Here is a 56,788-nt window from a genome sequence, read left to right as displayed (position 1 = left end):
CGGACGACGCGGGGCAGCGGTTCGGTGACCAGGACGAAGCCGCGGCGCGGCAACACCGGCAACGTCGTCCCGGCCAGTTCCGCGATGTGGCCGCCCCAGGTGCCCGCCGCGTTGACCACCGCGGGGGAACTCAGTTCGCGCCTCGGCGTGCGGACGCCCCGCACCGCGCCCGTTCCGTCCAGGAGGATGTGGGTGACCTCCTCGCCGAGGTGGACCTCGGCGCCCGATGCGGCCAGCAGGCGGGCCGCCGCCTGGGCGGGCTGGACCTGGGAGTCCTGGGGGTAGTGGAAGCCGCCGGCCAGGCCCGGGGCCAGGTGGGGCTCCAGGGTGCGGAGGTCGTCGGCCCCCGCCTCGGCCGCTTCGACTCCGGCCTTGCGCTGGCCTTCCGCGAAGCTTCGCAACGCGTCCAGCGAAGCCTGGTCCGGGGCGACGACGAGGCCGCCCTTGGCCTCGTACTCGATCTCCTGCGGGAGGACCGCGGCGAGTTCGTGCCAGAGCCCGGTGGAGAGGAGGGCGAGGTCGAGTTCGGGGCCCGGCTCCTTGTCGGAGACGAGCAGGTTGCCTTCGCCGGCGCCGGTCGTGCCGCCCGCCACCGGGCCGCGGTCGACCACGGCCACGGAGAGTCCGGCGCGGGCCGCGTAATAGGCGCAGGCCGCTCCGACGACGCCGGCGCCGATGATCACGACGTCAGGAGAGTGTCTCTTGAGCACGGCAGTAATATGTCACATTCTTTAGGCGCTGCCCAGACCGGTCCCGCGGGCGGGACCGGTCCGGAACCGGTCAGCTGCGGAGCGGGCCCTCACAGCTGTAAGAGGAGGTCGCTGCCACCTTGTTGGACCAGATCTCCGGCGCCCCGAAGGAGCAGTTCATGTCGGCCAGGTTGCTGGAGGCGGCGCCGGCCCGGTCGAGGATGAAGTAGTCGACCGTCTCGGACATGTCCTTGAAGTTCTGGTCGTCGCTGCGCCAGTTCTTCAGGTTCGCCGTGATCCGCCCGGTACAGGTGAAGCGGCGCTTGCCGGGGTCGCCGTTCTCCACGCAGTCCGGGGTGTTGTACGTGGCGGTGGCGAAGGCCGACTTCACGGATCCGAGCGCCGAGTCGCGCAGCTGCTCGTTGGGGGTGAAGGAGGTGTTCGGGACGAAGAGCTGGTCCACCTTGGCGATCTGCGCGGTCAGGAAGCGGTCGTAGTCGCGCTGGAGGTAGGTGTCCGCGCCCATCCGGCTGCGCCAGGCGTCGTACGCCGCCACGTCGTTGTTCCGCAGGTGCGTGTACATCTCGCGCAGCAGGGAGGGCTTCTCGGTCCACAGGAACTCGAAGAAGGTGCCGGCGTAGCTGTAGAAGCGGAATCCGTCGCCGTCGTAGGTGGCGTTGAGGAGCTGTTCGACGCTCATGCGCGGGCCGCCGCCGGCGGTGTCGTTGATGATGCTCTTGACCAGGGACTTGCGGACGGCGATGCCGTTGTCGCGGGTGGCGCCGTCGAAGAACTCGGCGGTGCCCTCGTCCATGGCGGTCGTACGGTCGCCCTCGTACCAGGGGCCTTCGCCGAAGAAGCCGGGGACGGCGTAGCGGCCGTTGAGGTAGTGCGTGTACTCGTGGCGGAAGAGCTCTTCCAGGGTGAGGGAGGAGTCCTGCGGGACGCGGCGCTGGTAGGTGTAGAAGGTGGCGCCGTTCTCGATGTAGATGCCGCCGTTGTTGGTGCCGTAGCCGGTCAGGATCGGGTGGTAGTTCTCGTAGTCGGCGCGGGAGGCGTAGAGCACGATGTTCAGCGTGCTGTTGGGGTCGCCGGCGAGCGGCTGGTCGGTGCCGAGCACGCGGTGGTACTGCGACTTGACCTGCTTGCTGGCGTAGTAGAGCTGGTCGACGGTGGCCCGGTCGAGGGCGGTGCGGACCTTGATGCCGCCGTTGTCGTAGGAGTAGGTGTAGGGGAAGAGCTGCTTCTCGATGTCTTCCTTGCACACCCCGTACGGCTTGCAGGCCTCGTAGAAGTTGAGCCAGGAGACGAGCTTGGCCCACTGCTCGCTGCCGTTGCCGAAGCCGGACTTGACGGGCTCCAGCAGGGCGCCGAGGTCGGCGACGACCTGGTTCTTGAGGCCCTCGACCTGGCCGAAGCGGCCGTACTCGCCGAGGGCGTCGCGCGCCACCCAGGCGTTGGCCGTGCCCTTGAGGTGCGTGTAGCCCGAGAAGGCCTTGAAGGCGGCCCGGTAGGCGGGGTCGGCGGCCACCGCCGTGTGGAAGGCGGCGTCCTGGTTGCCCGGGTAGACGCCGAGGTAGTTGACGGAGAGCGCGGCGAGCGCGGCGCCCGCCCAGCCGGTGTCGGTGTGGGTGGCGGGGTGGGCCGGGTCCATGGTGGCCAGGACCTTCTTGATGAGGCCGAGCTGGTGCTGGCGCAGGCCCGGCGCGCTGGCGGCGTAGAGGGCCTCGCGCAGGGTGTTGGCATTGGTCTTCGTGACGTCGAAGGTGCGGGCGGCGTTGCCGAAGTCGGCGATGGCCTGGCGCATGGCGTTGACGGTCGGGGCGTCGGTGACGTCGATCTCGGAGCGCGAGTAGTCGTGGTAGGCGACCGCGTGCAGGTAGGTGAACATCTCCTCCAGGTGGGAGGAGTTACGGCCGTCGTGGGCGGCGGCCAGGCTGGATATGCGGCGCGAGACGGCCTGGACGTGGGCGTCGGACATGACCGGGGTCAGGCGGGCGTCCCAGGTCCATATGAGGCCGCGCAGACATCCGTCGGCGAGGACGGCCTGGTCGCCGAGGAAGTCGGCGAACTGCTCGGGGGTGAGGTTGGTGATCCCGTCAAGGGTGCAGGGGACGCCGGCGGCGACGCTCCGCGCGGTGGGGGCCGCCTGGGCGGTCGCCTTGCGGCTCTTCTCGGTGCGCTCGTCCGGGGCGGTGGCCGCGGTGGCGGCGCCGGGGATCTGCCCGGAGGCGGCCTGGCCGGTGCCGGGGGCCGGGGCGGGCGCCGGGGTGTTGACCCGCGGGTTGGCGAGCCGGTCGACCTCGTCGAACGGGTTCGGGGCGGACGGCGCGGAGGAGAAGGTGCCGGGCGTCTGGCTGCCCGCGGCGGTGGCGGGGGTCCCCTGGTCGGCTGCCTGGGTCGTGGCCTGGCCCGCGGTGGCGAGGAGGGTGACGGCGACGGCGGAGGCGAGGAGGGACGAGCGCACAGCTCTGTGCTTGAACACCGAGAACTCCTGTGGGAGAGGGTGAAGTGGGGGGTGGTGCGGTTCCCGAGGTGGGAGGTGTGAACTGCCCTGCTTTGCACGGCGTTTGACGGGGATTAACGTGCCGCGGTGTGAGCTGTAACATAGTAATGTGAAATTGCACTGACAAGACCTGTGCGCCCATCAGTTCGCACCTTCTTGAGGGAGCCCTCGTGACCGACACCCCCTCCCGCCTCAACACGGGCAGCCACGACCTTCCGGTATCCCCGGAGTTGTCCCGTTTCATGGCGGGGAACTGGGCCGCCTCCCCGCTGCCCGACTCCACCCGCGTCCCCGGTCACGCCGTCACCCCGGCCCGCCGGGCCCGGCTGTCGGCCCGCTTCCCGGGCGAGCGGCTGATCATCCCGGCCGGCGAGCTGAAGGTCCGCTCCAACGACTGCGACCACCGCTTCCGCCCGCACAGCGCGTACGCCTGGCTGACCGGCCTGACGGGCGAGGACCAGGTGGGCCACGTCCTGGTCATGGAGCCCTCGGGCCCGCACGCGCACGAGGCGGTGCTGTACCTGAGGCCGCGCTCGCCGCGGGTGGACGGCAACGAGGAGTTCTACCGGGACCGCCGGTACGGGGAGTTCTGGGTGGGCCGCCGGGCCGACCTGGCCGAGGCGGAACGCCTCACCGGCATCCGCTGCGCCCACCTGGACGGGCTCGGATCACCGGCGGGCCGCAACGCCGCGACGGACGCCGAACTGGCCACCGCCCTCTCGGAGTTGCGGCTGGTGAAGGACGCGTGGGAGGTCGAGCAGCTCCAGCTTGCGGTCGACCACACGGCGGCGGGATTCGAAGACGTCGTACGGGCGCTGCCGCGCGCGCTGGCGCATCCGCGCGGGGAGCGGTGGATCGAGGGGGTCTTCGGCCTGCGCGCGCGGGCCGAGGGCAACGGCACGGGCTACGACACGATCGCGGCGTCGGGCGCGCACGCGTGCGTCCTGCACTGGATCCGCAACGACGGCCGGCTGAACGGGGACGAACTGCTGCTCCTGGACGCGGGCGTGGAGACGGACACCCTGTACACGGCGGACATCACGCGCACCCTGCCGCTGTCGGGCCGCTTCTCCCCCGTCCAGCGGCAGGTCTACGAACTGGTCCTGGCCGCCCAGGAGGCGGGCATGGCGGCCCTGCGCCCGGGGGCGAGCTTCCGGGACTTCCACCGGGCCGGGATGCGGGTGATCGCGGAGGGCCTGGCGGAGTGGGGGGTCCTGAAGCACGCGGAGGGCGACCTGCACCGGCGCTACACGCTGTGCAGCAGCGGGCACATGCTCGGCCTCGACGTGCACGACTGCGCGAAGGCCAGGGCGGAGACCTACCTGGACGGCGTCCTGGAGGAGGGCCAGGTCCTGACGGTGGAGCCCGGCCTCTACCTCCAGCCGGACGACGAGACCCTGCCGGTGGAGCTGCGCGGGATCGGGGTGCGCATCGAGGACGACCTGGTCGTCACGGCGGACGGCGCCCGCCTGATGTCGGGCGCCCTGCCGCGGACGGTGGACGGCATCGAGGAGTGGATGGGCCGTCTGCTGAACGGCTAGCGGATGTCGGTGGTCGTGCGGCGGTGGGTGCTGCGGCGGTCCTCGATCCTGGCCCAGCGGTCTCCGTAGACGGTCTTGACGACGGAGGGTTCCCGCAGGAAGTCGTGCGGGAACCCGAGCGGTACGGCGCTCACCTCGTCGAGGCGGGCGACGGCATCGGCGTCGAGGCGGACGTCGAGGCAGCCGAGGTTGTCGGCGAGCTGGCTCTCCCGGGTGGCCGCGATGATCGGGACGACGTTTCCGGGGCGGCCCAGGAGCCAGGCCAGGGCCACCTGGGCCGGGGTCCAGCCGCCCTGCTCGGCGATCTCCAGGACGGCGGTGACGACGTCCTCCTCCCGCGGGGTCGGCTTGACGCCCCAGGTGTCCAGCCGGCCCGTCCCGCCCCGGCGGTACTTGCCGGTGAGCCTGCCGGCGGCGAGGGGGGCCCAGGCCAGCACGGCGAGGTCGAAGGCGCGGGCCTGCGGGAGGAGTTCGCGCTCCGGGGTCCGCTCCAGCAGGTTGTACCGCAGCTGCGAGCCCGCGAACGCGGACCAGCCGCGCAGCTCGGCAAGGGTGTTGGCCTGCGCGATCTCCCACGCCGGCCAGTCCGACACGCCCACGTACAGCACCTTTCCGGTGCGTACGAGGTCGTCCAGCGCGCGCATCACCTCCTCGACCGGGGTGAAGTTGTCGCGGGCGTGCACCCAGAGGATGTCGAGGTGATCGGTGCGCAGCCGCCGCAGGCTGTCCTCCACCGACCGCACGAGGTTCTTGCGGTGGTTGCCCGCCGCGTTGGGGTCGCCCTCCCGGGTCGCGCAGGCGTACTTGGTGGCCAGTACGAACTCGTCGCGGCGCCCTTCGAGCAGTTCGCCGAGGCTCCGCTCCGAACTGCCGTCGGCGTAGATGTTCGCCGTGTCGATGAAGTTGCCGCCCGCGTCCGCGTAGGCGTCGACGATTGGCGCGCTCGTCTCGCGGTCGCCGAAGGTCATGGTGCCGAGGCTCAGCTCGCTCACGCGCAGACCGGTCCTGCCGAACAGTGTGTACCGCACGATCTCCCCCTTGGCGCTGGTCGTGGACCCGACGCTAGGTGTTGGAGTGTGCTTCAACGCAAGTGCTGGTCAGGGCGCTTGAGCAGGAAGACGAGTTCCTCGACGAAGACGTCCAGGTGGGGCGGGCGGGGGCCGGTGCGGGTGGCGCAGTACCAGGTGCGGGTCAGCGGCTGCGCGCCCATGCGGACCAGGGCGAGGCCGTGCGAGGCCACGTACGGGGCGGCCACCCAGTTCGGCAGGACCGTCACGCCCTGGCCGCCCGCCACCATCTCGACCACCAGGTCGGTCACCACCGGCATGGTGGTGATCCGGGCGGGGCGGGCGCCGGCGGGGAGGGGCAGCGGCATCGACGGGATGCGCTTCTGGTCGTAGAAGTCGTAGAGGACCAGGTCGGCGCCGTCGAAGTCGCGGGCGGTCAGGTGCTTGCGGGCGGCCCACGGGTGGCCGGCGGGCACCACGGCCATCATCTCGTCGTCGAACAGATTGGTCAGGGACACCCGGTCCATCTGCAGGTCCGGCTTGGTGACCAGCGCGACGTCGATCCGGTCGGCGAGGAGCGCCGGGATCGGGGCGTCGTCGGGGACGGTCTCGATCCGTACGTCGATGTCGGGTTCGCGCGCGCGGAAGGCGCGCAGCACGGGCGGCAGCCAGGGGAAGGTGGTGCTGCACTGCGCGGCGAAGCGGACCCGGCGGTCGCGTCCGTCGCGGATCTCCCGCAGATCGCGGGAGGCCGACTCCAGTTCGCCGAGGATCTGGCGGGCGGCGACGAGCAGCCGGCGGCCGGCGGCGTTCGGGATCAGGCGGCGGCCCTTGCGGTCGAAGAGGCGCATGCCGAGGCGGGCCTCCAGGCGGGTCAGCCGCTGGCTGAGGGCGGGCTGGCTGACGTAGAGCCGCTCGGCGGCGGCGGTCAGCGAGCCGGCCTCGGCGGTGGCCTCCAGGAGCTCCAGGTCACGCAGGTCCACATCCATAACCTGGGATTATCACATGCTCCAAACTACGTCGTGGTCTTATGCGTTGAGGGCTCCTACGTTTCTGGTGTCAGCACGAAGAACCGTTCGGCCTCGAAAGGCACCAGACCCATGACCGACACCAGCACGCCCACCACTGCCGTGATCACCGGCTCCTCCAGCGGCATCGGCCTCGACATCGCCCGTGCCTTCCTCGCGAGCGGCGCGAACGTCGTCCTCAACGGCCGCGACGCCGATCGCCTCGCCAAGACCACCGCCGGCCTCGGCCATCCGGAGCGGACCGCGTGGGTCGCGGGCAGCATCGCCTCTCCGGAGACCGGCGAAGCCCTCGTCCGTACGGCGCTGGAGCGCTTCGGGCGGATCGACGTACTGGTCAACAACGCCGGCACCTTCGAGCCGAAGCCCTTCACCGAGGTCACCGAGGAGGAACTCGACGGCTATCTGACGGGCAACCTCAAGGGCACCTACCTCACCACGCAGGCGGTCGTACGGGCCCTGCGCGCCCAGGGCCGGGGCGGAAGCATCGTCAACATCGGCACCGTGCTGGTGGACCACGCGCTGGCGGGCTTCCCGGCGACCGCGCCGGTAGTCAGCAAGGCCGGTGTGCACGCGCTGACGACGAGTCTGGCCGCCGAGCTCGCCACCGACGGGATCCGCGTCAACCTGGTGTCGCCCGGCATCATCCGCACCCCGCTGCACGCGGGCTCCGACGTGGACTCCTTCGGCGGTCTCGCCCTGCTGAACCGGGTCGGGGAGGTCGCCGAGATCTCCGACGCGGTGCTCTACCTGGCGGGTGCCGGGTTCGTGACCGGGCACGCCCTGCGCGTGGACGGCGGGCACGTCACCGGCCGCCAGATCTGACCACCCCCACCCACCAGCTGAAGGAGATTCGTCATGCCGTACGTCAACGTCAAGATCACCCGTGAAGGTGCCACTGCCGCCCAGAAGGCCGAGATCATCGCGGGGGTCACCGATCTGCTGGTCAGGGTCCTCGACAAGGATCCGGCGACCACGTTCGTCCTCATCGACGAGGTCGCCCTGGAGGACTGGGGCGTGGGGGGCGTCCCGACGGAGGAATACCGCCGGCGCGCGCGCAGCTGATGCCGTGGGCCGCCGCTCGGGCCGGGCCCCGGGCGGCGGCCGGCTCGCCGCTGCGCGGAGCCTTTCCCCCACCCCGCCCCTTCCCGAAACTGGGGGCTCCGCCCCCGGACCCCCGCGCCTCAAACGCCGGCGAGGCTGGATACATCCAGCCCGCCCGGCGTTTGAGGGCACGGGCGCGAAGCGCACGTACGGGGTCCGGGGCGGAGCCTCGGTCTTTGAGCCGCGCTCGCGCACCCAGACGGGCCACAATCAGCCCCGGCGGCACGCGGCGGCTACGGGAGGACCGCGATGCCGTCCAGTTCGACCAGGGCCTGGTCGTCCCAGAGGCGGGCCACGCCGATGACGGCCATCGCCGGATAGTCCCGGCCCGCCAACCGGCGCCAGACGCGCCCCAGTTCGGCCGCACACTCCCGGTACGCCGCCACGTCCACCGCGTACACCGTCACCCGCGCCAGGTCCGCCGGGGATCCGCCCGATGCCGTCAGCGCGGCCAGCAGGTTGGTCAGCGCCCGTTCGAACTGCTCCGGCAGGGTCTCCCCCACCACCTTGCCCGCGCCGTCCAGCGCGGTCTGGCCCGCCAGGAACACCAGCCGGGTCCCCGTCGCCGCCACCGCGTGGGAGAAGCCCGTCGGCGGCGAGAGCTCCGGCGGGTTGATCCGCCGGAGGGACCCGATCGGCCGGGGCGGCCGGATGTCGTCGGTCGTCATCGGGCGGACGCCTCCCCCGGCAGTGCCCCGTACAGCTCCTTCGCGATGATGCCGCGCTGCACCTCGCTCGCCCCCTCGTAGATCCGCGGCGCCCGCACCTCCCGGTAGAGGTGTTCCAGCAGGTGGCCCCGCCGCAGGGCCACGGCCCCGTGCAGCTGGACCGCGTGGTCCACCACGTACTGGGCCGTCTCCGTGGCCAGCAGTTTCGCCATCGCCGCCCGGCGCGGGACCTCCCGGGAGCCGGGGTCCCGGTCGTACGCTCCGGCCGCCGCGTAGACCAGCAGCCGGGCCGCCTCCGTGCGGGTGGCCATCTCGGCCACCCGGTGCGCCACCGCCTGGAGGTCGCTGAGCGTCCCGCCGAAGGCGGCCCGGTCCGCCGTGTACGCGAGCGTGGCGTCGAGCGCGGCCCGTGCCATGCCCACCGCGAACGCGCCGACGCTCGGCCGGAAGAGGTTCAGGGTCTGCATCGCGACGCGGAAGCCCTGCCCGGGCTCGCCGAGGAGGTCCTCGCGGCCGACCGGGACCCCGTCGAAGGCCAGGGAGCCGATGGGGTGCGGGGACAGCATGTCGAGCGGTTCGCCGCCGAGTCCGGGGCGGTCCGCCGGGATCAGGAAGGCGGACACCCCCTTCGCCCCCGGGCCCTCACCCGTCCGGGCGAACACGGTGTAGAAATCCGCCTCCGGGGCGTTGGAGATCCAGCACTTCTCGCCGCTGAGCCGCCAGCCGCCCCGTGTCCCGCCTCGGCCCCCGCCTCCGCCCCCGGGTTCCGGTACGGCCGCCAGCGCCAGCGCCGCCGCGTCCGAGCCCGCGCCCGGCTCGCTGAGCGCGAAGCCCGCCACCGCCCGCCCGGCGCGCACCGCCGGCAGCCAGCGTTCCCGCTGGGCCGCGCTCCCCGCCCGCAGGACCGGGTGGGCGCCGAGTCCCTGGAGGGCGAGGGCCGTCTCGGCCTCCGTACAGCCGTAGGCGAGGGATTCGCGCAGCAGGCACAGTTCCAGCGCGCCCGACGCGAACACCCGCTCCAGCAGGCCCAGCTCCCCCAGCTCCGCCAGCAGCGGCCGGTTGACCCGCCCCGGCTCCCCCTTCTCGGCCAGCGGCCTCAGCCGGCCGGCCGCCAGTGCGCGCAACTGCCCGCACCATTCCTCCTGGTCCACCCCGAGCGCGAAATCGGTCATCCGAATTTCCCCGCATCTATCGCGTCCTGTTGACTGCCGTCACCATCACGATACGCTCGTGAAGCAAGCGCACGGTCGGCTCCACCCACACCCCGGACCGTTGCAAGGGGGCGAACCCGCCTTGGAGCTCAAGCCTTCCGCTCACGCCGACACCTTCGCCCGCGACCATCTGCCGCCCGCGGACAGTTGGCCGGAACTCCTCTTCGAGCTGCCCGAACTGGCCTATCCGGACCGCCTGAACTGCGGGGCGGAGCTGCTGGACGCCACCATCGACCGGTTCGGCCCCGACCGTCCGGCCTTCCGCAGCGGCGCCGGCGAGATGTGGACGTACGGCGGGCTGCGCAGGCGCGTGGACCGCCTCGCCCACGTGCTCACTGTCGATCTCGGCGTGGTGCCCGGCAACCGGGTGCTCCTGCGCGGACCGACCGGCCCCTGGCTCGCCGCCTGCTGGCTCGCGGTGATGAAGGCCGGCGCGGTGGCGGTCACCGTCCTGCCCCAGCAGCGGGCGAAGGAGCTGGCCACGGTCTGCGCGATGGCCCGGGTGAGCCACGCCCTGTGCCACACGGGAGCGCTGGACGACCTGGTCAAGGCCGAGGTGCCGGGGCTGCGGATCACCGCCTACGGGGGCGAGGCCCCGGACGATCTGCTGCGTCTGGCCGAGCGGCACGACGGGGCGCCCTTCCCGGCCGTGGAGACCTCCGCCGACGACGTCGCCCTGATCGCCTTCACCTCCGGCACCACCGGGCGGCCCAAGGGCTGCATGCACTTCCACCGCGACCTCCTCTCGGTGGCCGACACCTTCTCCCGTGCGGTCCTGCGCCCCCGCCCGGACGACGTCTTCGCGGGCAGTCCGCCGCTCGGGTTCACCTTCGGCCTGGGCGGTCTTGTCGTCTTCCCGCTGCGGGCGGGCGCGTCCGCGCTGCTGCTGGAGGAGGCGACGCCGCGACACCTGCTGCCCGCGCTCGCCCGGCACCGGGTGACGGTGCTGTTCACGGCGCCCACCGCCTACCGGGCGATGCTGGACGCGCTGGGCCCGTACGACGTGGGCGTGTACGACCTCTCCGCGCTGCGCCGCTGCGTCTCGGCCGGGGAGAACCTGCCCGCCGCGACCTGGCAGGCCTGGTACGAGCGCACCGGCCTGCGGATCATCAACGGCATCGGCGCCACGGAACTGCTGCACATCTTCATCTCCGCCGCCGACGAGGACATCCGGCCGGGTACGACCGGCCGGGTGGTCCCGGGCTGGCAGGCGCGGGTGGTGGACGGCTCCGGCCGGCCGGTCGCGGACAACGAGCCGGGGCTGCTGGCCGTGCGCGGCCCGGTCGGCTGCCGCTACCTGGCCGATCCGCGGCAGGGGGAGTACGTACGGGACGGCTGGAATCTGACCGGCGACACCTACGTACGGGATCCGGAGGGGTACTTCCGCTACGTCGCCCGCGCCGACGACATGATCATCTCGGCGGGCTACAACATCGCGGGCCCGGAGGTGGAGGAGGCCCTGCTGCGCCACCCGGACGTGGTGGAGGCCGCGGTGGTGGGCCGCCCGGACGAGCGACGCGGGCAGGTCGTGGTCGCGTACACCGTCACGCGTGACGGTGTGGTGCTCACGGAGGAGGACTTGCGCACCTTCATGCGGAGCGAGCTGGCCCCGCACAAGTGCCCGCGCTCCTTCGTCTTCGTCCCCGCCCTGCCCCGTACCGCGACGGGCAAGCTGCAACGCTTCCGGCTGCGCGACCTAGAGTGAAACCGTGGTCGAGCAGCACACCCCGCGATCCCTGATCGTCACGTTCTACGGAGCCTACGGGCGGGCCTTCGAGGGCCCGGTCCCGGTGTCCGCGCTGATCCGCCTGCTGGGCGCGGCCGGCGTGGACGCCCCGTCGGTCCGCTCGTCGGTGTCCCGGCTGAAGCGGCGCGGCTTCCTGCTGCCCGCGCGCACGGCGGACGGCTCGGCGGCGTACGGGCTCTCCGAGGAGGCGCGGCAGCTGCTCGACGACGGCGACCGGCGGATCTACGGCGGCCCGCCCCGCTCGGACGAGTGGCTGGTGGCGGTGTTCTCCGTCCCGGAGCAGGAGCGGCACAAGCGGCACCTGCTGCGCTCCCGGCTCGCCCGGCTCGGCTTCGGCGCGGTGGCGCCGGGCGTGTGGATCGCCCCGGCCGGGCTGGCGGAGGAGACGGGGCACACGCTGGAGCGCCTGCACCTGACCCCGTACGTGGAGCTGTTCCGCGGCGCCCACCTCGGCTTCGCGCCGACGGCGGAGGCCGTGGCCCGCTGGTGGGACCTGACCGCCCTGGCCAAGCAGCACGAGGAGTTCCTCGATCTGCACGAACCGGCGCTGCGCGCCCTCCAGTCGGGCCCGGCCCCGACCCCGGAGGAGGCCTACCGCGGCTATCTGCTCGCCCTGGACAGCTGGCGCCGGCTCCCGTACGCCGACCCGGGCCTGCCGCGCGAGCTGCTCCCGGCGGACTGGCCGGGCGACCGCGCGGCGGCCGTCTTCGCCGAGCTGCACGCGCGGCTGCGCGATCCGGGCGGTCGGTTCGCGAGGCCGTGACCGGGCCGCCTGGAAAAGCGGTCGCACCCGGGTTCGGGGCCGCGCCAGGATGTGCCATGACGTGGACCTTCTCTTCCGACCTGACGGCCTATCTGGCCGCGGCGGGCCCGGCCGTGGCCGCGCAGCCCGTGCCCAACACCCTTCTGCTGACCGTCGCCGACGCGCTGGAGCGGCGCGGGCCCCACGCCTACGGGCCGGCCGACCCCGTCTTCGGCTGGTGGACCGGGGCCGACGGAACCGTTTCCGGGGCCCTGCTGTGCACCCCTCCGTATCCCCTGCAGCTCGGTGCGCTGCCCGAGCCGGCGGTGCGGGCGCTGGCGGCCGCGCTGGCCACCGAACCGCTGCTCGCCGGGATCGGCGGCATCAGCGCCCGGCGCCACGACGCGGAATCGCTGGCCGGGGCGTGGGGGCGGCCGTTCCGGGTCGCCGAGGAGAACCGCCTGTACCGGCTGGCCTCGCTGATCACCCCGGATCCGGCGCCGGCCGGGCGGGCCCGGCCCGCCACCGAGGCGGATCTCCCGCTGCTGCTGGAGTGGATCGAAGCCTTCAACGAGGAGGTGGGGCAGCCGGGCGAAGCCTCCGAAGCGGCCCTGCGCGACCGGATCTCCTACGGCGGGTTCGTCCTCTGGGAGCACGCCGGCGCCCCCGTCTCGGTGGCCTCCTTCTCCCGCCCGATCGGCTCGGCCGCCCGCGTCGGCCCGGTCTACACCCCGCCCGCGCTCCGCGGCCGCGGCTACGCCGCCGGGGTCACGCACGCGGCGAGCGAAGCGACGTACTCGGCCGGCGCCTCGGAGGTCCTCCTCTTCACCGACCTGGCCAACCCCACCAGCAACGGCATCTACCTGCGCCTGGGCTACACCCCGGTCGAGGACCGCGCCGAGGTCGTCACCGCGTGAGCGGCGGGCCTCAGCCGCGCCCCGCGGGCGGCTTGCGGCTGCCCGCGCGGTACGGGGCGGGCCAGGGGGCGCCCGGGCCCTCGTAGGACTGGTCGGCGGCCGCGTGCAGGGTCCAGTGCGGGTCGTAGAGGTGGGGGCGGCCGACGGCGCAGAGGTCCGCGCGGCCCGCCAGGAGCAGGGAGTTGACGTCGTCCCAGGAGGAGATGGCGCCGACGGCGATGACGGGGACGCCCAGCGCGTTGCGGATCCGGTCGGCGTACGGGGTCTGGTACGAGCGCCCGTACTCCGGGGCCTCGTCCGCGACGACCTGGCCGGTCGAGACGTCGATGGCGTCCGCGCCGTGGGCTGCGAAGGCGGCCGCGATCTCCACCGCCTCCTCCGGCGAGGTGCCGCCCGGCGCCCAGTCGGTGGCCGAGAGGCGGACCGTCATCGGGCGGTCCCCGGGCCAGACGGCGCGGACCGCGTCGAAGACCTCCAGGGGGAAGCGCAGCCGGTTCTCCAGGGAGCCGCCGTAGGCGTCGGTGCGCCGGTTGGTCAGCGGGGAGAGGAACCCGGAGAGCAGGTAGCCGTGGGCGCAGTGCAGTTCCACCAGGTCGAACCCGCAGTCGGCGGCGCGTACGGCGGCCGCCGCGAACTCGGAGCGGAGCGCGGGCAGGTCCGCCTCCGCGAGGGCGCGCGGGACCGCCGAGACGCCCGGCCGGTAAGGCAGGGCCGAGGCGGCCACCAGCGGCCAGTTGCCGTGCGGAAGGGGATCGTCCATGCCCTCCCACATCAGGCGGGTGGAGCCCTTGCGCCCCGAGTGCCCGAGCTGGACGCCGAGCGCGGTCCCGGGCGCGGAGGTGTGGACGAAATCGGTGATGCGCCGCCAGGCCGCCGCCTGCTCCTGGGTGTACAGCCCGGCGCAGCCGGGGGTGATCCGGCCCTCGGCGCTGACGCAGACCATCTCCGTCATCACCAGCCCCGCCCCGCCGAGGGCCCGGGCGCCGAGGTGCACGAGGTGGAAGTCGCCCGGGACGCCCTCCTCGGCCGAGTACATGTCCATCGGCGAGACGACGACCCGGTTGCGCAGGGTCAGGCCGCGCAGGGTGAGGGGGGTGAACATCGGCGGGGTGCGCTCGTCCGGGCAGCCGAAGTCCCGTTCCACCGCGCGCGTGAACCTCTCGTCGCGCAGCCGCAGGTTGTCGTGCGTGACCCGGCGGCTGCGCGTGAGCAGGTTGAAGGCGAACTGCCGGGCGGGCTGGTCGACGTATCCGGCGATCTCCTCGAACCAGGCCCGGCTCGCGGCCGCGGCCCGCTGGGTGCTGGCGACCGCCGGCCGGCGCGCCGCCTCGTATGCGGCGAGGGCGGCGGGTACGTCGCCCTCCGCGCCGGCCACCGCTTCGGCGAGCGCGAGCGCGTCCTCGACGGCCAGCTTGGTGCCGGACCCGATGGAGAAGTGGGCGGTGTGCGCCGCGTCGCCGAGCAGGACCACGTTTCCGTGTGACCAGCGCTCGTTGACGAGGGTGTCGAACCGCGTCCAGGCCGAGCGGTTGCCGCGCAGCGGCCGTCCGCGCAGCGCCTCGCTGAAGATCTTGGCGCAGCGGGCCGCGGACTCGTCCTCGTCGCACAGGTCGAGGCCGGCCGCCCGCCAGACCTCCTCCCGCATCTCGACGATCACCGTGGAGGCGTCCGCCGAGTAGGGGTAGGCGTGCAGTTGCACGACCCCGTGCTCGGTCTCGGCGATCTCGAAGCGGAAGGCTTCGAGGGCGAAGTCGGCGGCGAGCCAGATGTAGCGGCAGCGCCCGGGCGTCAGCGTCGGCCCGTAGTGCGCGGCCCCGGCCTCCCGGATCGCGCTGTGCACCCCGTCCGCCGCGACCACCAGGTCGTACGCGGCGGCGAGGTCCCGCGCGTCCGGGGCCCCGGTGCGGAAGCGGAGCCGGACGCCGAGCCCGGCGCAGCGCTCGTGCAGGATCTGCAGCAGCCGGCGCCGCCCGATGGCCGCGAAGCCGTGGCCGCCGGAGGTCAGCATCCGGCCGCGGTGCACGATGTCCACGTCGTCCCAGCGCACGAACTCGGCGCTCAGGGCCGCGTACACGACGGTGTCGGCCCGCTCGATGCCGCCGAGGGTCTCGTCGGAGAGGACCACGCCGAAGCCGAAGGTGTCGTCGGGGGCGCCCCGCTCCCAGACCTCCACGGCGTGGCCCTGGCGGGCCAGCAGCGCGGCGGCGTACAGCCCGCCCGGTCCCCCGCCGACGACGGCGACCCGCATGGCGCCCGGAGCAACGCCGCACGCTGACATCCGGCTACCTGCCCTTCCAGGCGGGCGGCCGCTTGCCGGTGAAGGCCGCGTGGAACTCCGCGTAGTCCTGGCCGTTCATCAGGAGGGCCTGGGTGGCGGCGTCCAGTTCCACGGACGCGGCCAGCGGCATGTCGAGTTCGGCGGTCAGCAGCGCCTTGGTCTGCGCGTAGGCGAGGGCGGGGCCGGCGGCCAGGTGGGCGGCGAGTTCGGCGGCCCGTACGTGGGCCTTGCCCTCCTCGGTGAGCTCGCTGAGCAGGCCGATCCGCTCGGCCTCGGCGGCTCGTACGGGCTCTCCGAGCATCAGCAGCCGGGTGGCGTGGCCGAGGCCTACGACGCGGGGCAGCAGGTAGGCGGCGCCCATGTCGCCGCCGGAGAGGCCGACGCGGGTGAAGAGGAAGGCGAAGCGGGCGCTGGGGTCGGCGATCCGGAAGTCGGCGGCGAGCGCGAGGACGGCTCCGGCGCCGGCGGCCACCCCGTGTACGGCGGCGATGACGGGGAAGGGGCATTCACGGATGGCGCGGACGACCTGGCCGGTCATCCGGTTGAAGTCGAGGAGTTGGGCGGTGTCCATGGCGAGGGTGGCGCCGATGATCTCGTCCACGTCGCCGCCGGAGCAGAAGCCGCGCCCCTCGCCGCCGAGCACGAGGGCGCGTACGGAACGCTCGCGGGACAGTTCGGCCAGCAGATCGCGCAGGTCGGCGTAGGCGCCGAAGGTGAGCGCGTTCAGCTTGTCGGGTCGGTCGAAGGTGACGGTGGCGACGCCGTCCTGCCGGGTCACCCGGAGGTGGTGCCACCGTTCGGTCGCTGCTGTGGAACCGGTGAAGGGGCTCACACCGACGACGGTATCACCGGATCGTGACTGCCGTCACAGAAGCGCGACATCCGAGTGGCGTCAGGGTGGTCCCGGGTGACCTCCCGGGCCGGCCGGCCGCCACACGAGCCGAAGGTCCCGCCCTCCGGCGACCGAGGTCCCTTGCGGTTCCGCCGGGGTGCCCTACAGGCACGAATTTCGACTTCGTATCGTTGAAACCAGGAGTTCTCGCTCCACCCCCTGCCCCGCCTCCCGGAAGGGACGGTACCGCTCGTGTCCCACACCTCCGCCTGGCGGATCGCCCTGCCCCACACGGCGGCCGCCGTACCCCTCGCCCGCGCCCTGGTCCGTACCGCGCTGGCCGACATCGACGCGCCCGCCGACAGCGACACGGCGGAGCTGCTGACCGCCGAGCTGGTCGCCAACGCCGTCGAGCACACCAGCTCCGAGGCGCCGATCGAGCTGGTCGTGGAGCTGCTGGCGGGCGGCTGCCAGGTCGAGGTGCACGACGGCGATCCGCGGCCGCCGGGCGATCTCGCCGCCCGCGCGGACGACACCCATCCCGACCCCTGGCAGGAGCACGGCCGCGGCCTGCTGCTGATCCGGGCCCTGAGCTCCGCCTGCGGCCACCGCCCGACCGCGGACGGCAAGGCGGTGTGGTTCACCCTGTCGGCGCGGCCCGTCTCGGTATGACTATGCGCCGGGCTTCGCGAGCGTGGCGACGAGCACGGCCTTGATGGTGTGCAGCCGGTTCTCGGCCTCGTCGAAGACGACCGAGTGCGCCGACTCGAACACCTCGTCGGTCACCTCCAGCGACTCCAGCCCGTGCCGCTCGTGGATCTCCCGGGCCACCTTGGTGCCGAGGTCGTGGAAGGCCGGCAGGCAGTGCATGAACTTCACGTCCGGGTTCCCGGTGGCGCGCAGCACGTCCATGGTCACGGCGTACGGGGACAGGACCTCGATCCGCTCGTCCCAGACCTCCTTGGGCTCGCCCATGGACACCCAGATGTCGGTGACGACGAAGTCGGCCTGTGCCACGCCCTCGTCCATCCGCTCGGTCAGCGTGATCCGGGCCCCGCTCCGCGCGGCGAGCTCGCGCGCCGCCGCGACGACGGGCTCGGCGGGCCAGTACGCCCGGGGCGCGACGATCCGTACGTCCATGCCCAGCAGCGCGCCGGTCACGAGGTAGGAGTTGCCCATGTTGAAGCGGGCGTCGCCGAGGTAGGCGAAGGAGATCCGCTCCAGCGGCTTGGCGCAGTGCTCGGTCATGGTGAGGACGTCGGCCAGCATCTGGGTGGGGTGCCAGTCGTCGGTGAGGCCGTTGAAGACGGGCACGCCCGCGTGGGCGGCGAGCTCCTCGACGGCGTCCTGGCTGTCGCCCCGGTACTCGATCCCGTCGAACATCCGGCCGAGCACCCGGGCGGTGTCCTTGACCGACTCCTTGTGCCCCATCTGGGAGCCGGAGGGGTCGAGGTAGGTGGTGCGGGCCCCCTGGTCCGCGGCGGCGACCTCGAAGGCGCAGCGGGTGCGCGTGGAGGTCTTCTCGAAGATCAGCGCGATGTTCCTGCCCTGGAGCAAGGGCTGCTCGGTGCCGGCCTTCTTGGCCGCCTTGAGCTCGGCGGCGAGCTCGATCAGGCCGCGGAACTCGGCGGCGGTGAAGTCGAGCTCCTTGAGGAAACTGCGGCCTGCGAGGTCGGGGGCCATGGGATCGCTCCAGCGTCACGGTGACAGGGGATGTTGGAAGTCTATACGATCCTCTGTATTCATATACAGGGGGTTAGGTCACCGCGTCCCGTTCCACCGGGCAGCTCATGCAGCGCGGTCCGCCCCGGCCGCGGCCCAGCTCGCTGCCCGGGATCTCGATGACCTCGATGCCCTCCTTGCGCAGGTGGGTGTTGGTGGTCACGTTCCGCTCGTAGGCGACCACCACCCCCGGCTCCACGGCCAGCACGTTGCACCCGTCGTCCCACTGCTCGCGCTCCGCCGAGTGCACGTCCTGCGTCGCCGTCAGCACCCGGATCGAGTCCAGTCCGAGGGCCGCCGCGATGGCCCGGTGCATGTGCTCCGGCGGGTGGTCGGTCACCTTCAGCTCGCTCGCCCCGTCGCCCGGCTCGATCGTGTAGGAGCGGAGCATGCCCAGGCCCGCGTACTGAGTGAACGTATCTCCGTCCACCATCGTCATCACCGTGTCCAGGTGCATGAAGGCCCGCCGCTTCGGCATGTCCAGCGCCACGATGCTCGTCGCCGACCCGGCGGCGAACAGGCCCCGCGCCAGCATCTCCACCGCTTGCGGGGTGGTCCGCTCGCTCATCCCGATGAGCACCGCGCCGTTGCCGATGACGAGCACGTCCCCGCCCTCGATCGTCGACGGGTAGTCCGCCTGCCCCTGCGACCAGTAGTGGAAGGCCCCGGAGGAGGTGAAGAGCGGGTGGTGCTTGTAGATCGCCTCGAAGTGGACGGTCTCGCGCTGCCGGGCCGGCCAGCGCATCGCGTTGATGGACACCCCGTCGTAGATCCATGCGGAGGTGTCCCGGGTGAACAGGTGGTTGGGCAGCGGCCCCAGCAGGAAGTCGTCCAGCTCCAGGGCGTGGAAGCGCACCGACACCGGCTCGGCGTGCCGCTCCAGGAACTCGCGCTTGGTCATCCCGCCGACCAGCGCCTCGGCCAGCGCGGCCGAGCCCAGTCCGTCGAAGGCCGCCCGCAGGTGGTCGGTGGCGAGCGGCCCGTACTCCTTCTCGTCGCACACCCGGTCCAGTACGAGGTGTCTCGCCTCCGGGATGTCGAGGGCCTCGCGCAGCAGGTCACCGAAGAGGTGGACCTCCACGCCCCGGTCGCGCAGCACGTCCGCGAAGCCGTCGTGCTCCTGGCGGGCCCGGCGCACCCACAGCACGTCGTCGAAGAGGAGCGCGTCCTTGTTGCTCGGTGTGAGCCGCTTCAGCTCCAGGTCGGGCCGGTGGAGGATGACGCGGCGAAGCCGCCCGGTCTCGGAATCGACATGGAATCCCATGCCGTACACGTTCGCAGACCGGGCGGCCTTTTGACCTGGTGTCTGCTCAGCGGGGCAGCGCGAGGCCGAGGAGCGCCGTCGGCGCCCCGGTCACCTCCGGGGTGATCAGACCCAGCTCGGGCGCCTTCACGTTCGGCACCCCGGAGTTGGAGGCGTCCGGCATCGTCAGCAGGCCTCCGGCGACCAGGCCGGGGGTCCGGGTGAGCAGGTCGGTGGCCGGAGCCTCCAGCGAGCCCTCGCCGTCCGTCTCCGGCGTGCCCAACAGGTTGGGCACCGGGGAGGTGACGAGGGTCCTGCCGAGCTCGGTCCCGATCGGGATCACCGGGAGCAGTGGAGTGGGAAGCATCTCCCCCTTGTGGAAGCGGGGCGCCTCGGGCGCTCCGACGACCGGCACCGGCACCCCGGTGGCCAGGCGCGGGGTGTCCACGCCCAGCGTGGTCTCCACGGCGTCCAGCGGGACACCCACCGGCACCGAGTTTGCCACGGCCGGGGTGGCCGCGCCGGCCGCGGCCATACAGGTCATGAGCGCCGCAATGCTTCCGCGCGCGGTCATCTTCATAGGTGACGTTCCGTCCTTCCAGGGTCGCGGACATTCCGCTGCCCTGGATGAACGATCCCGCCGGTGGGTTTCCCGGAGTTCTCCCCGAAAGTTCCCCCATACGACCTAATGAGCGGCCCTCCCGCGTGCCCGGCTTGACGGGCGCGCGGGAGGGCCGGAGCCCCCGCCGGTCAGAGCCTGGGGTCGACCGGCTCCGACTCCAGGGCGAGCACGGCGAAGACGGCCTCGTGGACCCGCCACAGCGGCTCCCCGGCCGCCAGCCGGTCCAGCGCCTCCAGCCCGAGCGCGTACTCGCGCAGGGCGAGGGAGCGCTTGTGCCCGAGGTGCCGCTCGCGCAGCTTCTCCAGGTGGTCCGGGCGCGTGTACTCGGGACCGTAGATGATCCGCAGGTACTCGCGTCCGCGCACCTTGACCCCGGGCTGGACCAGGCGGCCCTTGCCGTCCCGGGCGTAGGCCTGGAGCGGCTTGACGACCATGCCCTCGCCGCCGGCGGCCGTCAGCTCCAGCCACCAGTCGGTGCCCGCCCGTACGGAGTCCTCGTCCGCGGTGTCCACCAGGATCCGGCCGGTCCCGCGCAGCAGGCCGGTGCCGGCCGCCTCGTCGGCCGCGACGAGCCGGTCCAGCCAGAACAGCTGCTCGTCGTGGGGTACGGCGGCCAGCGACCGCCCGGCCGCCGCCAGCAACTGGAAGGGCGCGAACCGTACGCCGTCCAGCCCGTCGGTGGTCCAGCAGTAGCGGCGGTAGGCGTCGGTGAAGGCGGCCGCGTCGGTGGCGCGGCCGCGCTGGCGCTCCAGCAGTTCGCCGGTGTCGATGCCGCGGGCGGCGGCCGCCTCCAGGGCGGCGATCGCGCCCGGGAAGACGGCGCCGGAGGCGGCGCCGACGGCGGCGTACTGGTTGCGCAGCAGGCCGCCCGACTTCAGGGACCAGGGCAGGAGTTCGCCGTCGATCAGCAGCCAGTCCGTGCCGAGCTCCTCCCAGAGGCCGGCGTCGGCGACCGCCGTGCGGAGCCGGGCCAGGACCTCCTCGGTGACCTCGGGATCCTTGAAGAAGGGCCGTCCGGTGCGGGTGTAGACCGAGCCGGTCGGGCCGTCGACGCCGAAGCGCTCGCGGGCCGCGTCGGCGTCCTTGCAGACGAGGACGGTGGCGCGGGAGCCCATGTGCTTCTCCTCGCACACGACCTGGGCGATGCCGTCCTTGCGGTACTGCGCGAAGGCCTCGGCCGGGTGCTCCAAGTAGCCGTCTTCGCGGGACGTGGCCGTGGGCGCCATGGTCGGCGGCAGGTACGGGACCAGCCGCGGGTCCACGGCGAAGCGGCTCATGACCTCCAGGGCCGCGGCCGCGTTCTCCTCGCGCACGTTGACGTTGCCCAGGTGGCGGGTCTCCACGACCCGGCGCCCGTGGACGTCGGCGAGGTCGAGCGGGCGCCCGCCCCCTGACCAATCCCATGCAGCACCGCCCGGGGCCTCGGTGGCGAGCGGCTTGACCGGCTCGTACCAGACCTTCTCGGCCGGTACGTCGACCAGTTCGCGCTCGGGCCAGCGCAGGGCGGTCATCTTCCCGCCGAAGACCGCGCCGGTGTCGAGGCAGATGGTGTTGTTGATCCAGGAGGTGTTCGGGACCGGTGTGTGGCCGTAGACCACCACCGCCTTGCCGCGGTAGTCCTCGGCCCACGGGTAGCGCACGGGCAGGCCGAACTCGTCGGTCTCGCCGGTGGTGTCCCCGTACAGGGCGTGCGAGCGCACCCGGCCGGAGGTCCGGCCGTGGTACTTCTCGGGCAGGCCGGCGTGGCAGACCACCAGCTTGCCGCCGTCGAGGACGTAGTGGCTGACGAGGCCGCGGATGAACTCCCGCACCTCCTCGACGAACTCCTCCGGCTCCTTCTCCAGCTGCTCGATGGTCTCGGCGAGGCCGTGGGTCCGCTGGACCTTGGAGCCCTTCAGATAACGGCCGAGCTTGTTCTCGTGGTTCCCGGGCACGCACAGGGCGTTGCCGGACTTGACCATGCCCATGACCCGGCGCAGGACGCCGGGACTGTCGGGCCCGCGGTCGACGAGGTCGCCGACGAAGACGGCGGTACGGCCCTCGGGGTGGACCCCGTCCTCGTAGCCGAGCTCGGCGAGCAGGGTCTCCAGCTCGGAGGAGCAGCCGTGGATGTCGCCGACGATGTCGAAGGGGCCGGTGAGGTGGGTGAGGTCGTTGAACCGCTTCTCCAGGACGACCTGGGCGGTCTCGGCCTCTTCGACGGAGCGCAGCACGTGCACCTTGCGGAAACCCTCGCGCTCCAGGCCGCGCAGCGAGCGCCGCAGGTCGCGGCGGTGTCGCTGGATGACGGCGCGGGGCAGGCCGGCCCGGTCGGGGCGGGCCGCGTTGCGCTCGGCGCAGACCTGTTCGGGCATGTCGAGGACGATGGCGATGGGCAGGACGTCGTGCTCGCGGGCGAGCTGGACCAGCTGCCGGCGGGCGTCGGCCTGGACGCTGGTGGCGTCGACGACGGTGAGGCGGCCGGCGGCGAGCCGCTTGCCGGCGATGTAGTGCAGGACGTCGAAGGCGTCCCTGCTGGCGCTCTGGTCGTTCTCGTCGTCGGAGACCAGGCCCCGGCAGTAGTCGGAGGAGATGACCTCGGTGGCCTTGAAGTGCCTGCGGGCGAAGGTGGACTTGCCCGATCCGGTGGCCCCGATCAGGACGACGAGGGACAGGTCGGTGACGGGAAGTACGCGGGTGCGGTGGGTCCCGGTGATCTCGACGGTCTCGGTGATCTCGGTGCTTTCAGTGGTCATGCTGCCTCGCCCTCCTTCGGGGTGTCGGTGGTGGTGTCGGTCGTGGTGTCGCTCTGGGTGAACACGGCCATCTGGGTCGGCGGGCCGACCTCGGGGTCGTCGTCGCCGACGGGCAGGAAGGCGGCCTCGTACCCGTGGCGGGCGGCCACGTCCGCGGCCCAGGCCCGGAACTCCGCGCGGGTCCACTCGAAGCGGTGGTCGCCGTGCCGGACGTGCCCGGCGGGCAGGGTCTCCCAGCGGACGTTGTACTCGACGTTCGGGGTGGTGACGAGCACCGTGCGGGGGCGGGCCGAGCCGAACACCGCGTACTCCAGCGCGGGCAGCCGCTCCGGGTCCAGGTGCTCGATGACCTCGCTGAGCACGGCCGCGTCATAGCCGGCCAGCCGCTTGTCGGTGTAGGCGAGCGAACCCTGCAGCAGCCGGACGCGCGCGCTCTGGCGCTCCCCCAGCCGCTCCAGCCGCAGCCGCTTGGCCGCGAGGTTCAGCGCCCGCACCGACACGTCCATGCCGACGATCTCGGTGTACGCGGGGTCCTTGAGCAGCGCCTGCACCAGCTGGCCCTGCCCGCAGCCGAGGTCGAGGACGCGGGCGGCGCCGGCGGTGCGCAGCGCGGCGAGGATCGCGTCGCGCCGCTGTACGGCCAGCGGTACGGGCCGCTCCTCGGTGTCGCGGTCCTCGTCGACCGCGTTGTCGAGCTCCTCGACCTCGCTGCCGTCGGCCTCGGCGAGGCGGACCAGTTCCAGGCGCTCCAGGGCGTCCTGGGTCAGCCGCTTGTGGCGGGCCAGGTAGCGGGAGCTGATCAGGCCGTTCTCCGGGTGGGCGGCGAGCCAGCCCTCTCCGGCGCGCAGCAGCTTGTCGACCTCGTCGGGGGCGATCCAGTAGTGCTTGGCGTCGTCGAGCACGGGGAGCAGGACGTACAGCTGGCGCAGGGCGTCGGCGAGCGGCAGCTCGCCCTCCAGGACGAGCCGTACGTAACGGGAGTCGCCCCACTCGGGGAACTGCGGGTCGAGCGGTACGGGTTCGGCCCGTACGAGGTCCCAGCCGAGCGGGTCGAACAGCCGGTGCACCAGCTCCGCCCCGCCGCGCGCGGGCAGCACCGGGATCTCGACGCGCAGCGGCCGCGTCTGCTCCGGCAGTTCCGGGCGGGCGGCGCACTGGCCCTTGAGCGCGCTGCGGAACACCCCGCTGAGCGCGACGGCGAGCAGCGAGGAGGCGGCGTACGGGCGGTCGTTGACGTACTGCGCGAGCGCGGCGTCGGGCGCCCCGCCCCGGCCTTTGCCCTGGCCGCGCCGCACGAGTGCGACGGGATCCACCTCCAGGAGCAGCGCGGCCGTGCACCGTTCGGCCGTGGCCTCGGGGTAGAACACGTGGGCGGTGCCGTGGGAGGTGGAGAAGGCCTGCGTCTTGCCGGGATGCTTGTGCAGCAGAAAGCCCAGGTCGGTCGCGGGTCGTTCAGGGGAGCCGGTGGTGGAGATCGTCAGGAACACACCTCCGAGTATGTGTTGAGGCCGCTCACGGGCCAACGCGTTTTCCGTGTGCTGCGACGGGAGGTCGGCTGCCTTCCCGAACGGCCGCGAACGCGATCTTCACGTTTCCCATACAAGAGCCGTCACATTTTGACACTCTGCTCTGGTTTGGACACCGCTGTTCCCCCCTGTGCACATTGGAGCCCCGTGTACCCTCCGCCTCACGCCCACACGCCCTGGCAGCCGATAAGACGCTGGTGGCAGCACCCGGCGCTGATCATCACCGCTCTCGTCCTGCTTCCCCCGGCGGGCATCGCGCTGGTCTGGCTGAGCCAGTGGAACCAGAAGAAGAAGATCATCGCCACGGTCCTGTCGGGCCTCTGGTTCCTGGTGGTCTTCCTGTCGCCTGACGCGCCGAAGAAGACGGGCGACGACGCCAAGTCCAAGTCCCCGACCGCCGTCACGGCGACGGCCACGCCCCAGTCCTCGGCGCCGGCGGCCGCGGCGCCGTCACCGACCCCCGCCTCCGCGATGCCCTCGGTCGTCGGCACTCCTTTCGCCGGGGCCGAGAAGGCCGTGGAGGCCCTGCTCGACACCGAGTTGACCGCGCGCAGCGCGTACACGGACGTGACGCTGGGGGCCGACCACACGCAGTGGGTCGTGTGCTTCCAGGAGCCGGAGGCGGGCTCCGCGCTCGCGTCGAAGTCCGTCTCGGCAACCGTCCACCTGGTCGACGCCGGTACGACGTGCCCGACCGAGAAGGGCACCGCCCTGCGCCCGAAGTCCTCGCCCACGCCCAAGCCCACTCCCACGCCCGAGCCCGAGCCCGAACCGACGGCGGACAACGACGACTCTGGCAGCGGCGGCGGAGGCAGCGTCTCCTACCGCAACTGCAGTGCGGTGAAGGCCGCCGGCAAGGCTCCCATCCGCCGCGGCGACCCGGGCTACGGCTCGCACCTCGACCGCGACGGCGACGGCATCGCCTGCGAACGCTAGGGGGGCGCTAGCCGAGGACCTCTGCGCCCAACTCGGTGATCCGGTCGGGGCCGATGCGGCAGCAGCCGCCGATGAGGCGGGCGCCGGCCCGGCGCCAGGCGGCGGTGGGCCAGCGCGCCTCGGTGGCCGGCGCGTGCCAGGTGCCGGTGGCGGCCTCCCAGACGGAGCCGTCGTTGGGGTAGGCCAGGAGCGGCTTGGCGGTGGCGCCGGCCGCGGCTTCCAGGGCGGGCAGGACGTCCGCCGGGTCGCAGCAGTTGACGCCGACGGCGATGACCTGCGGGGATCGCGCGGCGAGGGCGAAGGCCCCGGGGAGCGGGGCGCCTGAGCGGGTGCGGCCCTCGGCGGCGGTGTAGCTCAGCCAGGCCGGGGCGCCCGTCTCGGCGAGGACGGTGAGCAGGGCCTCGGCCTCGTCCGGGTCGGGGATGGTCTCCAGGGCGAGGACGTCGGGGCCGGCGGCGAGCAGGGCCTCGATGCGGGAGCGGTGGAAGGCGGCGAGCTCGCGCACGCTCAGGCCGTACCGGCCGCGGTACTCGGAGCCGTCCGCCAGCACCGCGCCGTACGGGCCCACGGACGCGGCCACCCACACCTCGTGGTCGGCGGCTCCGGCCGCGCGGGCGGCGAGCGCGACGCTGCGGCGCAGCAGGGCGTCGGTGGCGGCGCGGTCGTGGCCGTGGGCGGCGAAGGCCTCGTAGCCGATCTGGTAGCTCGCGGTGATCAGCACCTCGGCGCCGGCCCGTGCGTACGCCGTGTGGGCGGCCTCCACCTGGTCCGGGCGCTCGGCGAGCACCCGGGCCGTCCAGAGGCCGCCGGACAGGTCGCAGCCCTGGGCGGCGAGCTGGTTGCTCAGCCCGCCGTCCAGGAGCACGGTCCTGCGGGCCAGGGCTTCGGCGAGCGGGCCGGACGCGCGCGGCATGGGGGTGCGCTCCTGCCTCAGCCGAGCTGGGAGAGCACCTGGGCCGAGATCAGCTCCAGGTGGTCCAGGTCGTCGAGGTCGAGCAGCTGGAGGTAGACGCGGGAGGAGCCGATGGCCTCGTAGGCCCCGATCTTCTCCACGACCTCGGCCGGGGAGCCGGCCAGGCCGTTGGCCTTGAGCTCGTCCACGTCACGGCCGATGGCGGCGGCCCGGCGGGCCACCTCGGCGTCGTCCTTGCCCACGCAGACCACGAGGGCGTTGGAGTAGACGAGGTCGTCCGCCGTGCGCCCGGCCTCCTCGGCGGCCTCCCGGACCCGGCCGAACTGCCGCTCGCTGTCGGCGATCGACGCGAAGGGCATGTTGAACTCGTCCGCGTACCGCGCGGCGAGCCGCGGGGTGCGCCGGGCTCCGTGGCCGCCGATGAGGACGGGCACCTTGGACTGGAGCGGCTTGGGGAGCGCGGGCGAGTTCTCCACCTGGTAGTGGCTGCCCGCGTAGTCGAAGGTGGCGCCGATCTCGGTGGCCCACAAGCCGGTGATCACGGCCAGCTGCTCCTCCAGCCGGGCCATCCGCTCCGCCGGGAAGGGGATCCCGTACGCCTTGTGCTCCTCCTCGAACCAGCCGGCGCCCAGGCCCAGTTCGACCCGGCCGCCGGACATCCGGTCGACCTGGGCCACCTGGATGGCGAGGACGCCGGGCAGCCGGAAGGTGCCGGCCGTCATCAGCGTGCCCAGCCGGATCCGGCTGGTCTCGCGGGCCAGGCCGGCGAGGGTGATCCAGGCGTCGGTGGGGCCGGGCAGGCCGTCGGCCGAGCCCATCTTCAGATAGTGGTCGGAGCGGAAGAACGCATCGAAGCCCAGGTCCTCGGTGGCCTTGGCGACGGTCAGGAGGGTGTCGTAGCTCGCGCCCTGCTGGGGCTCGGTGAAAATGCGAAGATCCATGCTCCCCATCCTGCCTCCCCGGGCCGCCTTCGGGAGGCGCCCGCATCCCACCCCGGCCGGGTGAATCTGCGTCAACCGGACGGCCCACCCCGGGCCCCGCCAGTGACCAGCCCGGACGGGGATCGTTGCTCGGACGGAGCCGGACCGCCCGGCCCGCGCGCCGGCGGCCCTTCGCCGGTGCGTCCACCGCCCCCTTCCGCCTCGGAAGGGCCAGGGCCGAGGAGGCCGCCATGTCCCATGAGTCCGTGCCGGAAACCCACCGACAGGACGGACAGACCGGACAGGCAGCACACGACCATGCATGCCAGGAGTCCGCGGCACCCGCCCAGGGCGGCGCGCCGAAGGGCCTGCTCCAGCAGATGGAAGAGCTGATGGCGGCGCTGAACGCCGACCTCTCGCAGCTCGACGCCGACCTCCAGTCCTCCACGGACCGCACCCCCGGCGCCCCCGGTACGACCGGCACCCCGGGCAGCCGTGCCGCCGAGAGCGAGCGCCCCTCCTACCGGTCGTACTGACCGTACGGGTCCCGTCGCGCGCGACGGGACCCCACTCCCCTCGGCCCGCTCAGGCCACGCCCGAGGCGGATCCCCGCTCGCGCACCGCCATGCGGCGCAGGAGCGCCCGCACCCGGTCGCTCGACTCGTCCGCCGCGTCGATCGACTCTATGCACTGCCAGTAGAGGGCCTCGTCGTCCGTCCCGCAGGCCACCCCGACCAGGGCTATGCCCACTTCGCCGAGCAGCGCCTGGAGTCCGAGCAGTGCCTGCCGGACATCCGACACCTCCGTCAGCTGAGCCGCCCGCGGCGGATACTCGGGCGCGCTGCCCTCTCCGCGCAGGGCCGCCCGGTCGATCACCCCGCAGCCTCTGCTTCCCGCTTCCCCCAGTCCCCGTGCCTCCGATCTCAGCTCCGGCGGCCCGGTGACCGCCAGATAGCCCCCGACGCCCTGTGCGAGCGCCTGGGCCTGCCAGGCCTCGCCCACGATGCCCCACGCAGCCCCGCTCTGTGCCAGCGCGTGCCGGCCGGCCGCGATGAGCCGTACCGCATCCATATGCCGTCCCCCGTCCGCACGACATCCCGCCGTTCTCACCACTACCCAGAGTGAGGGCAACGAGTCAGTAAAGCCAGGGGTATTCGGAAAATGTGGACACAAACGTGATTGTGGAAGAGTCCATCACTCCGAAGAGTGACGATTCGACACCTGAGGGCCCGTCACTGGGAAGCGCAGCTCGTTCCTCTCGATCTTCGCGGCGAGCGCATCCAGCACATCCACCCCGAGAACCTCACAGAACTGCAGCAGATACGCGAGGACGTCGGCCACCTCGTCGGCCACGCGGTGGGCCGTCTCCGGCTTCTCCATGACCGCCGCCGACTCCTCCGGGGTCAGCCACTGGAAGATCTCGACCAGTTCGGCCGCCTCCACGCTCAGCGCCACCGCCAGGTTCTTGGGCGTGTGGTACGGCTCCCAGCCGCGCGCCGACGCGAAATCGGCGAGCCTGCGCTGCAGTTGCCCGAGCCGCTCGCCGTGCGGTTCGGGTGTCTCGTCCGGCGCGTCCGCCGCGCCCGTCCGGTTCGCCTCGCCGACCTCGCCGGCCTCGTTGACCTCGTTCATGGGGTCAGGTCTACCACCGTGACGCCGGGGAGGCCGCGGGCGAGGGCCGCGAGGTCCTCCCCCACCGCCGCGGCCAGCCGGATGTGGCCGTGCGCGGAGGCCAGCTGGGCCAGGCGCAGCAGTTCCGCGCCCTGGCGCCGGTCCAGGCCGCGGTCGAAGCCGTCGGCCAGCACCGTCAGCGCCTGCTGTGCGGAGAGCAGTTCGGCGGCCGGGTCCATGGCGAGCACGCCCGGGCCGGTCAGCAGGACCAGGGCCAGCGCCAGGAAGCGGAGTTCGCCCGCGCCGAGGCGGGCCAGTTCGGTGGCGGGCCGGTCGGGGCCCCGGTCCAGCACCGCCGTGACGGGGCCGCCGCCCGCGGAGGCCCATACGTCGAGCCCGGCGACGGGCCCGGCGCAGCCGGTACGGGCCGCCTCGGTCAGCAGCGCGTGCCGGGTGCCGCATTCGTGGCGGGTCCGGCGCAGTACGTCGGCCAGGTTGGCGCAGTCGCCCCGCAGCCGGCCCTCCCCCGGCGGGACCGGCGCGCGCATCCGCTGCGGGTCGGGGTCGCAGGGGAACACCGAGCGCAGGGCCACGACCACCTGCTCGGCGGCGGCCAGGACCTGCCGCTGGCCCGCGGTGGCTCCGGCCACGCGGAGCGGGAGCAGGGCGGTGCCGAGCCGGTCGTCGGGCAGCGGGGCCCGGGTGACGCCGGTGGCGCCGCCGGTCAGCCAGGCCGCTTGCACGGAGCGGCGGCCGGGGTCGCGCAGGGCGGTGGCGAGCAGGACCTGCCCGTCCTGGGAGAGCCGTTCGCCGACGATCCGCAGGGCGGGCTCGGCCTGGACGGCGAGGTCGAGCCGGACCGGCCCGGCGGGGCCGTCGACCGTACAGCCGATGCGGAATCCGCGCCGCCGCCCGGCGTCGGGGACGGCCAGGTCGGGGATGCGGAGCGCCGGTTCCGGGAAGGCGTCCTCCAGCGCGGCACCGGAACCCAGCGCGGCCAGGGCCTCGTAGGCGGCCAGGGCCTGGGACTTGCCGCTGCCGCTCGGCCCGGTGAAGAGGGTGACGGGCCCGAGCCGGAAGGCGGCGCCGCAGTGCGGCCCGAAGGCGGAGAGGCGCAGCGCGGTGACCACGGGCCGCCGGTGCGGTGTCCGCTGCGCGGGCTCGGCAGGCTCCGCTGGCCGCCCGGGACCGACGAGCCCGACCTGCGTCGGCACGACCGGGGCGGCGAGGGCGGGAGCCCCGGCAGTGGGCCCCGGCCGCGCGGGGGCTTCGACCCCCGACCGGGCTCCCGTGTCCGCGGGGGCCGGTACGGCCGGTGCCCCGTCGGGTCGGCGGTGGCGGGTGCGGACTTCGAGGGGGTCGGCTAACGCGGCGGCTTCGGGGCGGGGGTTCATGCGCGGGACGGTACGGGCCGTCGGGCCCCCCGAGGGCCCGGCGAACCGTTCCGGCGTCGCGACCTTCCTACGATCGGGGGACGGCCGCGGCCGCGATCCCCTCGACCTCGGTCCCGACGGGCGCCAGCAGGAAGACGTTCCGGTCCACGCGGTGCATTCCGCTGCCCAGCCCGAAGACCACGCCGCTGCTGAAGTCGAGGATCCGCTTGGCCACTTCGCCGTCCGCGCCGGTCAGGTCGAGCAGCACCGGGATCTGCGCGATCAGGTACTCCGCCACCTCCCGCGCGTCGGCGAAGATCTGAACCCGGATCACCACGAAGCGCCGCTGCTCCGCCGCCGACGCTCCGGGCGCCGTGGGGATCGTGCGGTGGTCCACCCGGGAGGGCCATTCGTTGCGACTGCGCAGGGGGACCACCTGCGCGAGCCCCTCCCACTGTTCGTCGGTGACGTCGTACCTGCTCACCGGGCCGCCTCGGCCGTGCGCTTCATGTGCATCCCCCCATCCTCTCGTGTTTCACCCGTTCAGCCCAACAACGACACGAGCCCATCCCGGCTACTCCCCACGAGCGGAATGAGTTAGGTTAGGCATACCTAACCAAGCCGCCTGCATTTCGGGACGATGGAGAGATCCGCATGCGCATGTCCGGTGCACCTGCCCCCGCCAACCCGGCCGACCAGGCCGCCCGGCCCACCGACGCCGAGCGGGTCCGTTCGATCCTGGCCGCCGCCCACTCCCTGACCGTGGTCACCGACGGACTGCGCACCGAGGTCCGCCACCTCGACGGCACGGACCCGATGGGCCGCCTCCACCTGCACCCCGCCGAGCCGGGCGGCGACGCCGAGGACCGGCCCGCGATCCGGCTGGAGTTCACCGACGTCGCCCCCACGTCCGTACGGGACCGGGTGCGCGCCCGCGTCACCGTGCTGGGCCGCCTGCTGACCCCCTACACCGACGAGGCCGCCGACTCCACCTGCGTGGAATTCGGCCAGGCGGTCCTGGAGACCCCGGACGGCTTCGCGTACGTCGGCCTCGACGAGCTGGACGCGGCCCGCCCCGACCCGCTGGCCCCCTACGAGGCGGGCATGCTCACGCACCTCCTCGACGACCACCCGGACCTCGTCACCCTGCTGCTGCGCCTGGTCCACCCGCTGCCCACCGCGGCGGTCCTGCGCGCGCTGCCGGTGGCCATGGACCGCTACGGGATCACCCTGCGACTGGAGGAGCGGCGCGGCCACCGCGACGTACGGCTGCCCTTCCCCTCGCCCCTCGACGACGTCGAGCAGTCGGGCGCCCAGATCCAGGCGCTCTTCAGCGCGGCCCGGCGGCGCTCGCACCGCAACACCCTGCCGGCCTGAGGAATAGACGCGCACCCGGGCCCCGTTGCCGCCGGCAAGATCGTCCTGACGGTCTGACGGTCCGCCCGTCCGGCGCCCTGCCGGTCCGGCGAACGCGGGCAGGGGCGGTCCCGGACCGGGACCGCCCCGCACTCACGAGGTGATCGGCGCCGCCGCCGGGGACAGCGCCGGCCCGACCGCCCGCAGCGCCCCGGGCGTACGCCCCTCGCCCCAGCCGATCTCCCGCCGGTAGCTGCCGAGCAGGCCGCGGCCCACCAGCCCCGCCTCGTCCCGTACGGCCGGGTCCTCCGGCGCCGGCCGCGTCAGCGGGGACACGAACAGCGCGTCCACCGGGCAGTTGGCCTCGCACAGGAAACAGGTCTGGCAGTCCTCCTGCCGGGCGAGCAGCGGGATCCCCTCGGGGCCCCGCTCGAACACGTCCGTCGGGCAGACCTCCACGCACTTGTCGCAGGCGATGCACCGCTCCGCCGAGACCAGTTCGATCACGCCGCCACCTCCGCTCTGCTCCACACCCGGTCCAGTCCGCCCACCGTGATGCGGTGGTGCAGCCTCGGGTCCTGTTCCGGGTGGTCCAGGCGCCTGGCCATCCCCCGGCTCTCCGTCCGGGCCAGCGCGGCCGCGTACATCCACCGCGCGTGCGCCGTCATCGCGGCCGCCTGCCGGGCCCGGACCCGGTCCGCGCCCTCGCCGTACAGCGAGGTGCGCAGCTCGGCCCAGGCCCCGTCGAGGGTCCGCAGCGAGTCCGCCAGCACCGTGCCGTGGCGCAGGTAGTTCTTGTCGTACGGAAGGACCTCCGCCTGTACGAGGGCCACGGCGTCCCGGTGGCCGCCGGCCGGGCCGGCGGTGCCGGCGGGCCGCAGACCGGCGCCGCCGGCGGGGGTGAGCGCGCGGTGCGCCGCCCGGCCGGAGCCCAGGGAGAGGGCGTACCGGGCCGCGCCCCGGCCCGCCCAGCTGCCCGAGGAGATCGCCCAGGCGGCGTTGTGGCTGCCGCCTCCGGTGAAGCCCCCGCAGATCTCCTCGCGCGTGGCCGCGTCCCCGGCGGCGTACAGGCCGGGCACCGCGGTGGCGCAGTCGTCGCCGGTGATCCGGATGCCGCCGGTCCCGCGGACCGTGCCCTCGGCGAGCAGGGTGACGGAGAAGCGGTCGGTGAAGGGGTCGATGCCGAGGCGGTCGAAGGGGAGGAAGAAGTTGGGCTGGGCCAGGCGCATGGCGGCCCGGGTCCGCTCGTCGGCGCGGTCGAGGCGGGCGTACACCCTGGCGCCGGTGAGGAGTTCCCGGGCGATGACCGAGCGGCCGCCCTGGCTTGCGGCGCCCTCCAGGACCGCGCCGTCCTCCTGGTAGAAGGTGGCGAAGGAGTAGAAGGCCGTCTTGGTGACGGAGGTGCCCTCGGGGGCGATCCCGTAGGCGTTGGAGAACTCCATGCCGGACAGCTCCGCCCCGGCCTCGGCGGCGAAGAGCGCTCCGTCCCCGGTGTTGGTGTTGGTGCCGAGCGCCCCGCTGAGGAAGGCGCAGCCGCCGGTGGCGAGGACCACCGCGCCGGCCCGGACCCGGTAGTGCTCGCGGGCCTGGCGGCGGTAGCCGGCGGCGCCCGCGACGGCGCCGTCCGCGTCCGTGAGCAGCTCGGTGACCGGGCTGTGGTCGAGGACGCGGACCCCGGCGCGGCGGATGCGGATGCGCATCCGCCGCATGTACTCCGGGCCTTGGAGACCGTTGCGGAGCGGCTGCCCGTCGGGGCCGGTGGGGAAGGGATAGCGGCCGTCCGTGGCCAGCTCGTTGATCCGCTCGTACGTCTCGTCGAGGACGCGGGCCATCCAGCGGCGGTCGGCCAGGTACCCGCCGAGGCCTTCGCGGCTCGCCATGGCAGCCTCGCGGGCGGCCGGTTCGGGCGGGACGTACCAGACGCCGGTGCCCCCGGCTGCGGTGGCGCCGCTCGTGCCGCAGTAGCCCTTGTCGGCGAGGACGACGGACGCCCCGGCCCCGGCCGCCTTGAGGGCGGCCCAGGTGGCGGCGGGTCCGCCGCCGACGACGAGGACGTCGGCCTGCTGATCGCTCATGCGGTCTCCCGGGTGTGCCGGTTGGCCGGGCGGGGCAGGCCGTAGTTCTCGCGGAGGGTGGCGCCCGTGTACTCGGTGCGGAAGAGGCCGCGCCGCTGGAGGATCGGCACGACGTGGTCGACGAAGTCGGCCAGGCCGGTGGGCAGTACGGGGGCCATGATGTTGAACCCGTCGGCGGCGCCCTGGGTGAACCACTCCTCCAGCTGGTCGGCGATCTGCTCGGGGGTGCCGGCGAAGACCCGGTGGCCGCGGCCGGCGCCGAGGCGGGCGATCAGCTCGCGCAGGGTGAGGCCGTCACGGCGGGCGAGCTCGGCGACGAGGGTGAAGCGGCTCTTGTTGCCGTTGATGTCCCGCTCTTCGGGCAGGTCGGGCAGCGGACCGTCGAGGGGCAGCCCGGTGAGGTCCACGTTCAGCATGCCGGAGAGCTGGGCGAGGCCGTACTCGGGCACCTGGAGGTCGGTGAGCTCCTGCTCCAGGGCCTTCGCCTCGGCCTCGGTGGAGCCGATGACGGGGGCGATGCCGGGCAGGACGAGCAGGTCGCCCTCGGCGCGGCCGAACCTGGCGAGGCGGGACTTGAGGTCCTTGTAGAAGGTCTGGCCGTCGGCGAGGGTCTGCTGCGCGGTGAAGACGGCCTCCGCGTACTGGGCGGCGAACTCCTTCCCGGATTCGGAGGAGCCCGCCTGCACGAGCAGCGGGTATCCCTGCGGGGAGCGCGGCACGTTGAGCGGGCCGGCGACGCCGAAGTACTCGCCGCGGTGGGCGGCGGGGTGGAGCTTGTCGGTGTCGGCGTAGATGCCGCGCTCCTTGTCGAGGACGATCGCGTCGTCCTCCCAGCTGTCCCAGAGCTTGGTGGCGACGTCGAGGAACTCGCGGGCCCGGTCGTAGCGGAGGCCGTGCTCCAGGTGCTCCTCCCGGTTGAAGTTGCGGGCCTCGTCGAGGGTGCCGGAGGTGACGATGTTCCAGCCGGCCCGGCCGCCGCTGATGTGGTCGAGGGAGGCGAACTTGCGGGCGAGGTTGAAGGGCTCGTTGAAGGTGGTGGACACGGTGGCGATGAGCCCGATGTGCTCGGTGACGGCGGCGATCGCGGAGAGCAGGGTGAGCGGCTCGAATCCGCCGAGGGCGTTGTAGCGGGCCTTGCCCCAGAGGGCGAGGCCGTCGGCGAAGAAGATGGAGTCGAGCCGGCCGCGCTCGGCGATCTGGGCGAGCTCCTGGAAGTACCGCAGGTCGGTGACGCGCTCGGGGGTGCTGCCGGGGTGGCGCCAGGCGGCATCGTGGTGCCCGGCGTTCATGAGGAAGGCGTTGAGGTGGAGGGTCCGGGGTGCGGTCATGGCTGTTCCTGGGTTCTGTGGCGAGGCCGGCGGCCTCGCGGGGGTGTGTGATCGGCGGGGACGGTCCGGGCTGCGGATCCGGCGGCGGAGCGGGGCGCCGCGCTCTGGTCCGCCGCCCGCGCCGGGGCATCAGGCGGGGACGCGCCAGAGGCTGAGACGGCGTTCGACGGTGACGAGGAGCTGGTTGAAGGCGACGCCGATCGCGGAGATCGTGATGATGCCCGCGTACATCTGCGGGATCGCGAAGTTGAACTGCGAGGCGTTGATCAGATAGCCGAGTCCCGCTTTCGCGCCGATCATCTCGGCGGCCACGAGGACGAGGATGGAGACGGCTCCCGCGAGCCGGATGCCGGTGAAAATCGCCGGTACGGAGGCCGGGAGGATCACCTTCTGGAACAGGCGGGCCGTGGAGAGGTCCATCGACCGGGCGAGCCGGATCAGGGTGGGGTCGGCGTTGCGGACGGCGCTGATGGTGTTGAGCAGGACGGGCCAGAGGCAGGCGTAGACGACGATCGACACCTTCGAGGTCTCGCCGATGCCGAGGAGCAGCACGAAGACCGGGAGCAGCGCGAGGGCCGCGGTGTTGCGGAAGACCTCCAACAGCGGCCCGAGGAAGTCGGCGAGGGGCCGGTACCAGCCGATGAGCAGGCCGAGCGGGACGGCGATGGCCACGGCGATGCCGAAGCCGCCGAAGGAGCGGATCAGGCTGGCCTGGGTGTGCTCGGCGAGCTGGCCCTCGCCGGCCAGCTCCCACCAGGCGACGGCTACCTCGCTGATGGGCGGCAGGAAGGTGGCGTCGACCAGGCCGGCGCGCGGGGCGATCTCCCAGAGGGCGATCAGGGCGAGGATCGCGGCGCTGCGGAGGGCGACGGCCTTCAGGCCCCGTACGACGGCCAGTGCGGCGGCCTTCGTACGGGTGGGGGCGGGGGCGGGGGCCGGGGTCTTGCCGGCCCGGTCGGGGCCGGGCTCGGCCTGGGGCGTGGCGAGCGGGGTTCCGGCCGGGGCGGAGCCGGCGGGGGCCGGGGCCTCGCCGAGCGGGGTACCGACCGGGGCGGTCCCGGTCGGAGCCGGGGCCTTGCCCAGCGGGGTACCAGCCGGGTCGGACCCGGTCGGAGCCGGGGCCTTGCCCAGCGGGGTACCGACCGGGGCGGTCCCGGTCGGAGCCGGGGCCTTGCCCAGCGGGGTTCCAGCCGGGTCGGACCCGGTCGGAGCCGGGGCCTTGCCCAGCGGGGTTCCAGCCGGGTCGGACCCGGTCGGGGACGGGGTCTTGTCGAGCAGGGCCTCGGTCGCCCGGGGTGGCCCGGCGGGGTCCGCGGCGGGCTCGGTCGGGGGCTCGGTCGGGGCCGTGAGGCCCGCGGCCGCCAGGGCGGTGGTGTCGGTTCCGGTGGTCATGCGGCTGCCGCCTCCTTCTCCAGTTGCTGGGCGCGGGCCACCTCGTCGTGGAGGAGGTTCCAGATCTCGTGCCGGTAGCGGGCGAACTCCGGGCTGGACCGCAGGGCCTCCCCCAGCAGTCCGTCGCGGTCGCCGAAGGAGACCGGGACGACCTCCTTGACCCGGCCGGGCCGGGACGTCATGACGGCCACCCGCTGCCCGAGGTAGACGGCCTCCTCGATGCCGTGCGTGATGAAGACGACGGTCTTGCCGGTGCTCTGCCAGATGCGGCGCAGCTCGTCCTGCAGGGACTCGCGGGTCTGCGCGTCGAGCGCGGCGAACGGCTCGTCCATCAGCAGCACGTCCGGGTCGTACGCCAGCGAACGGGCGATGGCGACGCGCTGGCGCATGCCGCCGGAGAGCTGGTGCGGGTGCCGGTCCTCGAAGCCGGTCAGTCCGACCAGGTCCAGGAACTCCTTCGCCCGGGCGGCCCGTTGCCGGCGCGGCACACCGGTGGCCTCCAGGCCGAACTCGACGTTTCCCTGGGCGGTGCGCCACGGCAGCAGCGCGTACTGCTGGAAGACGATGCCCCGGTCCAGGCCCGGCCCGGTGACCTGCCTGCCGTCGAGCAGGATCCGCCCGGCCGTCGGGGCCGACAGTCCACCGAGCAGGTCGAGGAGCGTGGACTTGCCGCAGCCGCTGGGGCCGACGACCACGAGGAACTCGCCGCTGCGGATCTCCAGGTCGATGCCGTCGAGGGCGGTGAAGTCCCCGAAGGTCTTGCGCACTCCCTCGAACACGATCTTCGCCATGTCGGGTCAGCCCTTCCCGTAGCCGTTGAACTCGTTGGTGTAGAGGTCGGACGGCTTGAACTGCCCCTGCTTGATCTCGCCGCGCTCGCCGAGCCAGTCGAGCCAGAGCTGGAACTCCTTGTCGGGGATCCGCCCGCCCGTCTCGGCGATCCCGAAGGAGCGCCAGTACTGCAGGGCGGTGGTGTCCTCGTTGCGGCCGCGCTTCTTGACGATCTCGGTCATCCGGGCGACGGCCTCCTCGCGCGGGGTGGTGCGCGACCACTCGATGGCCTTGGCCACGCCCGTCACGAAGGTCCGTACGGTGTCCGGGTTCTGCTTGATGAAGCGCTCGGTCATGATGTAGGTGCCCGCGCTGAAGGGGCCGAGCAGCTCCACATCGGTGAACAGCGGGCGGATGCCGCCGGAGGCGACGGCCTTGTCGCGCAGGATGCCGGTGAGCACCCCGACCTCGATCTGCTTCGCGCGCAGCGCCTGTTCGGTGTTGACGGGCGGTATGACCAGGGCCTCGACCTTGGCCGCGTCCGCCTTGGAGAGGCCGTTGCGGGCGAGGTAGGTGTCGAGCAGCGCCTGGTAGTGGGCGCCCAGGGTGTTCATGCCGACCTTCTTGCCGATCAGGTCCCGGGCGGAGCGGATCGGGCTGTCCTCCAGGACGAAGTAGCCGGCGTAGGAGTACTGGTCCGAGCCGTAGGAGGAGATGACCGCCTTGATCGGCGCCTTGCCGGCGGCGAGCTTGATGACCGCGCCGTTGAAGGCGCTGCCGAAGTGGGTCTGGCCGGTGGCGGCGGACTGGATGTCCTGCGGGCCGCTGATGGTGTTGCCGACCCATTCGAGTTTCACGTCCTCGAAGTAGCCGAGGTCCGCGGCGAGTTCGGGGAGCGTGACCGCACCGACCGAGCCCTGGTACTTCAGGGTCTTGACCTGCGAGCCGGATCCGGATCCGCCGCCGGTGGCGGTGGCCGTGCCGCAGCTCACCGCGGCCGCCGAGATGCCGAGCAGGGTCAGGAACTGGCGTCGGGAGGTGGAGGTCGAGGCGAGGGCTGCGGGCATGACGGGTCCTTGTGTGTGCTGGTCGCGGTCGCGGGGCGGGCTGTACTACGGGGTGGCGGTGAGGGCGGTGGCGTCCGCGGCGCGCAGGGCGTCCGCGAACTCGTCGACCGCCTGGAAGAGGTCCAGTTCGGCTTCGGGCCGCAGCCGGTCGGGGCCGGAGCCGCGCTCGACGGAGGAGTCGAGGACGAAGCGGCCGGCGGTGACGTGCCGGGCGCCGAGGGCCGCGAGGACGGGCCGCAGGGCGTAGTCGATGGTCAGGACGTGGGCGAGGCTGCCGCCGGTGGCGAGGGGCAGAACCGTTTTGCCGACCAGGCCGTCCTGGGGGAGCAGGTCGAGGAAGGCCTTGAGCAGGCCGGTGTACGAGGCCTTGTAGACCGGGGTCGCGATGACGAGGCCGTCGGCCTCGGCGACGGCCTCGAGTGCCCGGCGGATCTCCGGCTCGCCGCGCCGGGCGGAGAGGAGATCGGCGGCGGGCAGGTCGCGTACGGCGAGGTGGGCGGTGTCGAAGCCGGCGTGGGAGAGGCGGCGCAGCACGTGATCGGCGACGACGGCGGTACGGGAGTGGGTGGAGGGGCTGCCGGTGATGGCGAGCAGCTGGGGCACGGGGGCTCCTTGGGCTTCGTACGGTGGCGGTCGGGCGGGCGGGCGGGCCGTGGCGGCGGGCGCGGCGGGAAGGGTCAGGCGGGAAGGGTCAGGCGGCGGTGGTCGAGGCGCCCGAGGCGATGCCGAAGGCGGGGTCCGGGACGGTCTCCGGGCTGAGCAGGCGGGAGGGCTCGCCGTCGGCGCCGACCGGGACGTCGCCGTCGACGGTGACGCGGCGCAGGGTGCGCTCGTGGTCGTCGGAGTCGTCGACGCCGTAGTGCTGGGTGGCGCGGTTGTCCCAGATCGCGACGTCGCCGGCCCGCCACTGCCAGCGGACGGTGTTCTCGGGGCTCTCGATGTGGGCCTGGAAGAGGTCCTGGAGGGCGCGGGAGTCGCGGCCGGTGAACCCCTGGATCCGCTGGACGAAGTTGCCGAGCAGCAGGGTGCGTTCGCCCGTCTCGGGGTGGACGCGGACCACCGGGTGCTCGGTGAGGAACTTCGTGGAGGTGAACACCTCGCGGTACTGGGCCAGGGCCTCGGGCACGGCGTCGGGCTTCAGGGCGGCGTAGTCGTACTCGTTGGAGTGCACGGCGCGCAGGCTGTCGGCGAGGGTCCGGAGGGGTGCGGGGAGGTGGGTGTAGGCGGTGGCGGTGTTGGCCCAGAGGGTGTTGCCGCCGTACGGGGGGATGGTGACGGCGCGGAGGATGGAGAAGGCGGGGTAGGCGGGGACGAAGGTGACGTCGGTGTGCCACTGGTTGGCGCGGCCGCCGTGGTGGGAGTCGATGCCGAGGGCGTAACGGCCGTCCGCGGAGGGGACGGTGGGGTGCGCGACCGGGGCGCCGAGCAGTTGGGCGAAGGCTTCGTGGGAGGCCTCGTCGAGGTGGTCCTGACCGCGGAAGAAGACGACCTTGTGGGCGAGGAGCGCGGCCCGGATCTCGGCGACGGTCTCGGCGGCGAGATCGCCGCCGAGCCGTACGCCGCCGATCTCGGCGCCGATGCGGCCGCCGATCCGCGTGACGGTGATGGGGGTGGTGGGGGTGGTGGCGGTGTGGGTGGCGGTGGCCATGAGAGCTCCCTGGTCAGGGCTGCGGGAGGGCTGTTTCCGCAGCGGAAGTAACGGAGGTGCGGGTGGGGAGGGGCACGTAGGGCATGGCTGTGCGGTACGGGCGTATGCGGGAAGACGACGGACCGAGGGCGCGGGGCCGACGCGCCGGGGCGGCGGACCCGCGCCGTGCCGTGCCGTGGCCGGCAGCGCGGGGCCGGGCGAGCTCAGCCTTGCTACGGAGCGACGCCGGTCCGCGGCCTGGCCGAAACCCGTGCTCGGGGTCGGCCGAGGTCAGGCTCGATACGGGGTCACGCCGGTCCGCAGCCTGACTGAACCCACGCTCGGGGTCGGCCGAGGTCAGGCTCGATACGGGGTCACGCCGGCCCGTGAACCGGCTGAACCCACGCTCGGGACGGCCCAGCTCAGGCTTGATACGGGGTCACGCCGGTCCGCAGCATTGCCGAACCCACGCTCGGGGTCGGCCGAGGTCAGGTTCGCTGCGGGGGCACGCCGGCTCGGGACGCCCAGCTCAGGCTCGATACGGAGTCACCCCGGCCCGCAGCCTTGCCGAACCCACGCTCGGGGTCGGCCGAGGTCAGGATTCGGTGCGGAGTGACGCCGGTCGCGGCCTGGGTGAACCCGCGCGGGGCTGGCCGAGCTCAGGCTCGGTGCGGGGTCATGCCGGTGTGTGGGCCGGCTGAACCGGGGCGCGACGGGGGCCGGGCGGGGCCGTGGAGCCGCGGCTCAGGCTCGGTGCGGGGCCGGACAGCGGCCCGGACACGCGCCCGGCGCGGTACAGAGGCCGGGGGTGTGGAGCCGCGGGGCGAGAAGTGCGTTCGCGGTCATGGCTCGGAGCCTGTCAGCGCTCCCGCCACCGGTCAACCCCTGCCGGGCGGCTCGCCCCCGGGCCGCGGCCGACCCCTCGCACCGGGTGCGACCTGGCCTTTCTCCGTGTTCCGAGCGGTGCGGGGCCCGGCCGGGCGGCCGAATCCCGTGGCCGGATTTCACGGTTGCGCAATGCGCCCGCCATGCCCGGGCTGCGCCGCCCCCTGCGGGGCGCTCTCCCCCCACCCCGCCCCTTCCCGCTGTGCTGCATTTGCGGCTCCGCCGCGCGGCGGGGCTTGCGACCCCGGCCGCCGCTCCCGGGGCTCCGCCCCGGACCCGGCGGGGGCTCCGCCCCCGGACCCCCGCGCCTCAAACGCCGGCGGGGCTGGATATGCCCGGTGGCGACCAGAGATGCGCGCAGGGCAATCCCTGCCGCACCAGGCGGACGGCAGCAGCCAAATCCAGCCCGCCCGGCGTTTGAGGGCACGGGCGCGCAGCGCACGCACAGGGGTCCGGGGCGGAGCCCCGGGGAACGGGGGAAGGGCGGGTAGGGGACAGCCCCGCAGGGCCGCCCACACTCCACCGCCGCCACCCTTCGGCCCACGGGCCGACCGGCGGCGGCTCTTCTGTGGGATGTCTTCAATCCCGCGGTCATGGTCGTGACCGCGCCGGCGAGCGTTCCGGACGGGCCCTGCCCGGAGGAGATCCGCGGCGCCGCGACGGCGCTCGCGCACGTCTGCGACGACCCCGAGCGGATCGTGACCCCGCCCGCGGGCCCGGCCAAACTGCCCGAAGCAGCCGCAACGGTGCTGCTCAGCCGGGTATTCCGTGATCCTTTTAGTATGTCATGAGAGTGCGAGATCACACCCAGCGGTATGGTGCGCGCCTGAGCGGCCCCCCTAGCATTCGAGCCATGACGGTCCTGCCTGACGACGGGCTCTCCCTGGCCGCCGAGTTCCCTGACGCGACGCATGAGCAGTGGCAGCGCCTTGTAGAAGGCGTACTGCGCAAGTCGGGCAAGGAAGCCTCCGGCGAGGCCGCAGAAGACGCTTTGTCCACCCCACTCGAGGACGGGCTCACCACGCGCCCGCTCTACACCGCGCCGCCCGATGGGGCGGCTCCCGACACCGGTTTCCCCGGCTTCGCCCCCTTCGTTCGGGGCGGCAGGCCGGAGGGCACCACCGCGAACGGCTGGGACGTGCGCCAGCGCCTCGCGGGTTCCGATCCCGTACGCCTGAACGAGGCGGCCCTCGGCGATCTGGAGAACGGGGTCACCTCCCTCTGGCTCACGGTGGGCCGGGGCGGCATCCCCGTCGACGGCCTCGGCCGGGCGCTGGAGGGGGTCTACCTCGACCTCGCCCCGGTCTCCCTGGACGCCGGAGCCGAATACGCCGAAGCCGCCCGCGCGTTGCTGGGCCTGTACGCCGAGCGCGGGGTGGCCCCCGAGGCGGCCCGGGCCTCGCTCGGCGCGGACCCGCTGGGCCACGAGGCCCGTACGGGCGAGGCGCTCGACGCGGCCGACGCCGTGGCGCTGGCCCGGGAGGCCGCCGCCGGCTGGCCCGGGGTCCGCGCCCTGACCGTGGACGCCCTGCCGTACCACGAGGCCGGCGGCAGCGCCGCCGAGGAGCTGGGGCTGTCCCTGGCCACCGGTGTCGCCTACCTGCGGGCCCTCACCGAAGCCGGGCTGGGCGTCGAAGCCGCGCTCGGGCAGCTGGAGTTCCGTTACGCGGCGACCGCCGACCAGTTCCTCACCATCTGCAAGCTGCGCGCCGCGCGCCGCCTGTGGTCCCGTATCGCCGAGGCCTCGGGGGCCCCGGAGGCGGGTGCCCAGCTCCAGCACGCGGTGACCTCGCCGGTGATGATGACCCGTCGCGACCCCTGGGTGAACATGCTGCGCACCACCGTGGCCTGCATGGCCGCGGGCGTGGGCGGCGCGGACTCGGTCACGGTGCTGCCCTTCGACCACGAGCTGGGCCTGCCGGACGCGTTCGCGCGCCGCATCTCCCGCAACACCTCCACCATCCTGCTGGAGGAGTCGCACCTGGCCCGCGTGATCGACCCGGCGGGCGGTTCGTACTACGTCGAGCGGCTCACCGACGAACTCGCGCCCGCCGCCTGGGAGTTCTTCCAGACGGTCGAGAAGGCCGGCGGTCTGGCCGCCGCCCTGCGCTCCGGGCTGGTGGCCGAGCGGCTCGCCGCCACCTGGGCGGAGCGCTCGAAGAAGCTGGCCAAGCGCCGCGAACCGATCACCGGGGTCAGCGAGTTCCCGCTGCTTTCGGAGAAGCCGGTCGTACGGGAACCCGCGCCCGCGGCACCCTCCGGCGGGCTGCCCCGCGTCCGGCGCGACGAGGCCTACGAGGCCCTGCGCGCCCGCAGCGACGCGCACCTGGCGGCGACCGGCGCCCGGCCGAGGATCTTCCTCGCCGCGCTGGGTCCGGCGGCCGCGCACACCGCGCGGGCCACCTTCGCCTCGAACCTGTTCCAGGCGGGCGGCGTCACGCCCGTGCACGACCCCGTTTCCGTGGACCCGGCGACGGCAGCCGCGGCCTACACCGCGAGCGGCGCCGACGGCATGGCCGTGCTGTGCTCCAGCGACGCGCTGTACGAGGAGCAGGCCGCGGCGGTGGCCGCGGCGCTGCGCGCGGCGGGCGCCACGACCGTGTTCCTGGCCGGCCGGCCCGGTACCGCGGAAGCCTCCGTGGACGAGTACGTCTTCGCCGGCTGTGACGCCGTCGCCGTGCTGTCCTCCGTACTCGACCGGATGGGAGTGCACGCATGAGCATCCCCGATTTCTCCGAGCTCGCGCTCGGACCCGCCGCCTCCGCCGGCGTCTCCGAGGACCAGTGGCGCTCCTCGGTGAAGGAGTCCACCGGCACCGCGGCCGCGGACCTGCTCTGGGAGACCCCGGAGGGCATCGGCGTCAAGCCGCTGTACACCGGCCGGGACGTGGAGGGTCTGGACTTCCTGCAGACGTACCCGGGCGTGGCCCCGTACCTGCGCGGCCCGTACCCGACGATGTACGTCAACCAGCCCTGGACGATCCGGCAGTACGCCGGCTTCTCCACGGCCGAGGAGTCGAACGCCTTCTACCGGCGCAACCTGGCCTCCGGCCAGAAGGGCCTGTCGATCGCCTTCGACCTGCCCACGCACCGCGGTTACGACAGCGACCACCCGCGCGTGACCGGCGACGTCGGCATGGCGGGCGTGGCGATCGACTCGATCTACGACATGCGCCAGCTCTTCGACGGCATCCCGCTGGACAAGATGACGGTGTCGATGACGATGAACGGCGCGGTGCTGCCGGTCCTCGCCCTCTACATCGTGGCGGCGGAGGAGCAGGGCGTCTCCCCCGACAAGCTCGCAGGGACCATCCAGAACGACATCCTCAAGGAGTTCATGGTCCGCAACACCTACATCTACCCGCCCAAGCCCTCGATGCGGATCATTTCCGACATCTTCGCCTTCACCTCGCAGAAGATGCCGCGGTACAACTCGATCTCCATCTCCGGCTACCACATCCAGGAGGCCGGGGCCACGGCCGACCTGGAGCTGGCGTACACCCTCGCCGACGGCGTGGAGTACCTGCGCGCCGGTCAGGCCGTCGGCCTGGACGTCGACGCGTTCGCGCCGCGCCTGTCGTTCTTCTGGGCGATCGGCATGAACTTCTTCATGGAGGTCGCGAAGCTGCGCGCGGCCCGCCTGCTGTGGGCGCGGCTGGTCAAGCAGTTCGACCCGAAGAACGCCAAGTCGCTGTCGCTGCGCACGCATTCGCAGACCTCGGGCTGGTCGCTGACCGCGCAGGACGTCTTCAACAACGTGACGCGCACGTGCATCGAGGCGATGGCGGCGACCCAGGGCCACACCCAGTCGCTGCACACCAACGCCCTCGACGAGGCGCTCGCGCTCCCGACGGACTTCTCGGCGCGCATCGCCCGCAACACCCAGCTGCTGCTCCAGCAGGAGTCGGGGACCTGCCGGTCGATCGACCCGTGGGGCGGCAGCGCGTACGTCGAGAAGCTGACCTACGACCTGGCGCGGCGCGCCTGGCAGCACATCGAGGAGGTCGAGGCGGCGGGCGGCATGGCCCAGGCCATCGACGCGGGCATCCCGAAGCTGCGCGTCGAGGAGGCCGCGGCCCGTACGCAGGCGCGGATCGACTCGGGCCGGCAGCCGGTGATCGGCGTGAACAAGTACCGCGTGGCGACGGACGAGCAGATCGACGTCCTCAAGGTCGACAACTCCTCCGTCCGCTCCCAGCAGATCGCCAAGCTGCGGCGGCTGCGCGAGGAGCGCGACGAGGCGGTCACGCAGGACACCCTGCGGGCGCTGACGAACGCGGCCGAGCGGGGCGACGGCAATCTGCTGGCGCTGGCGGTGGACGCGGCGCGCGCGAAGGCGACCGTCGGTGAGATCTCGGACGCACTGGAGAAGGTGTACGGGCGGCACGCGAGCCAGATCCGTACGATCTCCGGTGTGTACCGCACCGAAGCGGGCGAGTCCCCGTCCCTGGAGCGCACCCGTGCGCTCATCAACCGTTTCGAGGACGCGGAGGGCCGCCGTCCGCGCATCCTGGTCTGCAAGATGGGCCAGGACGGTCACGACCGCGGCCAGAAGGTGATCGCGACCGCCTTCGCCGACCTGGGCTTCGACGTGGACGTCGGCCCGCTGTTCCAGACCCCGGCGGAGGTGGCCCGCCAGGCCGTCGAGGCGGACGTCCACGTGGTGGGCGTCTCGTCGCTGGCGGCCGGCCACCTGACCCTCGTACCGGCGCTGCGCGAGCAGCTGGCGGAGGAGGGCCGCGAGGACATCATGATCGTGGTGGGCGGGGTCATCCCGCCGGCCGATGTCCCGACGCTGCTGGAGATGGGTGCGACGGCGGTGTTCCCGCCCGGAACGGTCATCCCGGACGCGGCTCACGACCTGGTGACGCGGCTCGCCGCGGACCTGGGCCACGAGCTGTAGGCGGCCGGGAGCATGCCCCCGAAGATCGACATCGACGTGTACGTGAAGGGCGTGCTCGACGGGAAGCGCGCGCACATCGCGCGCGCCATCACCCTCGTCGAGTCCACCCGGGCGGACCACCGGGCGCTGGCCCAGCGGCTGTTGACGGAGCTCCTCCCGCACGCGGGGAACGCGCGCCGGATCGGCATCAGCGGGGTGCCGGGCGTCGGGAAGTCCACCTTCATCGACGCGTTCGGCACGATGCTGACCGGGCTGGGCCACCGGGTCGCGGTCCTGGCCGTGGACCCCTCCTCCACGCGTACGGGCGGCTCCATCCTCGGCGACAAGACGCGGATGGAACGCCTGGCGGTGGACCCGGCGGCGTTCGTACGGCCGTCCCCCTCGGCGGGAACGCTGGGCGGGGTCGCGAAGGCCACCCGGGAATCGATGATCGTCATGGAGGCGGCGGGCTACGACGTGGTCCTCGTCGAGACGGTCGGCGTGGGCCAGTCGGAGACCACGGTGGCCGGGATGGTCGACTCCTTCCTGCTGCTCTCCCTGGCCCGTACGGGCGACCAGCTGCAGGGCATCAAGAAGGGTGTCCTGGAGCTGGCCGACGTCCTGGCGGTGAACAAGGCGGACGGCCCGCACGAGCGCGACGCGAAGGCCGCCGCCCGTGAACTGTCGGGCGCGCTGCGCCTGATGCACCCCGTCGACGCGGCGTGGACCCCGCCGGTCCTGACGTGCAGCGCCCGCGAGTCGGCGGGGCTCGACGAGGTGTGGAACCGCCTCGAACAGCACCGGACCCTGCTGGACGCGGGCGGCCGGCTGGCGGCGAAGCGGGCGTCCCAGCAGGTGGAGTGGACCTGGACGATGGTCCGCGAGGAGCTGCTGGAGCGGCTGCGTTCGGATCCGGCGGTACGGGACCTCGCGCCGGGTCTGGAGGCGTCGGTGCGGGCCGGCACCGTGACCGCCACATCGGCGGCGGACCGGATCCTCGCCGCCTTCGGGAACTGACGGCCGGACGGCGCCGCTCGGCGCCGTCCGGTCACCCGTGATGCAGTCGTACGGACGGGGGCAGCGACTCGGTGCCGCTGATGCGGTAACGGCCCGCCGTGATGTGGACCTCCCGCAGGGCGGGCAGTCCGGCCAGCGGCGCGAGGTCGAGGTCGCCCTCTGCCATGAAGTCTCCTGCGAACACGCACTCGTTGAGCCCAGGGAACGCTGCGGGCAGTCGTCGGATCGCGGCCTGTACGACCCTGTCCCTGCCACCGACGTTGAGGGTCAGACTGGTGACGCTCGGCAGTGCCGTGCCCGCCGGAAGCACGTCGAGCGACAAGGCCGACACGGAGAGGCTCATGAGGGAGTCCAGGTCGCGGATCTCCTGCCAGTCGGCGTCCGAGGCCGGACTGGACGGGGAGTTGAGCTTCAACCCCGTGAGCTCGGGGAGTGCGCCGAGACCCTCCAGCCCGTGCGCGAGACCCACCTGTCCGGACACCACCAGCACCTGCAGGGGCGCCGCGGTGGGCAGGTCCTGCGCGGACCAGTGCGTGCCGGCCGGGCCGTTGATGGTGAGGGTTTCCAGCCTTCCGAGCTGTGCGACCGGTCCCAGGGCGAGGTCCGGCCGGACCATCACGATCCTCAGGTGCCGGATCGGCAGGCCGGCGATCGCGGAGAGGTCGGTCAGTTCCGGACAGAAGTTGATGTCGAGGGACTCCAGGGCGGACTGCCCCTTGAGGAAGTTCAGGTCGGACACCACGTCATGCGTCAGCACCAGCTCCTTGAGGCGGTGCCGGCCGACGTATGCCGTCATGGCCTCGGAGGAGACCCCGCTCCTGACGTCCAGGCGGTCCTGCCCGAGTTCGAAGCGTTCCAGCTGCCGCAGATGGTCGTCGGACTGGACGGTGCAGTGGAGCCCTGTGTGGTCCAGATGTGCGATGACCTGGTCGGCGTAGTCGGCGCTGTCGAAGCGGGACCAGGCCCAGACCAGCTGGGAGCGGAGGGGGAGCCAGGGGTGCCTGACGAACTGTGCGAGGAACGGGATGGCAGCGTCCGCCTTGACGTGTGAGGCCGCGATCACCACGTGGTAGGCGGCCAGGTCGTCCAGCTTCTCCGGGCCGGGGAGGAGGCCCAGGACCAGCGGACCGATCTCCGCGAGGGCGCGTGCCTCGTCCTCGTCCGCCGGCGGGATCAGGAGTGCGGCGCGCTCTTCCACGGCCGCACGCACGTCGGGGTCGAGGGTGGTGGCGTGTTCGAGGCAGGCGGCGGCGAGCAGGTAGATGCGGGCCCGGGTGCGCTTGTCGGAGGAACCGTCTCCCTGGGCGAGCAGGTCGCGGATGATCGTGACGCGCTCACGGGGCCGGGCGAGGGCGACCGCCATCCGGATGACGTCCTCCCACTGGTCGTCGTCGGCATGGGCGGTGAGCAGGCCGAAGTCGCCCTCCTCCACCGCGGCCCGCGCGCCGAGGAAGTCCTGGAAGGTGCGGTGGACGAAGTCCACCGTGTCGGGCCCCGGTTCCCGCAGGAGCCCGCTGCGCTGCAGGAAGTGCCCGAAGACGACGGGTGCTTCGCCCAGCGCGGCCGCTTCCGGCACCGTGGGCAGGGCGCGGGCGATGATGTCCTCCGCCCGGGAACGGTCCATCTCGGTACGGCCGTTCTTGATCAGCCAGTACGCGAGCCGCTGGAGCAGGTCGAGCTGCGGCTCCTCCCGGAGCTCCGGAACGTCCATGTCACGGTCGCGGTCGCGGCGGCTCAGCAGCATCGAGAGGGCGGCCTCGTAGAGCTCCTTGCGTCCGTGCGGGAGGTAGCCCCGCCGGTCCCGGTGGAGGGCGCAGATCAGCCCGCACATCAAGGGGTTGGTGGCGAGGCGGCCGATGTCGGGCTTGCCGCGGACGGCGGTGAGGAGCTGGGCTTCGTACGTCCGGAGGTCCGCGTCGTCGTCCGTACCGGTGCGGGCCGCCTTGTGCCACCGCTTGATGAAGGTGGCGATGTCGGCGGGGCCCATGGGGGACAGCGTCAGCTCGGTGAAGTCCTCTTCGGCGAGCCAGTCCGCCGCCACCGCGGAGGGGCGCGAGGTGACGAGCCAGCGGTTGTGGCCGCCGTACGCGTCCATGAGGTCGCGGAGCCAGGCGCGGGTCCGCTCCCGTTCGCGGTCGGGGATCTCGTCGATGCCGTCGATGAGGACCAGCCCGCGCCCGGACATGAGGACGCGGTGCGCCCAGCCGTCGGGCTGGGCTCCGCCGAGCGGACAGCCCGCGGCGGTCAGGAAGTCCCGGGGCGCGGGCAGCCGTTCGCCGTGGCGGGTGAGCGTGCGCAGGGGCAGGACGAAGGGGATGCGGTCGTAGAGGTAGTCCATCTGCGGGGTGAGGTCCTGGCGGGCGGCGGTGACGGCCAGCCACTGCACCAGAGTGGTCTTGCCCGAGCCGGCCTCGCCCCGCAGGAGGACCTGGTTGCTGCCGGCCAGGGCCTGATCGGCGGGCCGCGGGCCCGGCGCCTGCCGCATCTGCTCCAGGAAGGAGTCGTCGAACACCTGGTGGCGCGGCACGTCGGTGACGGCGGCGAAGACGAGGGATCCGCGCCGCTGCTCGGTGGCCTCGAGGCTCAGGTACGCCGCGTCCAGCGGCCACTTGTTCGGCGAGTTGTGCAGGTCGATCCCGTAGATGGTCAGCTTGCCGTGCTTCTTGGCGACGTACGGCAGGTACAGCTGCTCGAACGCGGCGTCCTCGGCGCCGGGCAGCGGATCGCGGCGGATCAGCTCGTCGACCTTGGCCGTCAGGTCGGCGATGCCGCGCGTCTGCTGCACCAGTGCGTGGGCGACGAACGTCGAGCGCTGCGTGAAGAACTGCAGGATGTGCAGGCACGCGGCGTCGAGCAGCCGCTCGTAGAAGTACAGGGCGTCGGCGCTCAGGTGCCGCTCGGGCCGGCCGCCGGCGCGGCGCAGCTCCCGGGCGAAGTCCGCGGAGCCGAGCCGGACGGCGTCCAGGTCGGTCATCGTGACGTTGCCGAGGGCGTGCAGCGTCGACGCGAGGGCGTCGGTGACCGCTCGGCATTCGTCCGCGGGGATCGGCCGCTCGCCCGTACGCAGCGCCTGCTGCACCAACTTGGCGGCCAGGGTGTGCAGATCGGATTCCGTGAGCGAGCGCTTCTCGCCCTTGAAGGACACGTAACCCGAGATCCGGACCGGCTTGTCGACGAGGCCGGCGCCGCCGCCTTCGGCGACGAACAGCCTTTTGACGAGGGGCCCGATGGCCGCCGAGGCCAAGCGAACGCCGATGGTCCCCGGTTCCATGCAACCCCCCGCAGCATCACGACCGTTGCTGCGGATCCTAATGGGTGCCACACGCGCCCGTCGAAGGGCTACGCCTCGACGAGCACCGAACCGGTCGAGGTCAGCGACTCGCGCAGGATGCGGGTCTGCTCCACCGTGTCGTCGGTGGCCAGCAGGGCGGCGAGGACCGCGATGCGGGCCTGCCCGGCGCGCAGTGTCCCGGTCGGGACGGCCCCGGCGGCGACGAGGTCCACCGCGCCGCCGTGCGTGTAGATCTCGGTGACCGGTCCGGCCATGACCCGCGTGGTCAGCGCGACGAGCACGCCGCGCCCGACGGCGGCCTTGACGGCGTCCACGATCTCGGGGGTCGCGTTGCCCGCGCCCGTCCCGACGAGGACGATGCCGCGCGCGCCGGCCGCGACGGCGGCGTTCAGCAGCACCGGGTCGCCGTCGGCGTGGTGCACCACCACGTCCACGCGCGGCGGGAGTTCCGGCATCGCCGGCAGCGGGAGCGGCTCGGGCCGCTGGGGTGCGCGCAGGATGGTGACCTTGCCGAAGCCGATCTTCCCGAACAGTTCCTTGGAGGGGTCGGCGAACGCGTCGAGCGCCACGGCCTCGGTCTTCACGGTGCCGCGGGCGGCGTGCACCCGGCCCGCGAAGGCGATCAGCACGCCCAGCCCGCGCGTGGTGGCGGCGGTGAGCAGTGCGTCGTACAGGTTGCCCGGCCCGTCCCCGTCGGCGGTGCCCATGGGCCGCTGCGAGCCCGTGAACACGACGGAGCGCGCGTCGTGGTGGTGCAGGTCGACCAGGAACGCCGATTCCTCGAGGGTGTCCGTGCCGTGCGTGACGACGATGCCGTCGACGTCGGGGTCGGCGAGCACCTCGTGCACGGTCCGCAGGAGGGTCAGCTGGTGGGCGGTGGTGAGCCGGGGGCTGTTGACGCTGAACAGGTCGACCACCTCGACGGTGATGCCCTCGGGCAGCGGCGCGGTGGCCATGACCTCGCTGCCGTCCGCGTCCGCCGCGAAGCCGGAGCCCTGCCAGCGGCTGGCTATCGTCCCGCCGGTGCTGATGACGACGATCCGTCCCATGGCCGTGGCCGCCCTTCCCTCGTACGTATGTGCTGAAAGCAGCAATGATAGTGAGATCTACGCGCAATGCGATTGCTTCTTTGACCCCTCCCGTAACATTGGGTGGGTGATAATTGCGTGATGGATGCCATTGACCGGGATATCTTGCGTGAGCTCCAGGCGGACGGCCGCCTCAGCAACCAGGAGCTCGCCCAGCGCGTGGGACTCACCCCTTCCCCTTGCATGCGCCGGGTGCGTCAGCTCGAACAGGACGGGGTGATCCAGGGCTACCGCGCCGTGATCTCCCCCGAGGCCGTGGGCCGCGGGTTCGAGGTGCTCGTCTCGGTGGAGGTGCTCCGCGACCGCGCCGCCGTCGAGGCCTTCGAGGCCGCCCTCCAGGACATCCCCGACGTGATCGAGGCCTACCGCCTCTTCGGCAGCCCCGGCTGTCTGCTGCGCATCGCCGTCGCGGACCTGCGCGCGTACGAACGCCTGTGGATCGAGAAGCTGACGGCCCTCTCGGGGGTCACCGAGGTCAATTCGCAGATCATCATGAAGCGGATCAAGGAACCGACCGGCCTGCCCGTCGAACACTGACGCGGCCCGGCCCAGACAGGAAGCAGCACCCCATGGAACCTCTCGGCACCGGCGACCCGGTCCGGCTCGGCCCGTACCGCCTCCTCGGCGTGCTCGGCGCCGGCGGCATGGGCAAGGTCTACTTCGGCCGGGACGCCGACGGCCGGACCGCGGCGGTCAAGGTGCTGCTGCCGGAGCTGGCCCACGACCCGAACCTCGCCCAGCGCTTCGTCCGCGAGGCGCACACCGCCCAGGCCGTCACCAGCCCCGGCGTCGCCCGCGTCCTGAACGCGCAGAGCGAGGACGGCAACCGGCCCTGGATCGCGACCGAGTTCCTGTCGGGGCCCACCCTCGACGACGCCGTCCGGCAGTACGGGCCGTTCGGCCCGGACGGCCTGCGCGCGCTCGCCGCCTCCCTCGCCGCCACCCTCCGGGACATCCACGCCGCGGGTCTGGTCCACCGCGACCTGAAGCCGGCCAACATCGTGCTCACCGCGGCGGGCCCGCGCGTCATCGACTTCGGCATCGCCCGCCCCGAGCACGGACTGACGCTCACCACCACGGGCCAGATCCCGGTCACCCCCGGCTACGGGGCTCCCGAGCAGGTGCTCGGCCGGCGTGTGGGCCCGGCCGCGGACGTCTTCTCGCTGGGCGCGGTGCTCGCCTACGCGGCGACCGGGCGGCGCGCCTTCGACGGGACGCACGTGGCGGCCGTCCAGTACGAGGTGGTGCACGGCGAGCCGCAGCTCGCCGGCATACCCGACGACCTGCGGCACCTGATCGCCCCCTGCCTCGCCAAGGACCCGGCGCACCGCCCGGTCCCCGACCAGATCGCGGGCGCCTTCGCCCCGCCGCGCGGAGCGGACCGCGTCTGGCGTACGGGACCGCTCGCCAAGGACATCACCCGCCGCGACACGGAGGCCGCGCGGCAGGCCACGCTCCTCGTGGACGGCTCGGGGACGGGCGTCTCCCGGAGGCGGCTGCTGCGCACTTCCCTGGTGGCGGGCGGCGCCCTTGCGGCGGGCGGCGGAGCCGGAGCCTGGTGGCTGCTGCGCGGGGAGGAGCGGGCCCCGAACGTTCCCGGGCTGGCCAGCGGCGCAGAGCCGCTGTCTCTGTCGGCTGCCCAGTCGGGGAAGGCTCCCACACCCCTGTGGGGGCCGCTGCCGGTGGCGGCGAAGCCGGACAACGGGACGACCCTCACTCCCCTGTCCCTGCGCGACGTGGTCATGTTCGCCTCCAAGGACGGGGGGCTTGCGGCCCGGCTGACGCGCGACGGCCGGGAGAAGTGGCGCATGGCCGACATCGCACCGGAGGCCGGCCTCCTGCCGCTGGAGGAGCCGCTGTTCGCCGCGGCGGACTCGCACGGGGCGCTGCGCGTCCACGAGGCCTCCACGGCCAAGCTCCTGTGGTCGGTGGCGGGCGCCGAGGTCAGCCGGATCCTCGCCGCGGACAAGGAGTTCCTCTACGTGGTGACCCAGGGCGGGCGACTGCGCGCGATCGACCTGAAGCTGCAGACCGTGAAGTGGACGGTGCCGCTTCCGGCGACCGCCGTGGCGGGCGCGGGGCCCAAGGCGGCCGCGGGAGGCGGCACCGTCGTCGTCTTCGGCGCCGACGGCACCGTCCGCTCCTTCTACAACCAGTTCGGGGACCAGAACTGGGAGATCAAAGGCCAGGCGACCTCCGCCATCCAGCCGCTCGTCCTGGAGGTGAAGAACCCCGGCAGCGCGGACCACATCGTCGTCTTCCTCGGCGGCCGCACCCTGACGGCCCGCAAGATGAACTTCACCGGCGACGAGCTGTGGAAGGCCGCTGCCTCGGGTGAGCCGCGCTCGGGCGCCGGCGGCTGGGGCGCCCCGATGCTGGACGGCAAGAACCTGGTCTGCGCGAACGGGACGACGCTGGCCGCCTTCACCACCGAGGGCAAGGAGCTTCCGCCGCGCGGCCGTGCCGCCCGGGGCCCGCTTCCGCACAACCCCCTCGTGCTCCAGGGGCAGACGCTGTGGGCGGTCGAGGGCGAGGGGCGGGGGGTCTCGGCCTACTCCAGCACCGACGGCAAGCGGTTGTGGACCTGGGCGGCCGATTCCAGCGGGCCCTGGGCGATGTCCGGTGTCGGGAACCGGGTGTTCCTCGTCAACGACGGGAACCTCACGGCCATGCCGACCGTCGGCTGACCCCGTGCCGGGCGGCCTCGCGATCACCGCTTAGGCTCGGGGCCGGACCACCGACCCGGGAGAGCGCGCGCATGGAACGCCTACGTCACGACGACCCGACGCAGATCGGGCCGTACGCGACCCTGGCCCGGCTCGACGCCGAGTCCGCCGAGCGGACCGTTCCGGAACGCCGCTACCTCGCGCGCGGCGGCGACGGGGAGCGCACGGTCCTGGTGTGCGTGCCCCGGGTCGGCGCCGATCCGTCCCGGTGGGCCCTGGAGGCCGAGGGCGCCCGGCGGCTGTCCGTACCGGGGTTCCTGCAGGTCGCGGAGGTGGGCGGCACGGCCGGTTTCCCCTGGTCCGCGGCCCCCTACACCCCGGCGCTGCCGCTGCCGGCGGTGCTCGCCGCGTACGGCGGCCCGCTGCCCGAGGACACCGTCCGCGGGCTGGGCGCCGCGCTCGCGCGGGGGCTGGCCGCCGCGCACGCCGGAGGGGTGACGCACGCGGGGCTGTCACCGGCCTCGGTACTGGTCACCCCGGGCGGGCCGCTGCTGACCTGCTTCGGCGCCGCGCGGGCCGGGCTCGCCGGGCTCGACCCGGGCTGTGTGGCCCCGGAGCAGGCATCGGCCGAAGCCGGGGCCTCCTGGCCCGCCGGGGACCTGTTCGCGCTGGGCGCCGTACTGGCGTACGCGGCGACCGGCTACACCGTGCCGGAGCAGAGCGAACTCCCTGCGGGGCTGCGGCAGCTGGTGGGGGCCTGCCTGGCCCGCGACCCGGCGGACCGGCCCGCGTCGGCCCATGCCCTGCTGCGCGACCTGGCCCCGCCGGCGGACTCGGCCGGACCGGCCGGTACTGCGGAGCCCCGGGCATCCGCCGACCCCCGCCGTCCCGCCCGTGCGGGCTGTTCGACCTCCGGCGGCGCCTCAAACGCCGGCGGGGATGGGGGTTGCCCGGCGGAGCCAAACCCGGCCGCACCGGGCGGTTTCGCCGGTACGGCCGCGCCGGGCGGGGCTGCCGGGGCCGCCCTGGCCGTGGGCGGTCAGACCGTGCTCGACCAGGCCGCTCCCCCGCTCCTCCTGCCCGGCCGCGTGGTCGCCGCGCTCGCCGCACAGTCCGCCGCGCTCCTCGCCGCGGAACTCCCCGCCCCCCAGCAGGCGTTCGCCACCACCCAGAAGGTGCACTGACCCCGATGCCCCTCGCCCCGGCACCCTTCACCCCCCTCACGCACGACGATCCGCAGCACCTCGGCGGCTACCGGCTGCTGGCCCGGCTCGGCAGCGGCGGGATGGGCACGGTCTACCTGGCTCGCTCGGCGGGCGGCCGTACGGTCGCGCTCAAGACCGTGCACACCCGGATCGCGGCCGACACCGCCTTCCGTACCCGCTTCCGGCTGGAGTCGGACGCGGCACGGATCATCGGCGACCGCTACGGGGCCCGCGTGTTCGGCGCCGATCCGCTGGCCGAGACGCCCTGGCTGGCCACCGAGTACGTGCTCGGACCGCAGCTCGACGAGGCCGTCCGGCTCAGCGGTCCGCTGCCCGAGCCGTGCGTCCGGTCGCTGGGCGCGGACCTCGCGCTGGCGCTCGGCCAGCTGCACCGCTCGGACGTGGTGCACCGCGACCTCAAGCCGTCCAACATCATGGTGACGGCCGCCGGGCCCAAGGTCATCGACTTCGGCATCGCCCGCGCCCTCGGCGACGAGCGGCTCACCAGCCTCGGCAGCGCGGCCGGTACCCCGGCCTACATGTCGCCCGAGCAGGCGGGCGGTCTCGAACACACCCCGGCCGGAGACGTGTTCGCGCTGGCGGGCGTCCTCGTCTTCGCGGCGTCCGGGCACGGCCCCTTCGGCGGCGGGCAGGCCGCGGACCTGCTCTACCGGGTCCGGTACGCGGATCCCGACCTGGCCGGCGTACCGGCGGACCTGGAGCCGCTGCTGGCCCGCTGCCTGAGCAAGGACCCGACACTGCGGCCCACGACGGCCGAACTGGCGGAGCTGCTCGCGCCCGCCGGGGGCCCGTTCGCGGACGGACTGCCCCAACCGGTGCTCGCGGACATCGCCCGCCGCAGCGAGGCGGTGTGGCAGGAGCCGCCGAGCCGTCTTCCGGCTCCCTCCGGGGAGCCGGCGACGGTCGTGGCGGCCGGCATGTCGCGCCGCAGGCTGTTCTCCCTCACCGGCGGCGCGATCGGCGCGGCGGCGCTCGCCACGGGCGGCGCCCTGTGGGCCTGGCCGGAGAAGAAGGCGGAGCCCAAGCAGCCCGTACTCCAGCAGGCCCCCGCCTCCCTGTGGAAGATCTCCCTCTCCAGCTCCGGGGTGGACTTCGCACCCCTGTGGGTGGACGACGGCCCCGTCCTGGCCGCGGGGATCGTGGTCAAGAAGGTCGAGCCGAGGACGGGCGCGCTCGTGTGGCAGAAGGACCTCCAGAATCCCTGGCGCATGGCCACCAACGGCAAGGAGTTGTACGCGCTGCGGGAGCCGGAGGCCGATGCCGACAAGGACGGCCGGGTCAAGGCACTCGCGGTCGACAAGTTCCCCCTGGCCGACGACAAGGGGAAGCCGCGCATCACGCTCGACGCCTTCGACGGCAACCACAAGTTCAGCCAACTCCTGTGCGTGGACGGGGACATCGCGTACCTGTCCGCCAAGTCGGCCGCCGGCGCGGAGTGGTTCCTCGTCGCCGCGAGCCTGAAGTCCGGCCGCGAGCTGTGGCGCCAGAAGACGGCGGCGCCCTTCGAGCGCCAGTCGTCACCCGCCCTCGTCCGCGGCAAGGTCGTGAAGGGCGGCCTCATGCTGTGCCGCCGCTCGGAGGCGGGGGAAGCCCTGGGCCTGTCCCTGCACGACACCGCCACCGGCGCCGTGCGCTGGGAGAAAGCCGGGCTGTCCGTCACCGGCGCGCTGCCCTACGCCCTGGCCACGGACGAGGACCACGTCTACGTCGGCTCCGACTCCCTCCAGGCGCTGCGGCTCATCGACGGCGCGACGGCGTGGTCCTTCGGAGAGGGCCGGGACATGGGCAACAAGCCCTACGGCATCCGCCGTTACGGGATCCCGACCGTCCACGAGGGGGTCGTCTACGTCGTCGAAAGCGCCCGCGGCATCGTCGCCGTCGAAGCCCGCACCGGCGTCGCGCTCTGGTCCGAGGAGCCCCTGAAGGACACCACCGCCGACGGCGACGTCGCACCGGTGGTGGTCGACGGGCTCGTCCTCACCATGGACAAGATCGGCCTGCGGGCCGTTTACGCCCGCTCCCACAAGCCGCTGTGGCGCTACCCGACGACGGCGGTCGCCCTGACGGCCGACCCGAACGACCGACGGGTCTACGCCCGCGAGGAGCGCGTCGCGTTCGCCCTCCCGATCGGCTGACGTCACTGCCGGGCGTCACCCCTGCCAGCTGTGGGGGGCGCGGAAGCCGGGGGTGCGTTCGAGGCGGCGCCAGCCGGCCTGGGAGCGGGGGGTGGTGACGGTTTCGGGGGTGTG

Annotated in this window: 47 protein-coding genes and 1 pseudogene (1 of these 48 cut by a window edge); 18 read left to right on the top strand and 30 right to left on the bottom strand. The window is 73.2% G+C overall.

The window, feature by feature from the left end:
- Together ACFWBN_RS17435 and ACFWBN_RS17430 are read right to left on the bottom strand one after the other, a co-directional pair.
- Positions 1–710: the 5' portion of an NAD(P)/FAD-dependent oxidoreductase gene (locus ACFWBN_RS17435; RefSeq protein WP_385177425.1), read on the bottom strand. Its footprint begins 469 nt before the window's first position; only the first 710 of its 1,179 coding nucleotides appear in the window; its start codon is at positions 708–710; its stop codon lies beyond the left edge, outside the window.
- Between the two features lie 70 nt (positions 711–780).
- A complete protein-coding gene (locus ACFWBN_RS17430) occupies positions 781–3,174 on the bottom strand; it encodes a collagenase (RefSeq protein WP_385177423.1) in 2,394 nt (797 codons plus the stop codon).
- A 191-nt stretch (positions 3,175–3,365) separates the two neighbouring features.
- On the opposite strand from ACFWBN_RS17430, the gene ACFWBN_RS17425 reads away from it, so the two are divergent.
- Positions 3,366–4,736 (top strand): aminopeptidase P family protein, encoded by a 1,371-nt coding sequence (locus tag ACFWBN_RS17425; protein WP_385177420.1) that lies wholly within the window; start codon positions 3,366–3,368, stop codon positions 4,734–4,736.
- On the opposite strand, the gene ACFWBN_RS17420 is transcribed toward ACFWBN_RS17425, so the two are convergent.
- Positions 4,733–5,764: an aldo/keto reductase gene (locus ACFWBN_RS17420; RefSeq protein ID WP_385177418.1), complete on the bottom strand. Its 1,032-nt coding sequence runs from the start codon at positions 5,762–5,764 to the stop codon at positions 4,733–4,735. The genes ACFWBN_RS17425 and ACFWBN_RS17420 overlap by 4 nt on opposite strands.
- Positions 5,765–5,817: 53 nt before the next feature.
- On the bottom strand, positions 5,818–6,732 hold the full coding sequence (locus ACFWBN_RS17415) for a LysR family transcriptional regulator (RefSeq protein WP_385177416.1): 915 nt from the start codon (positions 6,730–6,732) through the stop codon (positions 5,818–5,820).
- A 111-nt stretch (positions 6,733–6,843) separates the two neighbouring features.
- Here ACFWBN_RS17415 and ACFWBN_RS17410 point away from each other — a divergent pair, with 111 nt between their 5' ends.
- Positions 6,844–7,593: an SDR family NAD(P)-dependent oxidoreductase gene (locus ACFWBN_RS17410; RefSeq protein WP_385177413.1), complete on the top strand. Its 750-nt coding sequence runs from the start codon at positions 6,844–6,846 to the stop codon at positions 7,591–7,593.
- A 33-nt stretch (positions 7,594–7,626) separates the two neighbouring features.
- Positions 7,627–7,833 (top strand): 4-oxalocrotonate tautomerase family protein, encoded by a 207-nt coding sequence (locus tag ACFWBN_RS17405; RefSeq protein ID WP_385177411.1) that lies wholly within the window; start codon positions 7,627–7,629, stop codon positions 7,831–7,833.
- Between the two features lie 272 nt (positions 7,834–8,105).
- Here ACFWBN_RS17405 and ACFWBN_RS17400 read toward each other — a convergent pair whose 3' ends face one another.
- Together ACFWBN_RS17400 and ACFWBN_RS17395 are read right to left on the bottom strand one after the other, a co-directional pair.
- Entirely contained in the window at positions 8,106–8,540 is a 435-nt protein-coding gene (locus ACFWBN_RS17400; protein ID WP_385177409.1) for a RidA family protein, read from the bottom strand.
- Positions 8,537–9,712, bottom strand: a complete 1,176-nt coding sequence (locus ACFWBN_RS17395; protein ID WP_385177407.1) for an acyl-CoA dehydrogenase family protein — start codon at positions 9,710–9,712, stop codon at positions 8,537–8,539. Before ACFWBN_RS17395 ends, ACFWBN_RS17400 begins: the two co-directional genes overlap by 4 nt.
- Positions 9,713–9,833: 121 nt before the next feature.
- Here ACFWBN_RS17395 and ACFWBN_RS17390 point away from each other — a divergent pair, with 121 nt between their 5' ends.
- Genes ACFWBN_RS17390 through ACFWBN_RS17380 form a run of 3 tightly spaced genes read left to right on the top strand, consistent with a single transcriptional unit; the run spans position 9,834 to position 13,157 of the window.
- A complete protein-coding gene (locus ACFWBN_RS17390) occupies positions 9,834–11,456 on the top strand; it encodes an AMP-binding protein (protein ID WP_385177405.1) in 1,623 nt (540 codons plus the stop codon).
- Between the two features lie 4 nt (positions 11,457–11,460).
- The gene (locus tag ACFWBN_RS17385) at positions 11,461–12,261 is read left to right on the top strand and encodes a PaaX family transcriptional regulator C-terminal domain-containing protein (protein ID WP_385177403.1); all 801 of its coding nucleotides are present in this window, start codon (positions 11,461–11,463) and stop codon (positions 12,259–12,261) included.
- A 56-nt stretch (positions 12,262–12,317) separates the two neighbouring features.
- On the top strand, positions 12,318–13,157 hold the full coding sequence (locus ACFWBN_RS17380; RefSeq protein WP_385177401.1) for a GNAT family N-acetyltransferase: 840 nt from the start codon (positions 12,318–12,320) through the stop codon (positions 13,155–13,157).
- 10 nt (positions 13,158–13,167) lie between these two features.
- Here the strand turns inward: ACFWBN_RS17380 and ACFWBN_RS17375 are convergent, their stop codons facing one another.
- Together ACFWBN_RS17375 and ACFWBN_RS17370 are read right to left on the bottom strand one after the other, a co-directional pair.
- Complete coding sequence (locus tag ACFWBN_RS17375) at positions 13,168–15,435, bottom strand: bifunctional salicylyl-CoA 5-hydroxylase/oxidoreductase (protein WP_385177399.1); 2,268 nt, start codon at positions 15,433–15,435, stop codon at positions 13,168–13,170.
- Positions 15,436–15,439: 4 nt separating this feature from the next.
- Entirely contained in the window at positions 15,440–16,267 is an 828-nt protein-coding gene (locus ACFWBN_RS17370) for an enoyl-CoA hydratase family protein (RefSeq protein ID WP_385177397.1), read from the bottom strand.
- Between the two features lie 252 nt (positions 16,268–16,519).
- Here ACFWBN_RS17370 and ACFWBN_RS17365 point away from each other — a divergent pair, with 252 nt between their 5' ends.
- Positions 16,520–16,939, top strand: a complete 420-nt coding sequence (locus tag ACFWBN_RS17365) for an ATP-binding protein (RefSeq protein ID WP_385177395.1) — start codon at positions 16,520–16,522, stop codon at positions 16,937–16,939.
- Here the strand turns inward: ACFWBN_RS17365 and argF are convergent, their stop codons facing one another.
- From argF to ACFWBN_RS17340, 5 genes are all read right to left on the bottom strand, one after another.
- The gene (gene argF, locus ACFWBN_RS17360; RefSeq protein ID WP_385177393.1) at positions 16,940–17,950 is read right to left on the bottom strand and encodes an ornithine carbamoyltransferase; all 1,011 of its coding nucleotides are present in this window, start codon (positions 17,948–17,950) and stop codon (positions 16,940–16,942) included.
- Positions 17,951–18,023: 73 nt separating this feature from the next.
- The gene (locus ACFWBN_RS17355; RefSeq protein ID WP_385177391.1) at positions 18,024–19,253 is read right to left on the bottom strand and encodes an arginine deiminase; all 1,230 of its coding nucleotides are present in this window, start codon (positions 19,251–19,253) and stop codon (positions 18,024–18,026) included.
- A gap of 46 nt (positions 19,254–19,299) precedes the next feature.
- The gene (locus tag ACFWBN_RS17350) at positions 19,300–19,812 is read right to left on the bottom strand and encodes a hypothetical protein (protein WP_385177389.1); all 513 of its coding nucleotides are present in this window, start codon (positions 19,810–19,812) and stop codon (positions 19,300–19,302) included.
- A 170-nt stretch (positions 19,813–19,982) separates the two neighbouring features.
- On the bottom strand, positions 19,983–22,589 hold the full coding sequence (locus ACFWBN_RS17345) for a polynucleotide kinase-phosphatase (protein WP_385177387.1): 2,607 nt from the start codon (positions 22,587–22,589) through the stop codon (positions 19,983–19,985).
- Entirely contained in the window at positions 22,586–24,076 is a 1,491-nt protein-coding gene (locus ACFWBN_RS17340; protein ID WP_385177385.1) for a 3' terminal RNA ribose 2'-O-methyltransferase Hen1, read from the bottom strand. The genes ACFWBN_RS17345 and ACFWBN_RS17340 overlap by 4 nt, the downstream gene beginning before the upstream one ends.
- Before the next feature lie 186 nt (positions 24,077–24,262).
- Here ACFWBN_RS17340 and ACFWBN_RS17335 point away from each other — a divergent pair, with 186 nt between their 5' ends.
- Entirely contained in the window at positions 24,263–25,051 is a 789-nt protein-coding gene (locus ACFWBN_RS17335; protein WP_385177383.1) for an excalibur calcium-binding domain-containing protein, read from the top strand.
- Between the two features lie 7 nt (positions 25,052–25,058).
- Here ACFWBN_RS17335 and mmuM read toward each other — a convergent pair whose 3' ends face one another.
- The gene (gene mmuM / locus ACFWBN_RS17330; protein ID WP_385177380.1) at positions 25,059–25,964 is read right to left on the bottom strand and encodes a homocysteine S-methyltransferase; all 906 of its coding nucleotides are present in this window, start codon (positions 25,962–25,964) and stop codon (positions 25,059–25,061) included.
- 17 nt (positions 25,965–25,981) lie between these two features.
- A complete protein-coding gene (locus ACFWBN_RS17325) occupies positions 25,982–26,905 on the bottom strand; it encodes an LLM class F420-dependent oxidoreductase (RefSeq protein WP_385177378.1) in 924 nt (307 codons plus the stop codon).
- Between the two features lie 230 nt (positions 26,906–27,135).
- Between ACFWBN_RS17325 and ACFWBN_RS17320 the strand changes: the two genes are divergently transcribed.
- Positions 27,136–27,420, top strand: coding sequence for a hypothetical protein (locus tag ACFWBN_RS17320; protein ID WP_385177376.1), 285 nt, complete (start codon positions 27,136–27,138; stop codon positions 27,418–27,420).
- Positions 27,421–27,469: 49 nt separating this feature from the next.
- On the opposite strand, the gene ACFWBN_RS17315 is transcribed toward ACFWBN_RS17320, so the two are convergent.
- The 4 genes from ACFWBN_RS17315 to ACFWBN_RS17300 form a co-directional block, all read right to left on the bottom strand.
- Complete coding sequence (locus ACFWBN_RS17315) at positions 27,470–27,955, bottom strand: DUF6099 family protein (protein ID WP_385177374.1); 486 nt, start codon at positions 27,953–27,955, stop codon at positions 27,470–27,472.
- Positions 27,956–28,078: 123 nt separating this feature from the next.
- Positions 28,079–28,411, bottom strand: coding sequence for a nucleotide pyrophosphohydrolase (locus tag ACFWBN_RS17310; RefSeq protein WP_385177587.1), 333 nt, complete (start codon positions 28,409–28,411; stop codon positions 28,079–28,081).
- Between the two features lie 101 nt (positions 28,412–28,512).
- Positions 28,513–29,889, bottom strand: a complete 1,377-nt coding sequence (locus ACFWBN_RS17305) for an ATP-binding protein (protein ID WP_385177372.1) — start codon at positions 29,887–29,889, stop codon at positions 28,513–28,515.
- Positions 29,890–29,956: 67 nt separating this feature from the next.
- Positions 29,957–30,352 (bottom strand): cell division protein SepF, encoded by a 396-nt coding sequence (locus tag ACFWBN_RS17300; RefSeq protein ID WP_048477630.1) that lies wholly within the window; start codon positions 30,350–30,352, stop codon positions 29,957–29,959.
- Positions 30,353–30,522: 170 nt separating this feature from the next.
- Here ACFWBN_RS17300 and ACFWBN_RS17295 point away from each other — a divergent pair, with 170 nt between their 5' ends.
- On the top strand, positions 30,523–31,245 hold the full coding sequence (locus ACFWBN_RS17295) for a DUF2470 domain-containing protein (RefSeq protein ID WP_385177369.1): 723 nt from the start codon (positions 30,523–30,525) through the stop codon (positions 31,243–31,245).
- Between the two features lie 132 nt (positions 31,246–31,377).
- On the opposite strand, the gene ACFWBN_RS17290 is transcribed toward ACFWBN_RS17295, so the two are convergent.
- The 8 genes from ACFWBN_RS17290 to ACFWBN_RS17255 all read right to left on the bottom strand — a co-directional run bounded on the left by ACFWBN_RS17290 (position 31,378) and on the right by ACFWBN_RS17255 (position 39,505).
- Entirely contained in the window at positions 31,378–31,731 is a 354-nt protein-coding gene (locus tag ACFWBN_RS17290) for a 4Fe-4S binding protein (RefSeq protein ID WP_385177367.1), read from the bottom strand.
- A complete protein-coding gene (locus tag ACFWBN_RS17285; protein WP_385177365.1) occupies positions 31,728–33,299 on the bottom strand; it encodes an FAD-dependent oxidoreductase in 1,572 nt (523 codons plus the stop codon). Before ACFWBN_RS17285 ends, ACFWBN_RS17290 begins: the two co-directional genes overlap by 4 nt.
- A complete protein-coding gene (locus ACFWBN_RS17280) occupies positions 33,296–34,627 on the bottom strand; it encodes an LLM class flavin-dependent oxidoreductase (RefSeq protein WP_385177362.1) in 1,332 nt (443 codons plus the stop codon). Before ACFWBN_RS17280 ends, ACFWBN_RS17285 begins: the two co-directional genes overlap by 4 nt.
- 129 nt (positions 34,628–34,756) lie before the next feature.
- Positions 34,757–35,524 carry an ABC transporter permease gene (locus ACFWBN_RS17275; protein WP_385177585.1) on the bottom strand — a complete coding sequence of 256 codons (768 nt, stop codon included), beginning with the start codon at positions 35,522–35,524 and terminating at the stop codon, positions 34,757–34,759.
- 491 nt (positions 35,525–36,015) lie between these two features.
- Positions 36,016–36,810 carry an ABC transporter ATP-binding protein gene (locus ACFWBN_RS17270; protein ID WP_385177359.1) on the bottom strand — a complete coding sequence of 265 codons (795 nt, stop codon included), beginning with the start codon at positions 36,808–36,810 and terminating at the stop codon, positions 36,016–36,018.
- A gap of 6 nt (positions 36,811–36,816) precedes the next feature.
- Positions 36,817–37,857: an ABC transporter substrate-binding protein gene (locus ACFWBN_RS17265; protein WP_385177357.1), complete on the bottom strand. Its 1,041-nt coding sequence runs from the start codon at positions 37,855–37,857 to the stop codon at positions 36,817–36,819.
- Positions 37,858–37,902: 45 nt separating this feature from the next.
- Complete coding sequence (gene ssuE, locus ACFWBN_RS17260; RefSeq protein WP_385177355.1) at positions 37,903–38,460, bottom strand: NADPH-dependent FMN reductase; 558 nt, start codon at positions 38,458–38,460, stop codon at positions 37,903–37,905.
- Between the two features lie 88 nt (positions 38,461–38,548).
- Positions 38,549–39,505: a TauD/TfdA dioxygenase family protein gene (locus tag ACFWBN_RS17255; protein WP_385177353.1), complete on the bottom strand. Its 957-nt coding sequence runs from the start codon at positions 39,503–39,505 to the stop codon at positions 38,549–38,551.
- Positions 39,506–40,962: 1,457 nt separating this feature from the next.
- On the opposite strand from ACFWBN_RS17255, the gene ACFWBN_RS17250 reads away from it, so the two are divergent.
- The 4 genes from ACFWBN_RS17250 (at position 40,963) to meaB (ending at position 46,267) form a co-directional block, all read left to right on the top strand.
- Complete coding sequence (locus ACFWBN_RS17250; protein WP_385177351.1) at positions 40,963–41,160, top strand: hypothetical protein; 198 nt, start codon at positions 40,963–40,965, stop codon at positions 41,158–41,160.
- A 62-nt stretch (positions 41,161–41,222) separates the two neighbouring features.
- Entirely contained in the window at positions 41,223–43,088 is a 1,866-nt protein-coding gene (locus ACFWBN_RS17245; RefSeq protein ID WP_385177349.1) for a methylmalonyl-CoA mutase family protein, read from the top strand.
- The gene (gene scpA, locus ACFWBN_RS17240; RefSeq protein ID WP_385177347.1) at positions 43,085–45,271 is read left to right on the top strand and encodes a methylmalonyl-CoA mutase; all 2,187 of its coding nucleotides are present in this window, start codon (positions 43,085–43,087) and stop codon (positions 45,269–45,271) included. Before ACFWBN_RS17245 ends, scpA begins: the two co-directional genes overlap by 4 nt.
- A 12-nt stretch (positions 45,272–45,283) precedes the next feature.
- On the top strand, positions 45,284–46,267 hold the full coding sequence (gene meaB / locus ACFWBN_RS17235) for a methylmalonyl Co-A mutase-associated GTPase MeaB (RefSeq protein ID WP_385177345.1): 984 nt from the start codon (positions 45,284–45,286) through the stop codon (positions 46,265–46,267).
- A gap of 31 nt (positions 46,268–46,298) precedes the next feature.
- On the opposite strand, the gene ACFWBN_RS17230 is transcribed toward meaB, so the two are convergent.
- Together ACFWBN_RS17230 and ACFWBN_RS17225 are read right to left on the bottom strand one after the other, a co-directional pair.
- Positions 46,299–49,538, bottom strand: a complete 3,240-nt coding sequence (locus ACFWBN_RS17230; RefSeq protein ID WP_385177343.1) for an NACHT domain-containing protein — start codon at positions 49,536–49,538, stop codon at positions 46,299–46,301.
- Between the two features lie 68 nt (positions 49,539–49,606).
- On the bottom strand, positions 49,607–50,608 hold the full coding sequence (locus ACFWBN_RS17225; protein WP_385177341.1) for an asparaginase: 1,002 nt from the start codon (positions 50,606–50,608) through the stop codon (positions 49,607–49,609).
- 120 nt (positions 50,609–50,728) lie between these two features.
- Here ACFWBN_RS17225 and ACFWBN_RS17220 point away from each other — a divergent pair, with 120 nt between their 5' ends.
- The 4 genes from ACFWBN_RS17220 (at position 50,729) to ACFWBN_RS17205 (ending at position 56,674) form a co-directional block, all read left to right on the top strand.
- A complete protein-coding gene (locus ACFWBN_RS17220) occupies positions 50,729–51,184 on the top strand; it encodes an Lrp/AsnC family transcriptional regulator (RefSeq protein ID WP_385177339.1) in 456 nt (151 codons plus the stop codon).
- Positions 51,185–51,216: 32 nt separating this feature from the next.
- Positions 51,217–53,334, top strand: coding sequence for a protein kinase (locus tag ACFWBN_RS17215; protein ID WP_385177337.1), 2,118 nt, complete (start codon positions 51,217–51,219; stop codon positions 53,332–53,334).
- A 71-nt stretch (positions 53,335–53,405) separates the two neighbouring features.
- Positions 53,406–54,497 carry a serine/threonine protein kinase gene (locus tag ACFWBN_RS17210; protein WP_385177335.1) on the top strand — a complete coding sequence of 364 codons (1,092 nt, stop codon included), beginning with the start codon at positions 53,406–53,408 and terminating at the stop codon, positions 54,495–54,497.
- A gap of 5 nt (positions 54,498–54,502) precedes the next feature.
- Positions 54,503–56,674 (top strand): protein kinase, encoded by a 2,172-nt coding sequence (locus ACFWBN_RS17205; RefSeq protein ID WP_385177333.1) that lies wholly within the window; start codon positions 54,503–54,505, stop codon positions 56,672–56,674.
- A gap of 15 nt (positions 56,675–56,689) precedes the next feature.
- On the opposite strand, the pseudogene ACFWBN_RS17200 reads toward ACFWBN_RS17205, so the two are convergent.
- Positions 56,690–56,788: pseudogene (locus ACFWBN_RS17200) on the bottom strand (acyl-CoA carboxylase subunit epsilon); the annotation flags it as partial.

Source organism: Streptomyces sp. NPDC059989 (assembly GCF_042736975.1).
Classification (GTDB): Bacteria; Actinomycetota; Actinomycetes; order Streptomycetales; family Streptomycetaceae; genus Streptomyces.
This window is presented reverse-complemented; position numbering and strand designations above follow the sequence as displayed.

Excerpts from the sequence above, each read along its gene's own strand:
- ACFWBN_RS17230 (WP_385177343.1), bottom strand. The coding sequence starts at position 49,538 with ATGGAACCGGGGACCATCGGCGTTCGCTTGGCCTCGGCGGCCATCGGG.
- ACFWBN_RS17315 (WP_385177374.1), bottom strand. The coding sequence starts at position 27,955 with ATGGATGCGGTACGGCTCATCGCGGCCGGCCGGCACGCGCTGGCACAG.
- ACFWBN_RS17265 (WP_385177357.1), bottom strand. The coding sequence starts at position 37,857 with ATGCCCGCAGCCCTCGCCTCGACCTCCACCTCCCGACGCCAGTTCCTG.
- ACFWBN_RS17245 (WP_385177349.1), top strand. The coding sequence starts at position 41,223 with ATGACGGTCCTGCCTGACGACGGGCTCTCCCTGGCCGCCGAGTTCCCT.
- ACFWBN_RS17380 (WP_385177401.1), top strand. The coding sequence starts at position 12,318 with ATGACGTGGACCTTCTCTTCCGACCTGACGGCCTATCTGGCCGCGGCG.
- ACFWBN_RS17205 (WP_385177333.1), top strand. The coding sequence starts at position 54,503 with ATGCCCCTCGCCCCGGCACCCTTCACCCCCCTCACGCACGACGATCCG.
- ACFWBN_RS17215 (WP_385177337.1), top strand. The coding sequence starts at position 51,217 with ATGGAACCTCTCGGCACCGGCGACCCGGTCCGGCTCGGCCCGTACCGC.
- scpA (WP_385177347.1), top strand. The coding sequence starts at position 43,085 with ATGAGCATCCCCGATTTCTCCGAGCTCGCGCTCGGACCCGCCGCCTCC.
- ACFWBN_RS17225 (WP_385177341.1), bottom strand. The coding sequence starts at position 50,608 with ATGGGACGGATCGTCGTCATCAGCACCGGCGGGACGATAGCCAGCCGC.
- ACFWBN_RS17255 (WP_385177353.1), bottom strand. The coding sequence starts at position 39,505 with ATGGCCACCGCCACCCACACCGCCACCACCCCCACCACCCCCATCACC.
- ACFWBN_RS17395 (WP_385177407.1), bottom strand. The coding sequence starts at position 9,712 with ATGACCGATTTCGCGCTCGGGGTGGACCAGGAGGAATGGTGCGGGCAG.
- ACFWBN_RS17410 (WP_385177413.1), top strand. The coding sequence starts at position 6,844 with ATGACCGACACCAGCACGCCCACCACTGCCGTGATCACCGGCTCCTCC.
- ACFWBN_RS17295 (WP_385177369.1), top strand. The coding sequence starts at position 30,523 with ATGCGCATGTCCGGTGCACCTGCCCCCGCCAACCCGGCCGACCAGGCC.
- ACFWBN_RS17350 (WP_385177389.1), bottom strand. The coding sequence starts at position 19,812 with ATGAAGATGACCGCGCGCGGAAGCATTGCGGCGCTCATGACCTGTATG.
- ACFWBN_RS17405 (WP_385177411.1), top strand. The coding sequence starts at position 7,627 with ATGCCGTACGTCAACGTCAAGATCACCCGTGAAGGTGCCACTGCCGCC.
- ACFWBN_RS17270 (WP_385177359.1), bottom strand. The coding sequence starts at position 36,810 with ATGGCGAAGATCGTGTTCGAGGGAGTGCGCAAGACCTTCGGGGACTTC.
- ACFWBN_RS17305 (WP_385177372.1), bottom strand. The coding sequence starts at position 29,889 with ATGAACCCCCGCCCCGAAGCCGCCGCGTTAGCCGACCCCCTCGAAGTC.
- ACFWBN_RS17210 (WP_385177335.1), top strand. The coding sequence starts at position 53,406 with ATGGAACGCCTACGTCACGACGACCCGACGCAGATCGGGCCGTACGCG.
- ACFWBN_RS17355 (WP_385177391.1), bottom strand. The coding sequence starts at position 19,253 with ATGGGATTCCATGTCGATTCCGAGACCGGGCGGCTTCGCCGCGTCATC.
- ACFWBN_RS17345 (WP_385177387.1), bottom strand. The coding sequence starts at position 22,589 with ATGACCACTGAAAGCACCGAGATCACCGAGACCGTCGAGATCACCGGG.
- ACFWBN_RS17285 (WP_385177365.1), bottom strand. The coding sequence starts at position 33,299 with ATGAGCGATCAGCAGGCCGACGTCCTCGTCGTCGGCGGCGGACCCGCC.
- ACFWBN_RS17375 (WP_385177399.1), bottom strand. The coding sequence starts at position 15,435 with ATGTCAGCGTGCGGCGTTGCTCCGGGCGCCATGCGGGTCGCCGTCGTC.
- ACFWBN_RS17220 (WP_385177339.1), top strand. The coding sequence starts at position 50,729 with ATGGATGCCATTGACCGGGATATCTTGCGTGAGCTCCAGGCGGACGGC.
- ACFWBN_RS17250 (WP_385177351.1), top strand. The coding sequence starts at position 40,963 with ATGGTCGTGACCGCGCCGGCGAGCGTTCCGGACGGGCCCTGCCCGGAG.
- meaB (WP_385177345.1), top strand. The coding sequence starts at position 45,284 with ATGCCCCCGAAGATCGACATCGACGTGTACGTGAAGGGCGTGCTCGAC.
- ACFWBN_RS17320 (WP_385177376.1), top strand. The coding sequence starts at position 27,136 with ATGTCCCATGAGTCCGTGCCGGAAACCCACCGACAGGACGGACAGACC.
- ACFWBN_RS17400 (WP_385177409.1), bottom strand. The coding sequence starts at position 8,540 with ATGACGACCGACGACATCCGGCCGCCCCGGCCGATCGGGTCCCTCCGG.
- argF (WP_385177393.1), bottom strand. The coding sequence starts at position 17,950 with ATGGCCCCCGACCTCGCAGGCCGCAGTTTCCTCAAGGAGCTCGACTTC.
- ACFWBN_RS17325 (WP_385177378.1), bottom strand. The coding sequence starts at position 26,905 with ATGGATCTTCGCATTTTCACCGAGCCCCAGCAGGGCGCGAGCTACGAC.
- ACFWBN_RS17415 (WP_385177416.1), bottom strand. The coding sequence starts at position 6,732 with ATGGATGTGGACCTGCGTGACCTGGAGCTCCTGGAGGCCACCGCCGAG.
- ACFWBN_RS17280 (WP_385177362.1), bottom strand. The coding sequence starts at position 34,627 with ATGACCGCACCCCGGACCCTCCACCTCAACGCCTTCCTCATGAACGCC.
- mmuM (WP_385177380.1), bottom strand. The coding sequence starts at position 25,964 with ATGCCGCGCGCGTCCGGCCCGCTCGCCGAAGCCCTGGCCCGCAGGACC.